This is a genomic window from Ruegeria sp. CI8, from assembly GCF_056536865.1.
Window position 1 is genome coordinate 614085 of record NZ_JBQFQL010000001.1, and the last position, 56585, is coordinate 670669.

Below are 56585 nucleotides of genomic sequence, written 5' to 3' on the forward strand. Positions count from 1 at the left end.
GGCACCAAGGCGATATTGAACAGGCCTATCCGCACAATCAGGGCTTCGACTGGGCGGCTTTTCCCTTGCATCAGCAGGTTCAGCTGAGCTTGATGACACGTGATGCGATGGTCGCCAACAATATGCTTGGTTACCATTGGTCAGGGCAGTCCAACCAATTTCAATTGGACGAGCGGTTCAAACCCTATGGCCTTGTGACCGGCGTAGAAGGTGAAGCGGGTGGTCTGGCTCGCGAAGTCGAAATGGAGCCCGGCGAAGAATGGACCCAAGCGAAATACGAGGAAATGAACTTGCGCTATCAGCTTCAAGCATTGGAGCAGCTGGAGCGGCTGGCTTCGCAGGACGCGCCATTCTTTATGCAATACTGGCCACTCTATCCGCTGAACTTTGCTTATCCTGAGCAGGCCGTATCTCGCAACGGCGGCTTCCATGCGGACAAATTGCAGGTTCTAGACGGTTGGATCGGCGAGGTTTTGGCCAAGCTGGATGAAACCGGCAAGGCGGATAACACCGTCGTCATGATCATGGCTGACAATGGCTTGATGTATCATTATGAGGGGACTTCCGGCCTAAACCAACTGATCTATCGCGGTGGAAAGACACAGCACCTTGAAGGCGGTGTGAGAACTGATGCGTTCATCCGGTGGCCCGGTGCAATCGAAGCGGGCAGTGCGGCAGGTGACATCGTTCATGTCTCGGATTTGTTTTCTACATTTGCCCGGATCGCAGGCGCGACAGACCACATTCCACGCGACCGGGTGATTGATGGCATCGATCAGACGGCATTGTTGCTCGAGGGAGAAGGCAATTCGCGCCGCGATTACGTCTATGTGTACGAAGGGCCAGTATTGCGTTCGGTGGTGAAGCAAGAGTTCAAGATGCATCTGCCAGCCCCCGGTCAGCCAGGCGCGGCGGCCCCTGTCTTCAATGTCTATCGCGATCCCCGTGAAGAACATCCGCTTGTCGGGTATTCACTGTGGTCCGGGGCGTCTTTCCAAGACATGGTAAAGCGCCATCAGAAAACCATCGTGAAGCACCCTCACAAACCGCTCGGCAAGGGTGTCCCTTATGAAGGAATTGAAAATCTCAGGCCCGAAAGCGAATTGGCCCGAGAAGTCTTTTCAAGCTGGCAATGACGAACTTGAGACGGCGGTGCCGATACACCGCCGTCTGACTGGTCGCATGAATTTTTCCAAGGTGTACTATGACCCGCATCACCTTTCATCTGGCAGTCTTATCCTTGGCGATGCTCGTAGTGGCTTCTACCACCAAAGCTGAGGAAAACGCGTCAAATCCACTGGCGGCGGTTAACAACACGGACACTCGCTATCAGTATTTCGATCTGGAAGGGGGGGCAGACCGTCAGGACATGTTCATCGATGGTGCATACATGCTGCGCCCCGATCTGAAGCTAAAATACGAACTACATTACAATTCAACGAATGTGACGGGACAGAGGTTCAATGGGTTCGAGAAGACCAGCTTCAAGCTGATCTACTTCCCTTCCCAAAACCTCTTGCATGACACATGGGCTGTAAAATCCGCGCTTGGTTTTGAATGGATACTTGATTTTGGCGACCCCGATGAAGGCATAGGCACCGGGTCTGATCAAATTGCTCCGTTCGGAGGCTTCGCTTTTGCAAACACAAAAAGTGGGCTGACACTGATCCCGCTGGTCCAGCATTTCGCATCTTACAATGGACCGACCGATGTCAACCAAACCGCGATGCGCCTAATTGCACTTCAGCCATTTGGTGAGGGGTATTGGATCAAAGCGGATATCAAAGCGCCCTATGATTGGGAGAATGACGCCTGGCCCGCGACCGCAGAATTCCAGATCGGAAAGAACCTGAGCCCCGGAATGGCCCTCTATGCAGATGTGCTGATCGGGATTGGTGCTGATCGACCCTATGACCAAGCCGCCGGGATCGGTCTTAGATTCAATTATTAAGTCGCAATTTCCTTATGACAGCAGTCACTCGCTGCACCGCATCACAAAATGCCATGGTACTTGAGACAAGCCTTATGGCTTTGCCAGTGTTCGTACCAGTTCAATCACTACCAGCATCTGGTCAAAACGAAACCGGTTGACGTTATGGAGCGTCTTTCTATTTTTTATCCCTCTATCCTGCGCGACTCGCAAATATCCAAGGGATGTGAAGTGTCAATCTTTCGAGTTCTGTGAAACGTCGGAAAGCGTTGTCAGCTTTGAGTAGCTTGCTGTCCTTGGTGGACAGATGAGTCGCGGCAGCTTTGTCCGCACAGCGGTTGCTCATGGCGAATGCAACAAATGACAGCTACGAGCCCAGAGCCGCCGGATTGAAATCGCGCCCTTCGCTCATGCAGCAAAAAAGTTGCCTTGATTGATCCAAGCGCTGCGCTGCAACGCAGCCTTAAAAGCGGCCATTCGTTGTGGGCGCAGCAAAGCTTGGAGGGTCTATGACCGAGTTGCGGACAAATCCGCCGCTCCCATTGCCGAGAACGATGGAGGCAATCAGCCCAAAGCGGTCATGCTTGATCAGCACGTTGGGCGGAAAGTGTGAATTCGCGGCCGTACAGCGTGTAACAGATGAGATCGCAAAAGGGGACCTTCATTCCCGCGACCTGCGGCCCGTCCTGCCCAGAGATAGTGCGTACAAGGCACACCCAGAAAGGCCTTCTCGGCTTTCAATCCCTAAGCGCGGACAAAGTCTTTTCTTGTGGTTTCTCCACCGGGCCCGTCTGGGATGCGAGCGGTTGAACGGGCGCACTCCATGACGTGACGAACAATAGCACTCCGACCACGGTCACACAGGTCGCACCGGCGACTTGGGCAACGCTTTCAAAGCGTTGGTGGGTGGCTGCATTCGAACCGATCCGCTGCGCAACCTTTGCGCGCCCCCAGATGGCCGCTACGCCGATCAGAGACATGGAGATCGCCATGCCCAGCGAGATCGCGCTCACCATGGTGAGCGCCGGCCACACAAGGTCATTTGCAAATCCAACCAGCATTACGATCAGCGCGCCGGTACAGGGCACAATACCCACCGCTGTCGCAAGCCATCCGTCAGTTCCTCTGGACGATTTTTTGGCAGTTGCGCAGGCAGCGCAGCCGCTGTGGGTATTGTCGTCATTCGGGTGCCTGTGATGCGGCCCGTGTTCATGGGCTGTTGACGCCGTTCTTCGGAGGTCATGAATTGTCCGAAGGCTTTTCCAAAGCATACAAAGGCCAATTGCAATGATCAGCGCATAGCTGCCCAGCCGGATGAGCCGGTAATCGGATGGTGCCCCGCCGGTGGTTTGCCGGATCGCAAGGTCGAGCAGGAAAACAGCCGCAACGGCCGAGAACACGTGTACGATGGCGATGCGAACTCCCATCCCGACACCGCGGCGCAGGCTACCCCCTTCACCGACGAAATAGGAAATCACGACGGCCTTGCCGTGCCCCGGCCCAAGCGTGTGCAGGACCCCATAAAGAAACGCGACAAGAAGAGCGAACGCTACCGTCGCCAGCGACTTGCCCTGATCCATCGACGTCATTGATGTTGTGAAGAGATTGCTGATCCAGGCCTGGGTTCGGACCACGATATTGCCCTGAACAGGCGCAGCGGCAGACGCCTTGATTTCACCCGGTACGCCCCAAACCTGTGCCTCTTTCAATGAGTAGGATGCTTCGACCATCCTCTGCCCGTCGACGAGGAACAGGTTGCTGACAGACGGTTTATGTTCCAGAACGCCACGGAGCCGAATTGCGTGAAACGCTTCGTCTATTTCAATGCCTTCAGGCACATCGACACGGACCATCTGGTTGGGCGGCGGCGGCGGAGTGTGAATGCAGGCCCCTACCCACGGCACCAGCAGAAAACTGAATACGCGCCCGTTATCCCCGCGCAGCGGCAGGACGTATCCATCAAGCGAAACTTCGTGCCCGAGATACTGCCCGGTTACGCCGGTCGCCTCTTCGCGCCGTTTCTCCATCACCACAAGGCGCTGGGTCAAAAGCTCGTCCGCGTCAAAGCCTTGGTCGCGCAGCCGCACACGCGCCTCCTGTGCCCGCTGGCCGAGTTCGGCGTCATCCACGCGGCGCGCGGCATCCAGGATCGTTCGCAGGTCATCCTTCTGCTTGTAGGACATCTCGAGGAACGGATCGTCATAAGGCGCCGTTGACGGCGCCAGATCATCCCAGACCACATGCGCTGGCGCATCGGCCAGCGCGGTCGAAGGGTGCAGCCCCAGCACAAGCAACAGCAAGAGCACCATACGCCCGAAAAAGGTGATGACTTGTTGCGCGTCCATAGCAGGCCTTTCCATGTCACACCGCGTTCTTGAATTTGACGCTGCCCATCATGATCAGATCAATGTTTCCCCACGGGTTGGCGGCCAGTCTCAAATCCTCGAGAGGGTTGACGACAACCAGGATCAGGCCTCCGTCGGTGACGAAACTGGTGACGTCGATCATCTCCGCGGACAACCCGTCAAGGACATTAGTGTGTGTATTGTTAATAGGACAGGGGGCGTCCCGCGCCCCCGCGACCGAAGCCGCGAGGACGAAAGCAAAGGTAGTCAGCTTTCGGCCACGCATGACCGGTCACTCCATGTCGAACTTGTAGATGGTGCCGTCCTTCATGATCATGCCGAAGTTCGCCTTGGCATCGCCGATCAACTGCAGATCCTCCAGAGGATTGCCGTTGACGAGGATCATGTCCGCATAGGCGCCTTCCTCGATCACTCCGAGCGGGCCCAGTGGGTAGGGCGTCAGGTCGCCCGACATCTTCAGCAGCTCGGCGTTGTCACAGGTTGCCATTTTAAGCGTTTCATACGGCGTGAACCAACGTTCCATCTTGGCCAAGACGGCACCCTGACGTTCGGCAAGATCCGCGCTGAACAGCGTATCGGTACCGAAGGCGATCTTCATGCCCAGATCCTTGGCGGTCTTGTAAACGAAGTCGGTGCCGTCGGTGACAAACTTGTACTTGGCTTTCTGGAACTCGTTCAGGGCCGGCGCATCCTCGTCATCAAGGAAAGGCTGCATGCTGAGCCAGACGCCCTTGTCTTTCATCATCTGCAGGGTCTCACGGGTGGCCATGTGGCCGTGCTCGACGCTGCGCGCGCCATTCTCGATCGAATGCCGAACCGCTTCATCATTGATCGCATGGGTCGTCACATAGGTGCCCCAGGCTTCGGTGGCTTCGACAGCGGCCTGGAATTCCTCGTCCGTGAACTGGATCGTGTGGATCGGGTCATATGCTGAGGTCACACCGCCACCCGCCATCAGCTTGATGTGCGTCGCGCCCTGCATCAGGTTCTCGCGCACACGTTTCAGCACATCCGGAACGCCGTCGGTGATGTAGAACATGTTGTTCGTCTCGAACGAATGAAGATCGCCGATGGCCTGAGGCACTTCCCGCGTAATCCGGAAATCCTGGTGGCCGGCGGTGATTGACAAGGCTGGCCCGGATGGAAAGACCCGCGGCCCGTCGATCAGCCCCTCGTTCGTTGCGCGCGCGATGTCGAACATCGGTCCGGCCACGTCACGCACTGTTGTGAACCCGCGCGACAGCGCGTTGTTCTGGGCCTTGGCAGCCAAAAGGTTCCAGTAGCCCTCGCCCGTCAGGGCCAGTTGCGCGATCGTCGCTTCGGCAAAGACCCCATGCCAATGCGCGTCGATCAGGCCGGGGATGAGCGTGTAGCCCTCGGCATCGATCTCGAAAGCGCCTTCGGGTGCCTCAAGATCGGAACCAATGGCGGAGATCAACTGACCGGAAATCAGAACGTCAACATCCGCGAGCTCTTCGTCACACCCGTTGAAGACCTGTGCCCCCCTGATCAGGACACTGTCGAATTTCATCTTTACGTTGGTGGTTTCAATTTCACCGACGACACCGGCCGGGACGACCTCATGGTTGGCCTCATGCGCCAGAACGCTGACCGGAGTCGCGGCGAGCGTCGTGCAGAGCAGATAGGTGAGTGATCTGTTGGTCATGATGTACATCCTCATTTTCAAGCGATGAATGAATTTGGTTTTGGTCGCGCAAAACTGTTTTGGGGTGCGCAGCCTGGGTTTTCAAAAAAAATAGCGGATCGCGGTGAGTGGACCCGCTGGGCTTTCTTGTGCTTCCGTGGCACTGAAATGTTCAGTCACATGAGGGCGTGAGCAGACCCAAGAAGTCAACAGTGACATCGCCCCGCATCAGAAGTTCAGCACCTTATATCCAACCTGGACAGACCACTCTGCCGGCCTGTCGCCGCCAAACAGAATGCCAGGCTTGATGAACACTTGACCGTCACCGCCAAATGCCTTGCCCGTCAGCATGCCCGCGGTCACCTGTAGGCTGCCGAACGTCGCGTCCGTTTCCCAATCGTGGATGATGGCCGGGTCGAAGGTCAGGTAGAAACGCGGATTTTTCAGCTTGGGAACATAGTAGAAGTCGATCGTGGTAGTGTTCACATTCTGACCTTGATCATTTCCGCCCTCCAGTCCGAATGTCTGAACCCAGGCCGGGGCGAAAATTGCTCCGTTGTTGAGAAACCACGCGTAGAAGGCCGAGGTTTCACCGGCAAATTGACCATAGCCGGCGGCTTCGGTTTCTGCTGTGTCCAGAAACAGTTCAAAAGTGAAAGCGGCCCCGTTTTTCTCGGTAAGGTAAAAAACGTCAATGTAGGTAACGCTGATGTCGCCCAGCGTGAATTCAACCCCTGGCTTTCCGCCGAAGATGGGGTTTGCGTTGAACGGGCTGTCCGATCCGGGCACGGTGATCCGGAAGGCCCGTTTCCCACCCTCACCAAAAGGCTGCGTATAGAAGGCCTCGAACAGACCGGTGTTCAGGTCGGAATTGATCTGGTTGAACTGATACTGAAGCCCAAACTGCGTCGTGAGCAGCGTTGGATTTGTTCCGTTGTTGATCTCGCTGAGGTCTTCCTGAGCTTTGGCAGGTGGTGCAATGGTGGCTGCAAAGAGAGCTACCATTGCAGGTAATCTGCGCAGCTTCGGTGCAAGCGATGTGCCCGAGGCTCGATACAAGGATTTGATTTCGACGGTGTCCACTCGGCTGTTCCCCATCTCGAGTTGGTTCTGATCTCGTCAGCCTTTCGACACGCGGTGACACTCTCGCATGAGACAAGCCCAGATTTCGAATTGCAACTTGAAAAAATTTTCATACACCATGAGGGATCATGAGGGATGATGTGCTACCCAACGCGTCCTCGACCGTTGTCAGATTTTCTGCCGATCTGGCCGGAGGTTTCTGTTCCATTGATCTATGCTGCCAGTTCGGCCACCATACTCAAGTCCGTTTCGACGACCTTGGCTGTGAGAATGGTCCTATTGATGGGTTTTAATTGGACACGGCTATCCAAAGCCGGCCTTCACCCATAGCCGGGCACCGGCGGTTGGGTCCGCACTGTGTAATTCGCCAATCCGCAGATTTAGCCGTTGCAGCGAATATCAGGTTCGGCGGGCCGCACCGCAGCATGCCGTGCTACGAGTGAACGGCAGGTCTGGGCCGTCCTCAAACTATGCAATGGTCCCTATCCTGCGCATTGCTGTAATTGGGGGATCGCGCAGCATCGGTCAAAGTGGGCTCAGTGTTGCCGTTCTCCGCAGCAAGCATGATTGGCTGGTCCCAGCCTGAAGCAGGCATTCACAATCACGCTTTTCAGTTTTGCACCAAGCCATTGACTAGGACATGCGCGACGTTCAGGAAATCATGTTGTCTGCTGTAAACGACTGAATTGGGCTCGGTGCCATCGTTGTCTGCTGTTAGCATGATTGGCCGCACGCAGCCCGAAGCGGACCTTCGCAACCAAGCTTTGCTAACTCCGAAATACACAACGAAACGGCCAGTTGCAGAGGTTGTATCGGCGGTGGCAACCAACCATTCATGTCGTCGACTAACCTGTTCAACGTCGCACTACAACTTCTCCGAACTGATCCCACGAGGACCTAATCTTCGAAGCGTTCATTTGGCTCGACCACATTTACTTGCTTCGGAACTTGGTCGGTGTCATTCCGGTCTGACCTCGAAAAAAGCGAGTGAAATGGGACTTGTCAGAATAGCCGAGCATCAGTCCGATCTCTGCAATTGTCATCTGGTTTTGTTTGAGGTGCTCCTTGGCGACATCGATACGCAGCCGTTTGATTTCGCGCGGTAGCGTTGTGCCTTGTTTTTGAAGCGCTTTCAGAAACCGTTCCGGTTGTATTCCCAGCATTCCAGCCACCATCTCTGGTCCCAAATCGGTTTCATCCAGTTTGTCGCGTAAGACAGATCGCAAAGCTGCCACCACGGTTACTTCTTCATCTTGTCGAAGTGATGCTATGGGCTTGGCAGAACCCTCAGAGACGTGGTGCAAAAACAACCATTCCACAGGAAAACTAATTTGCATTCCGGGATCAGTCCCAAGGCCAACCTCGATCCCTTTGTAGTCGATAGGCAGCCCATTGATGTATCTGCTTTCCCATCGCACACGGGAAGAGTCCCAGGACTCTCCGACGACGGTCTGCAATAGGCGTACATAGATTGCGGCACCAAAACCGGTCACCTGAATGGGTGGGACGGTTGGTTCCTGTTGCCTCTCGATACGATAAGTCGCTTTGTCTGCTTCAATGACAAGGCTGTGCCGCACAGAATTGGACTCCTGCGGCACGAGCTCAACAAAGCGGGTAAAAAACTCGAACAGCGTTTTTGTAGATTGCAAGGCTTGAGCGAAGGGCGGCCATCCTTGTAGGTCAAACGCTTCCCCTACATTCAGTCCTAGGTATCGATCCCCTGATACTTCTGAGAAAGCATTTACCAAGCCGTAAACCAACTCGGAGTGAACGAACACGGATGGGTTAGTCATCAGTTCAGCTTTCAAGCCGACCTGATCCAATGCTGGTTGCGGATTGATCTTACGTTCGGTGAGATATTGCAGAAAGGGAGCGGCTAAAGAGAGGCGAACAAAGCCCTCGCTATGCTCTCGGGAGGTGGAGTTGAAAGGCAAGCTCATAACCCTTGTTGGATTAGCTTTAAGAAGTGGCCATTTTTGCAGTCACATTCGTACATCCTAATTCAAAAGGGGCAACCGAGCCAATGAATTCCAGACTATAGTTGGCAAAACATGAATATGAAGGGAGTACTTATGTCCGGCTTACGAATGTCTCTTTGCTCGACGGCAATTGTCGCGGCAGTTCTTTCTTTTTCGGCGACCGCGCAGGCTCAGGATCAAGAAGAACCCCAAACGCTGTTTACCAACGTGCATGTCTTCGACGGTGTGAATGAACAGCGGATCGAAAATGCAAGCGTTCTGGTTGAGGGCAACCTTATCAAGGTCGTCTCAACTGATGCGATCGATGCCCCCAATGCGGAGGTGATCGATGGCGGCGGTAGGACACTCACACCGGGCTTCATTGAGCTTCACGCACACCTCATGCTCATGGGACCGTCTATCGCTTCCATGGAAACGAACTCGACCTGGGAGGATTTTGGCATCCATGGAACCAGGATGGCCGAGATGTACCTGATGCAAGGATTTACGACTGTAAGAGATGCTGGCGGCGCCAACGGCGGTCTGCGGAGGGCCATCGACGCCGGACAGATCGTCGGTCCACGTCACTATGCGTCAGGCGCGTTCCTCGGGACACGCGGCGGCCACGCTGACTTCGCATCCTTCACCTCGCCGCCGGGCGGACAGACCAACTTCGGTAATCTGAACATGGCGCAACAAGTCAGCGGTGTCGATGATGTCTACCTGTATGGTCGTAATAACATGCGCATGGGGGCGACACAGCTGAAATTCATGCAGTCGGGTGGGGTGATCTCGGCGTTTGACCCATGGCAGTTGCTCGCCGGCTCCAAGGAAGAAATCGAAGCTGCCGTTCAGGTTGCCAACGAATACGGCACCTATGTCATGGCGCATTCTTACCGCAAGGAAGCAATCATGAACGCCCTTGAGGCCGGTGTAATGTCCATTGAACACGGCTTCTCCTTCGATTGCGAGATTGCCGAGATTATGAACGAGAAAGGGGCTTACATAACGACTAACCTCACGGCTTTTGATCCGGGTTTGTTGGATATCCCATCGGTCAAGAACGAGCCCAAGAGCCTCGCGAAAGCGATATCGGCGTCCGCGACTTTCGCGAACTACATTCCGAATATGAAGGAATGCCCGGTAAAACGCGGCTTTCAGACCGATTGCGTGGGATCAGTGGAAGCATGCAACATCCAGATTGCTTATGAAAAACATCTCAATAACGAGTTCTTCGGACCGTACCAGTCGATGGTGACACTTACGTCAATCGGCGGTGAGGTCGTAGCTTTGTCAGGCGATTTTTCGAACCCTTACACGGCTGGCAAGCTCGGTGTGATCGAGGAAGGCGCCTATGCGGATATCCTGCTGATCGACGGTAATCCGCTCGAAGATTTCTCGGTGGTTGGTACGGGCGATCAATGGTTTGGGGCCGACCCGAGGCCTGAAAGCCCAGAAACAATCCGCCTGATCATGAAGGACGGTGTGATCTACAAAAACACACTGGATTGACCAGATAAGGCAGCCGGAGAGCATTCATGCGAAATTGGTTTTGCTCCGCAGTATTCGCAGGGTTGGTTTTGTGCGGTTATGATGCTGCGGCGACGCCTGGAACCGCGTTGGACTGGGCAGACCTGCTAGATCCGTCTGCGCAGGTCTTTGATGACCCCTATCGTGATCTCAGCCCTGAACAGTTCGACGATGTTCTTTTCGTTGTGCGTATACGCGGCAGGTTGCAGCAGGAGGTTGGCAGCGCCGAAGAACGGCAGAAATGGCAATTGCATTTAGCAGAGACCGAAGACGCCTTGGTGTCAGACGGAATTGACGTCGACTGGTTACTCGATCAGCGCGAGGTTGTGACTGAACGTCGAAGAAAGGCTGGAACGAGCGGAAACCCGCAATTCGACGGCCGAACAATCACACTCGCGGGCTTTGCCATTCCTGCTCCGAGCGATCCGGACGGCCGGCCTGTGGCGTATTTGGTGCCAGAAAGAGGGATGTGCAGCCACATGCCTCCACCTCCGCCTAACCAGATGATCCGTGTGCGGTTGAACGGGGACTGGGCGCCTAGCTATTTCCACGAACCCGTTCGGCTGACAGGCACGCTGACTATCGATCCTTCCGTTCATAATATGATGGTTGTGGATGGCCTCATGCCTATGAATGCGACTTTCCAGCTAGAGGCGGAACGTGTCGAAACTCTGGAAACCGAGGCAGACAGGTTGGAATGGAAGCAGCGTGCTGCTGATCGCATCCGCGCGGCAGGAAATCGCAAGACCGGTGGGGCACAGGCGTCAAAATGATAAGACTTCTGGTTGCCGCATTGAGCCTTGCATTTGCTGGCGCAGCGTCGGCTCAGGGACTATCCGGGCCATCTTCAGTCGAAGCCGATCTTGCGCCCGGAGACGGGCTCACCGATCCGCAATATCGTTCCGATTTTCCACGCAACATCGCACCGGGTTGGTTTCAGTGGAAAGACCGACTGGCTGAGGGTGGTTTTCGGTTCAACATTGACTACCTGGCATTGGGCCAAACCACGGATGCTGATCTGGGAACCGGCGAAGCAGCCAGCGGAATTGCGCGGTTCTACGGCAGTTGGCAGGCAACTGAACGGGGGTCTCTGACATTCAAGATCGAAGACAGGCACAGTTATACTGACGTTGCTCCGCAATTTCTCGGGCTGGATGGCGGAGCCCTTTCAATCACGGGAACAGCCTTCAATGAAAACGGTTTGCTTCTGACCAATTTGTTCTGGACCCAAAGGGCTGAGAATGGGTCGTGGGCGCTGCAAGTCGGCCAGATTGATGTAACGGACTTTGTGGATATCTACGGGTTGGTAAGCCCCTACAGTGGTTTTCAAAACCTGTCTTTCAATACCAACCCGACAATCAACACGCCCAACCAAGGCCTTGGTATTGCCGGTGGGGTAAAGCTGAGCGAGAACCTCTACGCCGTTGCCAGCGTATCAGACGCAAACGCCGACCCGTCCGATCCAAACTTTGATGTGTTTAGCGACGGCAATCTCTTCAAGTCGCTCGAACTTGGGTACACGTCCGGCTTTGATCGCATCTACTTCGACAATATCCATCTGACCCTCTGGCATGCGGATGCGGCTGACGATGGTAGCCGTCCAGAAGATTACGGCGCAGCGTTTTCCGCCGCATGGTTTGTTGACAATAAATGGATGCCGTTCTTCCGTGCAGGGGCCTCGAAGGGAACCGCAGCGCTTTATGAACGGTCGATTTCTGCCGGTCTCGGTTACTATGGTCGCAACACCGATTTGGCCGGTCTGGGCCTAAACTGGGCCGAAGCAAGAGGCATAGATGGCGATCAGTTCACGTTTGAAGCTTTCTACCGCTTTTCAATCTCACCCGGACTGCAGATCACGCCATCGGTACAATTCATTTCCGACCCGCTTCTAAATCCCGATCAGGACCGGATTACCCTGTTCGGTCTAAGAACCCGGATCGTTTTCTAATGCGGGGTGAAGGCAGTCACTAAGGGGTGTGCCAAAGGGCAACTAAGAGAGATCAAGCGCGTGCCGGAATTTTCAACGCCGGTCGAATGAAGTTGGGAAGCAAAGGAACAATCTATGAAGATTGCATACGGAATTCTTGCGGCCTTAGCAGTTGTGTTTTTCATCCTTGGAGGCAGCGATGCCCATGCCAAAGACAACAAGGGTAAAAAGCCGAACAAGGGGGGCAAGAACGGTGATGTCAGCATTCAGATAGAAGACAAACCCGGCAAAGGCCCAAAAGCTGTACCACCTGGACAGATCAAGCGCTACACGCGCGGTGCCAAGCTCCCATCTGACCTGGAGTTCGAGGATATTGGGGACCTTTCCAAATGGAAGCTTGGGGAGCCGGGCAAAGGAAACCGCTACATTCTGGTCGATGACGAAGTCCTCGAAGTTACGAATGACCTGTCTACCGTGGTCGATGCCGTCGGCATCGTCGGTGATCTTCTAAATTAGGCGAAAGTACGATGTTTCAGGGCAAGAACTACCTCGTTTGCCCTGACGCTGGCCAGGGCGATCATTTGTGAACCCCGGCCCAAGTTCAAAACCCGGATCCGAGGCGCTACGATGATAAAGGCCCTTCTTGTTCTTTTTGCGCTTGCTACCTTTTCGTCAAAACGCGCCCTACTCGCTCAGGAAAACGGTGCAACTGAAGTCCCGCAAACAATACGCTTTGAGGGCTATGTATAGCCCAGTCGCGAAGCAGAACTGTCGCCTTTGGTGGACAATGTGGTCAACCGGACTTTGCAAAGTCTGCTTTCTGCGCATCGCTGACCTTAAAGCGCGTTGAAGCATTTTGTATTTTGGGCTCCCTGCAGCCATCCGAACCGAGCCCGCCGAGCGACCGCTTCTGGCAGCGAATGTCAAGGTTTCCTGCTATCCCGATGACAGGGCTGAAGTTTCTGAGCGGTTCCAATGGCTGCTTTTGAGCCGTCATCCAAGCTTGAGCCGCTGCGCCGCCGCAAGGCGGCTACGAGCCCACTTTGACCGATGCTGCGCGATCCCCCAATTACAGCAATGCGCAGGATAGGGACCATTGCATAGTTTGAGGACGGCCCAAACCTGCCGTTGGTCGCGCTTCAGGGTTTCTGCAGTCGCAGCCCGCATTGCGGACATTCGCTGCGAGTGCCTGTTAGGGAATTCGGCAAACCCGACGAAGCTACCGTTCGTATCGCCTAATCCAAGGTCCGCAATCTTGGCTTCAGGCTATCCCTGTCGCCACGTGTCGGTCGTGGCTCCATTGTCGGGGTGACTGGCCATACATCCGTTTGAACTCGCGGCTGAACTGGGAGAAGCTTTGGTAACCCACATCCCAGGCGGCCTCCGAAACGGTCTTTCCCTCGGCGATTTTCATCGCGGCTTTGTTCAGCCGCATCGATTTCACGAACTGGATCGGCGACATTGTCGTGGCTTCCTTGAAACGCCGATGGAAGACCGCGCGGCTCATGCCCACCCGATCGGCCAAATCGTCGATGGTGACCTGCTTGTTCAGGTGGTTTGCAAGATAGGCGATGGTGCGCGCGATTTCGTTGCCGACGCCAAAGGCACGTCTTGCGGCGGTGCCGGCCTCGCCCATGAGCACCGCGTAGCACAGTTCGCGCAACCGCCCGCACACGAGCCTCGACGGGCTCACCCCGCGGGAGTATCACCAATGGTCAGAAGAGGACCAAACCCTGAACAGAGCTAACCAATAAAAGCGGACTCCAAGGGGAGCAGGTCAGACCAATTCAGATGGGGAGGCTCACAGGCCCGATAAGGGCAACGCGAGACAAAGTTGGTATTCGCTGTTGGTCCAGCTCCAAATCTTTACAACGTCAGACCGGTGCCAGTTAATTTCTTTCGGAGGCTTGTTTGGCAACTTGGTCACCTGCAGTTTCAAATACTACCAGCCCTAGCGGTGCTGCCACGGCGACGAAGGAAAGTTCCTTGACTCTATCGCTGCCACGAACCACAAAAGTGTATTGGTGAAAGTATCTCGTCGCCGCGATGCTGCCGGTTACGATAAACCAATGGCCTTCAGACTAACTGTAGCATGTGCCCCAGCATAGGAACGGGTTTCGCTGGGGTCTTCGCTATGAGCTCGTTCCTCGCAAGCATTTGCAACTGTCACCGGACATGCACCTGTCATCGCGTGACCAAGGAAAGAAGGCGCCGCATGAACAGCACTTGGCACATGAATTGCGTGTTTGATGCCCGATAGATCAGGTCTCTGGCTCCGTTTGGATCAGTCACTCATTGGGTTTACGCGCTGCATACTTTGTTTGATCTCGACACTTTTGGTGTCGCTCTCAGGAACGCAGCTTGCTGCCCAAGTCGCAGGCAATGCCAGTGCAACGGTTTGTGACGAAGGTTTCGAAAACAGAAACGGATCCTGCCAAAGTCCAGACGTACCCCAAAACGCATATTTAACGGGTAGCTCCTATGGCCGCGGGTGGGAATGCAATCACGGTTTTCAGAATGTCGGAGAACTCTGTGAGAAAATAAGAGTTCCTGAAAATGCCTACCTGGCATCAACCGGAGATCAGTGGACGTGCAATCGGCTGTTCCAGCGTGCCGGAGAAGAGTGTGAAGAAGTGATTTCGCCCCAAAATGGGTACGTCGAAACTCGGTTTGGCGTGCAGGAAATACACTGCAACTGGGGATTTCGTAAAGAAAACCAGGATTGTGTTGCAATAGATGTCCCAAAAAACGGTCGTCTGAGCGACAAAAGAAGCTCGGATGGATGGGTGTGCCTCAGAGGTTACAGGGCGGCGGAGAGCAGCTGTGAACCAGTGGCAATTCCACAGGATGCATATCTCGCCCCTGAGACTTTTTCCGGATGGAAATGCGAACGTGGTTTTCGCGCAAACCGGAACAGGTGCGATAAGATTCAAGTTCCTTCCAACGCTCATTTGAACCGAAGAGGTGACGGTTGGGAATGTAATCGTCCATTCACAAGACAGAACGATACGTGCACGGAAAATGTGCCATAACAATGCGTTGGTGGAAACCTATGCCGCATGAGAAATCAGGAAGGACAAAGCCGTGAACAATGACTCGATTGATGAAAACCTGGGCAAAAGCATCAAGGCTGAAAAGGCGCGTCGCCGGTCCAATAGGATAAAGATATCTATTGCATCGGCGGTGTTTGTCGCAGCGATAGTTGTAGTGGTGTTTCTCTGATGCGCAAAAATACCCCTCAAATTACCCTTTCCGGTTCAAAGATGTCAGCTCGAGGTCTGGAACAACGAGCATTTCAGGACCGCAGTGTTCGTAAGTCGCGGAACGCTGACGTATCAGGAGTGATTGAGGAAGAGTTTGGAAAGTACTTGATCAAGGCCGGCGTTCTGAGCGGCGATAGTGTTGCACGGGCGTTTCCCAAACCGCCGGCAAAAACGCAGACAATGATTGCCGATGCAGTTGGAGAAACACCAGCATTGGCTATAGAAGCCTTGAAAGAAATTCTCGAAGAACGAGACAGGAAGCGTAGCGGTCAACGCCGTTTTGAGGGAAACTCCGGAACCCTCGTTCCCAGTGAAAGAGAATATGCCGAGGCATTGCGCCAGATCAGGCTCACCCCTGCGCAGGTCAGGTTGCTGAAAGCACTTACCATCGCGGGCAAGGACGGTCTGACCATTGGTAACTTGTCTCAGGCGGCCGGCTACAAATCGCGCGAAGCCTCTATCAAGGTCTTCAAGAAAATCGGGCTATTGATTGCGGAATATCTGGAGCTGGATCTTCCCGAAGCCGGATCGGCACAGAATGATGGAGCCGCACAGGTTCTGGCATTTTCTCACATCGAAAGTGACGACGAGCCCGCAACTTGGATTATGCATCAGGAACTGCGCGACGCTGTTCGTTCGGTTCTATGACGCACGTTCCAGCCCCCGCTTTTGAAGTGAGCTCTAAATCGGAACACATGCACGAAAGGTTGGTCACGTAGCTTATGTTGGAGAAACGACCATATCCGCTCGACCTGATTTATGTACCTGTGAAACGGGCAAAAACGCTTGATCAACAAAAAGTTCTGACGCTGGCCGAAGATATCCTGAAGAACGGCCAGAAGACCCCGATCCAGATACGCGCGGACAACAAGAGGTTCGTGCTGATCGAAGGCCTTCACCGACTGGAGGCCATTCGCGCCCTAGGCGGTGACACTGTGGAGGCATATCTGGTGCGCGCCAGACTACACTGAGTAGTTATTGGCGTTCGACAAAGCCTCGGAAAATGTCAGCAGGCGCTGGCTTTTTTCGTCCCAAAGATGCAATCGTGCACAGTGAAGGCTCTCATATAGAGTAATACGTTGGCAATTTTCCAACTCGGAATGGTCCCGCAAAACTTCGTTTAGCCGATAAAACGGTATGCGGCTGGCAAGGTGGTGAACATGGTGAACGCCAATATTTGCAGAGAACCAAAGCAGGATGCCTGGTAAGGCATAATGAGAACTTCCATGGAATGCGGCGTCCTGAAGGTTCCACTCTTCTTCCCGTTCCCATGTCGTGTGTTCAAACTGGTGTTGAATATAGAAAAGCCAAATACCAATCGAGGCGGCGACGATCATGGTTGGCAGGAATACATAAACCAGCACATCCAGGCCTCCGGTCCAAAAAATCAGGGCCAGGACCACCGCAATCGCGGCGTTTGTTCCCATTGCGCTTGCCCAATACAGCCAGCCTGACCGCATGAAACCAAAGGGTAAGCGATTTTGCAGAAAGAACGTGTAGACAGGCACGATACAGAACAGGAAGAAGGGGTTCCGGATTAACCTGTAAGCGGCACGACCGGCCCGCTTGCGCTTCAGGTATTCCTCTACAGTCAACGTAGGGATATCGCCCATCCCGCGCCGATCGAGGTTGCCGGTTGAGGCGTGGTGAATCGCGTGGCTTTGCCGCCAGACGTCATAAGGTGTGAGGGCGAGAACACCCAAGACCCGGCCTGTCCAATTGCAAACGGTACGGTTTTTAAAAAATGATCCGTGACCACAATCATGCATGATGATGAAGAGACGCACCAGAAATGCAGCGTTAAGGATTGCCAGTGGAATAGCGACCCAGACACCAAGGGAAAGCGCAAACCACGCTGCGCCCCATAGTGCGAAAAAAGGGATAACAGTAATTGTCAGTTCAAAAACACTACGCTTGTTATCGGGTACGCGGTATTGAACGAGCGCCCGGGTCAATTCCTGCTTTTGCAACTGACTTTTTCTCCAACGGCTCTTGGGAACCCTCTGAACAAACGGGCACCCCAGAAGGATGCCCGTAGCAGGCTATGCGAGTGCCAGGTTGGAAGCGCTTTCGCGTCCGTCACGGCCAGCTTCGACGTCGAAGGTAACCTTCTGGCCGTCCTTCAATTCGCTAATGCCGGAACGCTCAAGTGCGGAAATATGCACGAACACGTCGCGCTTCCCATCTTCAGGCTCGATAAAGCCAAAACCTTTGGTTGAGTTGAACCATTTTACTGTGCCATTTGCCATGGTGGAAGTCTCCTAATGCTTGTCGCCCGCATCATTGCAGCGACTCGGCGTGGTCGGTCTGAATCGAGGGACTGAACGCCGAATTGAGGAGACAGCAGGTCGAAAAAGAAAAACGTAAGCCACGTATATATGGACTTTGGATACGCACGATACAAGCCCTGATGCTTTGGCTAACAACAGAGGCTTTGAGACTGCCGGGCTCGAAACTGTTCAAACGAACCGAACCACCTCTGACCGCCGATGCCGTCGAATGGGAAACCCTGAAATGGGTCGACTGGTTCAACAACCGCCGCCTGCTGCAGACCATCGGAAACATCCCGCCAGCAGAAGCCGAGGAGAAGTTCTATGAACAGCGTAACGAGTTCGATAAAGTCGCCTGAAACGGAGTAATCAGCCTCCGGAAAACCCGGGGCGGTTCAAGTGTCTATCTTGACCCTCGGCAAATCTCTCAGGCCAGATTGTTCTTGTGCGCTTTGCCGTTCTTCATAATCACATCGAAATTGTCCGCAGAGGCCATGACCGTAAGGTCGGCAATCGGGTCTCCGTCCACGAGCAGAATATCTGCGTAGGCTCCGGGTTGGATGACACCGACTGGACCAGCCTGGTAGGGATTACGCGGGCCGGTCAAGTCCCAAAGCTGACCATTCAGACCTGTTGCCTGCCGCAAAATCTCGGCGTTGCTGAACCATGGCGTCCTGAGCTGCAATTCCTCCAACTGCGTTGCTTTCGTTTGCCTCGATCCGACAAAGTCTGTTCCGAGTGCAATCTTAGCGCCGGACTCTCGCGCTAATCGAAGCATGGCGTCGAGACCATCAAACGCCATCTTTTGGCGTTCTGCCTGGGCGGGCGTGAACCCTGCCGGAATGTCTGCTGCAAAAAAGCCAACCTGGGTTGAAAGCCAGACCCCTTTTTCCACGGCCAACTCCATCGACTCAGGCGTCATGAGGTTGCAGTGTTCAATACATTGGTAACCTGCCTCAATGGCGGCCCGAACCGATGTGTCCATGTATGCGTGCGAGGTCGCGTAAGTGTTCCAACGTTTGGCCTCCTCTACTGCCGCTTCGAGTTCTGCCGGCGAATACTCGTTGATATCCAATGGGTCGTAGAGGCCAGTCACGGCGCCGCCTGAAAAGACTTTGATGAAGTGCGCACCCTGCCGGAACTGCTCGCGTGCAGCCGCCAGAACTTCAGGTACCCCGTCTGCGAAAAGTGTGATCCCAAGTCGCTCCGCTTCTGTGAACGGCGGCCCGCCGAAAGCTCTCGGACGCACAGAACGCGGTCGAAGGTCGCCATGACCGGCGGTCATTGAGATCGCAGCGTTTGACGCCTGAATACGCGGGCCGGGGTGGAGGCCCTCGTCTATGGCGCGCGCCAAACCGAGAATGCCGCCACCAGTATCACGGACACTGGTAAAGCCACGCATCAGGGTGGCTTCACTTTCACTCAATGCCAATGCAGCAATGTAATCTGGACGTGCTGTCAGGAAACCAGCTGGGTCCTGGTTCCACTGCAGGTGCACATGCATGTCGAGGAGCCCCGGCATCAAGGTCCGTCCATCTCCATCGATGCGCGGTACCTCTGGCGCGGCATCAACAGCGGGCGAGACATCCTTGATCAATTCCCCTTCGACAAGAACGTTCGTGAGTTCGGTCAACTCATCGGACATCCCGTCATAAACACGCACGTTCGTGAAGAGCGTTGCATCTGGAGCTTGAGCTCGGGCTCGCGCCGGCACCAGCGCCAGCGCAGCGGTCGATGCAAGGCTGGACAAAAATACGCGTTTGGAGATCATAACTTAACCCTCAAGATGGCGAAGAAGTTAATGAAGGCTACCTCAGGCTCGCCTGTAAAACCATCTGGTAAACCTGATGAAGAGGGTGACGTAAGGTATAGATTTTTTAGGGCGTAAAACTGAAGGTAATCCCACGTAGCAAGAACACCGGCTTTGGGTTCAAAGCAGCCATGCGGCGCTGAGGCGGGCCGCGTGACCACCTTGGTGGAGCCTCCTGACGCCTCCGGCCCAGAGCGGACTTTTAAGTAGCGCGCCGAGAATGGCGGCTTCGAAAGCCACAGCGAACAAGCAAGCTGCCCAACCCGGACGATGTGCGCCGCTACTCGGTGTGTCACACCGCACGGATCTCGAGTTACTCGCGACCGACGTCGCGCCTACCTTGGTGGCGAGTGTGTGAAAGGCACTGCGGGTATTGAACGAAACGGGCGTTGCGTTGTTCGAACGTTGGCTTTGGCAACTGGCAAGAAGGTCAGACGGGCCTTAACGTGGCGCAACACGTCAGACACCGAGACTACGGACCAGAAATGAAATCCGAGATTCCAAAACACAGCGCAATCTGGGGACAGATCATTGTCGGTGAGTTGAAGAAAACAGGCCTTTCCGAGCGGGATATCCGAAAGGAGTTCGGGATAACCAGATCTCAACTCGAAGACCCGGATGCTCGCTGGTCCTTCGACAAGACTGCCTGGTTGTTTGAAAAGGCGAGCGCTTTGACCAGGGACGACCTTGTCGGATACCGCCTGGCACAGTCGCCGGACCTGGTCAGGAAGGCCGGGTTGCTCGCCTATGTCGGCGTTTCGGCACCTACCGTTGGCGGTTACCTTCGAAACATCACCCGTTTTCAGCGCGTGATCGGTGACGCGAGCAAGACGGCCATGGAAGAAGGCCCGGAAACCACCCGGCTGACCTGGCACTACGATGTGCCAGCAAGCATTCCGACCGGGCAATATGCCGAGTTTGGAGCCGTTGGCACGGTCTTCGCCCTGCGGGACTACTCCAATCGGCAAATCCGTCCGACGCATGTTCGGTTCGCGCATCAGCGGCTGACCGGCACCGAGGCCCTCGACAGGTTCTTTGGCTGCAATGTCCTGTTTGGTGCCGCGGAGAACAGCATTGCCTTCAAGGCGCCTGATATGGATGTGCCGCTGTTGACGGCCGACGACAACTTGCAGCGGACGCTTTCGGTCATTTGCGAGAACACGCTGGCTCGGATGCCGCAGACACCCAACAGTGTGGCCCGGGTTGTTGAGAGGCAGATCACGGCGCGTCTTGCAGCCGGCACGGCCCAGCAGGACGCAATTGCGGCGGAACTTGGGATGAGCGCCCGAACGCTGGCCCGCCGACTGACCGACGAGGGCACGAGCTTCGCAGCGGTCGTCGCCAATCTGCGAAAGGCTCTGGCCCGGGACTATCTGCTCAACAGCACGCTTCCGCTCACCGAGATCGCCTATCTTCTCGGATATAGCGACGCCAGTACCTTCAGCACGGCATTCCGAAGATGGTACGGACAGCCCCCCAGCGACTTCAGGGAGCAGCCAGCAACAGAAGCGCCCCTGGCATAGGGCGAACGATCTGAGTAGAGGCCGGACTGCTCGGATCATAGGCCCGCACTTTCACGTTTCTCCGTCTTCCTGAACCACCCTGACGCAACAAACCCGGCAGGCATGAGGCCTAACGGGTTTGAAGCAGATGCCGGATCTCTCCAGCGTCGGTTGGAAGGGGTAAACCGTTCCGGTTGTCTCGTTGCGGGATCAGCGCTTGTGCTTGTTGCCACCCTTCTTGCGATCGTCCTTGCGATCTTGACGATCCCGGTCTTCGGCGATCTTGCCACCGAGCGCACCGGCGGCTGCGCCGAGGGCCAGGCCGTCCTTGGCGTCGCCGCCGGTGATTTCGGTCAGCACGGCGCCGGCCACAGCGCCCTTGAGGGCTTTCTCACCGATGTCACCGGCATTGGCGGCCATCGGGGCAGCGAGGGCGAGTGAGGCGGCAAGGGCGGCGAATACGGTGTTCTTGAGGGTGTTTGTCATCGGTTCCAACCTTTCTGACGGTGGCGACCTCCGTGGCCGCCTTCTGTGGAAAGATCTAAGCGAACCGCCATGCCCCCGCTTGAGAGCATCCGACAGCTTCATTGGAATGGCTGACATTGCAGAGCAACAAGCCAAATTCGACGGTTGTTCTGCCGTCAAGACTTTCGCCTGACGCAATGCCAATCATCCAAGGGGTCGCCTCCTTGGCCGCGATGGCTGCATGGGCCGTTCCGGCGCAGGCACGACACTCCCAACCAGACGGCATTCTATCCGCCGCTACTCAGGTCAAAGATTGATCCGCAGCCTCAAGCCGAAAACGGTCGTGTCCTGATCGTTGAAGCCCGGGTTGATCATGTGCTGGACGTCCGCCGTCAGGGCGACATTGTCCGACAGGTCCAACCGATAGAAGGCCTCCATTGTGGTCTGGGTGTCGAGCGTTTCATCTACCGGGTCCGCAACGGTCGCGCCAAACCCAAAGAGGTCGTCATAGAGGCCCGGCCGCCATAGAAGTCCAGCGTTGGCTGCGCGTCGGGCGATCGGCGCCTCACCCTCCGACCAGCCGAGGCGTCCGTAGATCATGAATTCCTCGTTGATCGTGTGGTTGGCAGACAGGATCGCCCCGTAGCTCTCCGGCACGCCTGCCTCGGTGCGTTCATCGACGTGAAATACCCCGAGGTGAACGTTGGTTAGAAAGCGCTTCGAGCGTTCGGGCGTCCATCCGATCTCGGCGTATTTGTAGAACTCGGGGCCACCGGGAAACCACTCGACATCGGTCAGCGAGCCGTTTGCATCCGACAGGACACCGAGGGCATAGATCTGGTCGGTCAGGAAACCGCCCCCCGCAATGCCGAAGCCGGGATCGGGGATCGGCAGGACCGGGCTGAACAGGATCGAGAAATTGGAGAAAGTCGTGCGTGGGTTCACGTAGCCGAGGATGTCCGAGTAGTCTCCCGGATCGATCCGGCCGGCCACGAAACCGGCCTTCCCGCCAGCGAGCGTCTGGGACCAGTAGGCGACGGAGAGGGTCGTGTCGGTGTCACTGAATGTCGTTGCGGTGACGCCCGCATAGCCGATTTCCCCGGCAAGCCCGCTTGGCGCGATGTCCGTGCCGAGCAGATGGCGGTTCTCCAATGTGAAGACCAATTGCCCGGGATTTTCGCCGCCGCGATTGAGCAGCGTCCACTGGCCCAGAATGCGCGCCTGGCCCAAGGCGGCCTCGTCGATATCGGTCAGGCTCTCGGTCGCGGACTGGTAATAGGCCTGGTAGTCGAAGGAGAGGTTCAGGCCGGTGCGTTCGGCAAGGCGTTGCCGCGATGCCTCCAAGGGGTCCAATGCCGCATCCAGCCCCGGCCAGCGAGAGTCCTGCAACCGCCGCACTCGGTCTTGTTCCAGTTGGGCCTGCGTGGATGCCGGGCCACCGAGCGAGACCGCTGCGGCGGCCTCCAGGGCGGACGTTGGCCGGCTTTCCTGCGCCAAGGCTCCGGTTGATAACCAGAAGCCAGCGACGATGACCGTACCGAGAAGCCTTGCCTGTCCCATATGAGGTCTCTCTTGTTGCTCTTGATTCTTCTTCGGCCCGCTCATGCAAGTATCGCCAGTACGACATCCCGGCCCGTCCAGAGGACGAAGGCCGAAAGCGTAGCCGTGATCATGGCAGGCACACCGTCTTTCCAAGTGTCCCAGATCAGATGACAACCGATTGCGCCAAGCGACGTGCCCAGAAGGGCAGCGGCCCCGAGCGGCCCGAGCAAGCTGCCTTGAAACCAGATCGCCACCGCCCCGAAAAGCTCGACACCACCGACAAGCGCCATGATCTGACGGTTCAGCCCGGATTTGACGAACATCGCCAGTTGCGTTTCGAAGATGAGCTTCTGCCAGCCAAGGATCTTGATCGAACTGGCGAAGAGAAAGAAGGCGGACAGCAGGCCAATGGCAACTATTTGCATAATACGACTCCGCCGACACACACAGGGCTGAAGTTCATTTGATGTTCCCTTCTGGATCGTCCCGAGTGTGCAGTCCGGTTACTTGAGATCGTCCTGCGCCTTGATCTCCGGCACACGGGCGAGGGCTTCGGCCATGTCGGCGCTGCTCATCAACTCGATCATCTGGTAATCCTCCAGCAACCCGTCACCGAGACGGCTGACATAGAAGGCCTGGATGAAGGTGGGGTCGTCCGGCAGGGCGACGGTGATGTAGTTCTTCCCGTTCCCAAGCCCCCAATAGTAGCTCAAAAGCTCGCCGCCGAGCGCCTCGATCCCACCCTTCACCGAGGCCGCGCGGTCCCCGGGATTGGCGATCTGCATCTCCCAGGCGGCGCTGTTGGATGCGCCGATAAACAGGAAGGTGCGCATGTCTTTTGTGTCCTGCGCCGCTGCAACTGTCGCAGAGACGCAAAGGGCTGTCGAAAGAAGGATCCTGTTCATCTTGCCACCCGGAATTGCTTCGATGTTGTGGTCAGTACAGCATGGCTGCCCTGACCGTTCTTGTGGGTTCAATGCCCCGGAGCTCCGGGAATGGAGTGTTCCAGCTCGGCAGGGCGGAGCGGGAACTCGGAATGCTCATCCTCTGGCGTTTCGATGTCGGCGTGCCAGGTGAATTCCTTGTCCCCGAGGTCCAGATCGATCTCGCCCCCTTCGATGACCGGGTAACGGATCGGCTGCCCGGGCCGCAGGTCGATATTAGCGACACCGTCGGCGATAATGACCTGCCCGCTCACCAGAACGTAGGGGATTCCCTTGGTGAAGGAGCCGTTCATGCCCTTCTTCATCGATGATGTTTCGGTGATCGTGTCGGGGTCGAAGATCGTGATATCCGCGATCATGCCTTCCTGCATCCGGCCGCGTTCCTGCATCGCCTTCAGGCCCACCTTGGAAAAGTACTTCGCGGGAATGTAGGAGGCGTTGTTCACCATCTCCATCAGCGCGATGCCCTGTTCACGGGCCTCGCGGAACACGATGCCATAGGTGCCGGCATTGCGCGGGTGCCCCCCGTACTCCGTGAAATCGGCCTCGATCGGCAGCGGTTCGCCATCGACGGTGAAGCCGACGATGTCGTTGGCGATCGCAATATCCTTCATGTGGATCCAGCGCTCCAGGTCTGCTTCGGGGCGGACTGTGATGAAAATCGGCTTGCTCGGATCCTCCTTCTGCTGCCGGAAGAACTCCTCGTCGGACTCGTAGAGTTCGCCGGTGCTGGTATCGAAGATATCGCGGGTCGGAACGATATTGTTCGCCTCGATCTTGTCCGGCAGCAGTTGCGGTGTCGCGATGTTCGGATTGCCGGTGATGGCCGGGTAGTATTCCGCGAAGATGGTCATTCCGCGCATTTGCAGGCGGCGCGCAAGCTCGTAGATTTCTTCCCACCCCTGGTTCTGGATGTGGGAAAGGATCAGGGCCCCGTCGAGCGCAACGGCGTTTGCGATCACCTCGTTTGCGCCCAGGGAATAGTAGAGCGGCAGGCTCTCGGTCGGACCGAAACGGGTATGGGCGCCAAAGAAGCGGTCATACTTCTTCGCCATTTTCTGAAGCGCGAAAATCTCCTTCGGATAGGTGTTGTATCCCATGTATCCCACCGTCGTGTTGACGGTGATCGCCCCGGCGCGAAGACCCTTTTCATACATGGTCATGACTTCGACGAGCTGATCCGCAGTCGGAATATCCAGCGCCCAGCTGGCATGTCCGTCTTCTTCCTCGGCTGCACCGCGTGACTTGAGGATGTAGGTCGGATCGGATGCCAGCTCGACTGAAACCCCATCCATCACGACACGCCGGATCTCCTCGTGCCCCATCCCGGAACCGAAGTTGAGAAAGGAATTGCCCTCGTACTTGTCGTAGAACAGGTCGGCATCCGCCACGCCGCTCTCGGTATCGAGGATCGTCGTCGTGCCATCATGGGCCATCATCTTCTGATCGAAGCCGCCAAAGGAATGCGAATGGGTGTTGATGAATCCCGGCGCGACTACATGCCCGGAAACGTCGATCTCGCGCTTGCCCGTCAAGGCATCTTCGGTGATCGCGCTGATCCTGTCGCCGGTCACGCAGACATTGCGCACGGCATCAAGATTGGTTTCCGGGTCCATGACACGGCCGTTGAGAAGCGCGACGTCGCACTCCTGAGCAACCGCCATCGAACTGCAGAGGGCCATGAGAGTGGCAAGAGTGAGGTGTTTCACGGTCAGTCCTTCCGGGATGATTGCGTCGGGCAAAAAAACGCGGGGCGGACGAGGGAGACCGCCCCGCGCTCTCCTCAGTCCAGCGTGTTCTTGTAGATCACGCCGTCCTTCATGATGACCTTCAGGTTGGGATCAGGATCGGCCAGAAGAAGGATGTCTTCGAGCGGGTTGCCATCGACCAGCAGGAGATCCGCGTAAGCGCCTTCCGCGACCACGCCGAGCGGGCCGTCTTGATACGGATTGTTCAAGCCCGTAAGCCGGTTCATGCGGGCGCCGTTCGATGTGGCCATGCGCAGAATGTCGAAGGGTTTGAACTTGGCCTCGTGCAGGTATTTGAACTCGTCGTTCATCTTCTTGTCCTGCTCAAGCGTCTGGTCCCAGTTGTTGATGAGATCGGTGCCCAGAGTGTAGAGGTCGATCATGCCCGGTGTCGTCTGGATCACCTCGATCATGTTGGCGGCGGCGTCACGGACACTCTTCCATTTGGCGAACGAGGCTGGCGTGTAGAAGGCTTCCGCCTGTTCGGTCGTCACCGAGTAGACCGGGGCTACCGCCGTCGCGAACATGATCTGCTTTTCGACCATGATCTCGGCGGCCTCCTTGGTCAGGAACGGGATGTGCTCAACGGTCTTTGCACCGTTGTCGATACAGTTGCGGATCGCCTGCTCGGTGAACACGTGGCAGGTGACGTAGGTGCCCCATTGCTCGGCGGTCTTGACCGCCATCTGGATCTCGTCCGCCTGGTACTGAAGCGAATGCAGCGGGTCGAACTCGGACGTGACCCCACCGCTGACCATGACCTTGATCTGGGTTGCCCCGCGCCGCAGGTTCTCGCGCACCGCCATGCGGATCTGCTCCGGGCCATCCGCGATGAAGCTCATGTCCGTGTCGACCCAATGCGATGGGCCTTGCCCCGACAGGGTTGGATGCCGGTCGTTCAGCTTGCGGAAATCGGCATGGCCCGATGTCTGCGTGATGAAGGCCTCCGAGGAATAGATCCTCGGACCGGGGAACATACCGGTATCGATGATCCGCGCGATGGACTTTGCCGGTCCGCCGAGGTCACGAACCGTCGTGAACCCGTTCATCAGGATGCGCTCGGACCGGATCGTTGCAACGCCACCAAGATGGAAGGGCGTGATGTTCTGGCGCAACCCGTCACTGAGCGGGTTGAACACCAGCAAATGCACGTGCTGGTCATGCATCCCCGGCATGAGCGTGCGCCCGCCGCCGTCAATCATGGTTGCGTTGGGCGCTTCGATCCCGTCCGTCGAAATTTCCTTGATCAGGTTGCCTTCGACCAGAACGCTGGCGTTTTCGATCCGCGCCTCGTTCACGCCGTCAAAAACATGGACATTGGTGAACAGGGTCTGCGGCAGCGCTTCGTCCTGCGCAGAGGACATGCCGGCAGCGAGCGACACCACGCCCGCCAGTAATGTGGACTTGAAAAGATGCTTCATAAGTTTGCCCTTCCGCAATGTTGACGGCGGGGCCAGCGCCCCGCCGAAAGTTCAGTTCAACGTGTTCTTGTAGAACTTGCCGTCCTTCATGATGACGCGAATGCTCGGCACGTCCTGCCCGCGTGGCTCGGCATCGAACCATGTATCGACAGCGCCGATGGCAGTGATGTCTTCGAGCGGGTTTCCGTCAACGATGAGGATATCGGCATAGGCACCTTCCTCGATCACGCCGAGCTTGCCTTCGGGATAGGGGTTTCCGCGTCCCGTCAGTGCGGCCAGTTCGCCGCCATTCGAGGTCATCATCTGCAAGGCCCAGAGGTTGCCGAACTCACGCGCCATGAAAGCCTTGGTGAAGTCCATCGACTGCCGGTACGGCACACCGGTCAGCAGCACGTAGTCGGAATCGAACACCATCTTCGGCTTGTACTTCCGCACCAGATCAAACAACTGCTCGCTGTTTTTCCGCAACCAGAGGAACTTCGCCGTCGGCGGGAAGGTCGGGTCCTGGTGCATCGGATGCTCAAGCGCCTCGGGCGCCAACGCGGTCAGGTTGGGCGAGAAGAACGCTTCCTTCTCTACCAGCTTCTGCATCGTCGGTTCCGTTATGGTCAGGCCGTGATCCACCACTTTGACCCCGAGATCGAGCGCGCGCGACAGGTCGCTATCCATGAAGACATGCATGGCGACATAGGAATCCATGTCCCCGGCCACCTCGACGGCAGCGGCGATTTCTTCGTCTGTAAAGGCGGACTGGTAGATCGGGTCCTTGATGGAGGTCACACCACCACTGACCATGATCTTGAGGTAGTTGGCCCCAAGCGCAAAGTTCCGCCGCGCGCCGTGGAGCACTTCGGCAGGGCCGTCGACAAGCCGCGTGATCTCCAGCCGTTCAAGATTGCTTTCGTTCTTGCGTTGCCCGGCGATCCCCCAGTCGCCATGACCACCGGTCTGGCTGAGGCAGGCGCCGGACGAGTATATCCGCGGGCCCGGAAGCGAACCCTCGTCGATTACCGCACGAAGTCCACCATGTGCACCGCACATGTCGCGCACGGTTGTGAAGCCCATCGCCAGCATTTCCTGCGCAAAGGCCGCAGAACGTGCGCCGATCTCCTCCCATGTCGTGTCCTGAAGGCCCGGGATCGTGCCATCCTTGTACATATTCACATGCACATGGCTGTCGATCAGTCCCGGCATCAAGGTGCGTCCGCCGCCGTCGATCACATTGACCTCGACCTCTTTGGTCTCAATACCGCGTTCGGTCTGGATGGTGAAAGAATAGCCGTCGATACCGCCAACAGGATCGGGCAGGCGCTTGCTTCCGCCCGTTCGAACTTCGACTTCCCACGTGCCGGATTCGGGAATGTCCTCTGCAATCTTGTGAATCTTGTTCTTGACGACGAGCACGTCGACATCTTTCAAGCCGTCATTCACCCCGTCGAAGACCATCACGTTCTTGAACAGCGTGACCTCCGAGGGAATGTTGGGGATATCCTGCGCAATGGCAGGCGTCGTGAGCGCAATTGCCATTGACATGGCCGGCAGCAACGCCTTCAGGTTGAGTGTTGTCATTCGGTGTCCTCCCAGGGGTCGGTCTTCCTGCGGACCGATCCTCCCACTATGCACATGTGCCCCGAGATTCTTTTGACCCGCTGATCCCGTGGTGCATTTTTCTGACCCGATCCGGTCAATTTCAGCCAATTTCTGCTTGGCCGTCAGGCGCCCGCGCCCGTAGCGTGTCGGAGAGCGAAAGGGTGATGTGGATGCCGCAAGGAGAACAAAAGGACGGTTTGTCCCTCGTACGTGCTACGGTCCTCGGCCCCGTCGTAGCGATGATGCGGCGGCTCGATGCGGATCCGGCCTTTGCGCTCGGGCTGCATGGATTGAGCGAGGAACAGGTCCTGAACCCGGCCGAGTTCATCCCGCATGACACGGTCTATGCGGCGCTGGCCTCCATCGCCGACATCACCCGGCCGGATATCTGCGCCTTGGCGGGACAACAGACAGACCTGTTGAAGTTCCTGCCGCGTGGGGCGCTCCTCGGCCAGTCGGTGACCCTTGGCGATTTCTTCACCCGGTTCACCCAGATCGTCTCGAAGGAAAGCAACGCGGTGTCCTTCCGGCTCCTGATCGAGGAGGAACACGCCTACTTCACCACCAGTCGCAATTTCGAACCCGAGGTGTCGCCGGGCCATTCGGACGCCTTTCTCGTCGGGATCTGGATCTACCTGCTGCACCGTGTTCTCGATTTCCGATGGGATCCAACCCAGGTTGTTCTGCGCCTCTGCGATCCGACCCTGCTGCCGGAGCAGTTTCATGGCGTGCGGGGCATCAAGTGCAACAACAGGGGATTCTCCATCCGCTTTCCGGCGGCCTGGCTGTCGCTTCCAATCAACCCCGAACTCCTCGTGAACCACGACAATGATATCGAAGAACCGGTTCAGGTCGATGTGCCCCTGGACTACCTCGAAGGCTTCGAAATTCTCGTGCGATCAAGGCTGTCCGATCCGGCGCTGACGGTGAGCGAGGCCGCCCGGATGTGCAGCATCACCACCAAGGTGCTGAACAAGCGCTTGTCCTCCTACGGAACAACGGCGTCCAAGGTGATCAACCGGCTGCGGATGGAAAAGGCCTCCGAACTGCTCACCACATCTGATCATTCGATCAAGGAGATCGCCCAATTGGTCGGCTTGTCCGAAACATCGGCACTCACCCGAGCCTTCACGCGGAACTTCGGCATATCCCCGAAAGATTGGCGCAATAAGGAGGCACAAGAGGCCCAAATTGCCGGAGCGCCTGCAGATTAGCCTGACCCCGCTGCGACTTCTCGACTACCGCAATCTCTTGGAACCTCGGTCGCCAATGGTAATGCCGAAGAGATGCATGAACCGGCGAGCCCTTCGCGGGGAGCAATCGATGGGAAAGGAGACCTCCATGCTATCCGCAGCGAACTCCCGCTTGCCGCCCAACGTGCTGATCAAGCATGACCGCTTTGGGCTGATTGCCTCCATCGTTCTCGGCAATGGGAGCGGCGGATTTGTCCGCAATGCAGTCATTGAGCGTAGGTGAGCGAACGTCTGCCTCGAGCCCAAAGCGGACTGAAATGTGCTCGCCAAAATGAATTGCGGCGATAGACATTCTCTTGAGCGGTCTAACCCATCACTAAATGCATTCACCGCCATCGATAACCAGGGCTTGCCCCGTCATAAAAGCGGATTCATCTGAAGCTAAATAGACAATCCCATGGCCAATCTCTTCAACTGTCGCCCATCGACTCATGGGGATCGCCTGCTCGATGTAGCTTTCCAGTTTGGCACGGCCTCCCATCTGCTTTTCGAAGCCTGCATTGAAAGGGGTGTCTACAAATCCTGGACATAGGGCATTGAAACGGATTGCATGGACAGCGTAGTCGGCTGCCATCTGCCGAACCATCGCAACAGCAGCGTGCTTTGTAGTCGCATAGGCGATCATACCCCGGTCATATTGAACCCCAGAATTGGAGGCCGTGACGATCACGCTGCCTCCACCTTGTGATTTCATATGGGCGACGGCTGCACGCGCGGCAATGAAGTGAGCGCGGACATTCAATGCCCAAGAAGCATCCATTCCATCTGGTTCCACTTCTTCCAGCGTTCCTTCGATCTGCAACCCAGCGTGAGAGTGCAACACGTCAAGCCGACCGAAGTTTTTAACTGCTTCGTCTATGGTTCTGGTAAGGGCATCGTCATCGGTCACATCAAGCTGTATGGCAGATGCTTGATTTCCCTGCGCTACGATCGCGGCCACAGTGGCTTCAGCAAGTGTTGCATCGCGATCGGTTACCACAACATGCGCACCCTCTTGTGCCATTGCCATTGAACCCGCCCGACCAATTCCTGATCCCGCGCCCGTCACGAGCGCGACCTTACCTGCAAGCCGCATGTCACTTGGCTCCTTTATTTAATTATTCGATTTTGAGGCGCCTCGGCGCAAAAGCAGCTGCGCTGCTACGAGCAACAAGAGCGACGCGCCCATAACCATAGTGCCGATGGCATTGATCTCGGGTGTTACGCCGCGCCGGATGGATGAGAATATGTAGATTGGCAGGGTTGTTTCTGAGCCAGCTACGAAGAACGCGATGATGAAATCATCAAATGAGAAAGTGAAGCTGAGCAGGAAGCCTGCCAAAATTGCCGGTGCTATCAACGGCAGGGTCACCTGTCGAAAGGTGCCCCAGGGCGTCGCAAAGAGGTCAGCCGAAGCTTCCATGAGCGCGCGGTCCATACCCGATAGCCTTGCACGTACGATGATTATGACCAGCGCCATTGTGAACATGGTGTGGGCGGCGACAAGCGTGGGCATCCCCATGGAAAGTTGCGGGGGATTTGCTCCATCGGGCCATAGGCTTGCAAGAAGCGGGTTTAGCCAGCCGAATACGGTGACCAGGGCAATGAGTGTCGCGATGCCGATGACGATACCGGGTATCATTATCGCAATATAAATCATCGCATCAAACAAAGTTCGGAGCCATCCCTTAACCCCTTGTAAAGCGATGGCCGCCATGGTTCCGAGAGTGGATGCGAGGCAAGCAGTTATTAATGCCGCAAGCAGACTGGTCTCGAGCGCGTCCATTACAAATGGGTTGTTCAGCGCTCTACCATACCATTGGGTCGAGAACCCCATGAACTGGCTTGCGTGTCGTCCGGCATTAAAGCTGAAAAGCGCGATGATGCCGATTGGAATATAGAGAAAAAGGTAGACGCAAATCGCGTATAAGCGCATCGGACCCTCACATCAGCGAGACATCTTCGCGCTGGCCACCCAGGCGCGAGATGAATTTCATGTAAATTGAGACAGTGACAAGCATTACGACAACCAGAGTCATTGCGACCGCCGATCCGTACGCCCAGTTCCGAGACTGCAGGAACAGGTCCACCAGCGCATTTCCGACGAAAAAGACCTTTCCGCCGCCCAAGATCGCTGGGATCAGAAACTCGCCCATCAGCAAGATGAAGACCAGCATGCAGCCAGTTGCGATACCAGGTACCGACAAAGGAAGTGTCACCTGACGGAACGTACGCCATGGGGTAGAGCCGAGATCAGCCGATGCTTCCAGAAGGCGTTTATCCAGTTTGTCTAAGCTTACAAAAATCGGGAAAACCATCAGAGGTAGATACCCATAGACAATCCCGACAAGCACAGCGAACGGCGTATTTATCAGGCGGATATCATCGATGCCGATCGACTCCAGTAAAGCGGGCAAGCCACGCCCCCCAAGGATGAAAATCCAAGCGTATGACCGGATCAGGATCGATGTCCAGAACGGCACGATCACTAGGATCAACAGCGAAGTTCTCCACTTTGGTGAACAACGCACTGCAAGAAAGTAGGCGAGCGGGTAGGCAATTACCAACGCAGCGATAGTCCCCAGAGGTGCAAGGATCAAAGTGTTCTTAAACGCCGTCCATCGCGCAGGAAGGTTGGCATATTGTTCCAACGTGAACGCTGGAACGTAGCCTCCGGCGGCACCCCGTTCGCCAAAGGAAAAGACGAAGACGACCAGCAGAGGAAGGGCTAGCATTACCAAAAGCCATATTCCTGCTGGAGCCAGCAACAGTGCTTTTCTGCCTCGTTCGGTCATTTTGTCCTCGTCTTTTCCGATATTGGCGGCCTTGCCGCTTAGGCCGACTTGAAGCGGGCGAGCAACTCGGCACGGTTTGGATCGGTTAGTGTAGCCGCCGCGCCGAACTCGAGTGCATTCAGAAGGTCAGCTGCCGGATAAAGGATCGGATCTTCCAGTAGTTCCTTCGGCAGCAACGCATTGGTGCGAGCATCAGCCGATGGATAGCCGTGGGCGAGGACTTCTTTCGCATTAACTTCCGGGTTCAGCAGGAAGTCGATCAAGGCATAAGCGGCATCCATATGGGGTGCGCCCTTAGGAATAGCGTAGTAGTCGGACCAGAGTTCACCGCCCTCAGTTCCCAGAACGTAGGCGATTTCAGGGATGTCGACATTCATCTGCTTGCCGTCACCTGTCCAGCACATCGTCATCCAGGCGTCACCGTTACGCATCGGTGGCTGATAATCCGACGAGATTGCAAACAGATGCGGTTTGGCATCCAGTAACAATTTCTCGGCATCCGCCAGTTCCTTCTCATCGACCGAGTTGAAGGAGTAGCCGAAGTATTTCAGGGCATTACCGATGGTGGTGAGTTGGTAATCATGCACCATTGTCCGGCCTGAGTAACCTTCCATAGTAAGGTCCCAGAACTCTTTCCATGTGGTTGGAGTCGGAGCGCCGTCAAGCTTGCTGGTGTTCACTGCAAAGCCAGTCGTGCCCCAGTTTTTTGGGACCGCGTAAAGCTGGCCATCGACAGAACCGGCATCGGAAAAGCGCTGTTCGAATGAACCTGCGTCGTAGTTTGGCAGTTTGGACGTATCGAGCGGGATGATCAGATCTTCACCCACATACGTAGTGATCGTGTAGTTGGTTGGAACGAAAACGTCCCAGCCAGACCCTCCAGCCTGTAGTTTTGCCAACATCTCTTCATTCGAGCCAAAAACATTGACCTGAACATGGGCGCCAGTGGCTTCCGTGAAGGCTTCGAAGTTCATCTCGTCATGGTAGTTCGGCCATGTGGCGAGGATCACTCGGTCGCCAATGTCCCCGGCAGCAAATGCCGGGCGTGGACGCAACCCAGGAATGGCCGTGCCCAGAACGGCCGTTGCCATCCCAAGACCTGTCACGCCTAAGAAATGTCGCCGTGTAACCGAACCCTTTTGGTACCGGCGAAGCTCTTCCATGAACTTTTGCTTGGAAATAGTCCCATTATCCTTGGTCATTGTGAACCTCTCTGTTGTTGGATTGCGGGATTTGTTATTTTTCCAGGATCAGCAGTGCGCCTTCGCCCCATGAAACAAAGGCCTGCTCTCCTGCATTGAACGTCCCCTCGTTCAATTCCGCTTGCCTTGGCACAAGTACATGGAAATCACCCAGTGCTTCGTTGCGCGCAAGGTATTCTGTGTGCTCCCCAAGGAAGATCCGATTTTGAATGGTAACTGGCAGAGCGATTTCAGCTGTGGGTAGCGCGCGGGTCAGCGTGATCTGTTCAGGACGGATACTAACGCACACTTCCTGCCCTGCATCTATTGGAATCTCCGGAGTTCCGTGCACCTTTTGGCCACTCGCTAAACGCACAGTGATTTGGTCGGTTGCTGAGTCAGTCACAGTTGCATCAAAGAAATTTGAGGTGCCTACAAATCCAGCCACGTAGCGGCTGCGGGGCATGTCATAGAGTTCGCGTGGGCTGCCAACCTGCACAATACTGCCGCCTTCCATCACACAAATTCGGTCGGACATTGAAAGCGCTTCTTCTTGGTCGTGCGTGACGAGGACAAAAGTTATCCCTAGTTGTCGTTGCAGGTTCTGCAGTTCAAACTGCATTTCTTTTCGAAGCTTTCGATCCAGAGCAGCCATTGGTTCATCAAGCAGCAAAAGCTTGGGCTCGTTTACGATCGCACGCGCCAAAGCGACGCGTTGCTGCTGACCACCAGACATCTCCCAGATGCGACGTGGGCCAAACCCACCAAGACGGACAGTTTCCAGCGCTTGCTCAACCTTTGTCGCGATTGTTTGTTTGTCTACGCGTGGTCGTTGTTGGCGCAGGCCGTACGCGATGTTGTCGAACACGCTTAGGTGAGGAAAAAGAGCATAGTGCTGAAACACCATGTTGACTGGGCGATGGTGCGCATCCAAGTCGTTGACGACTTCTCCATCGAGCAACACCTGACCTTCGGTTGGCTTCTCGAAACCTGCCAACATTCTAAGCGCAGTGGTTTTGCCGCAACCAGATGGGCCTAAGAACGACAGGAACTCTCCTTTCCCAATGGAAAGATTCAGGTCTTTGGCGGCGACCACATTCCCGAAGGTCTTGGTCACTCCTCGGAGTTCCGCAATCGTCTGCATGGTGACGCTCATGTCAAAGCTCATATACTGCCGTTTTCCTTTTGCTTGATTTTTTGGCATTTGTTGGCATACCACTCAAACAAGGAAAAAGTAACAATAACTCGGAATAACTGTATATACCACAATTGGGGTACAGAGGTGCTTTTCGAAAATCTGGAGCGGCGTGTGTACGATTGGATGGAAGAGGCCGGCAGGGTCGTGGAGAAGATCGGAACCCCAGAATTTCCATGTGCTTTGGCAGATGGCTTACGGCAGGTCGCACCATTTGATTTTACGGTGGTGTTTGGCCATGTTGGAACCGAAGCACCAATAGACCTTCACGACGATTTCCCCAAAAGCAAACGGCGTATTTTTGTTGAGGATTACCAAGCCGGGCCCTACGTACTTGATCCATTTTTTTTGGCCGCGACAAAACCAATAACACCGGGTCTGTACCGCATGCGCGATATCGCACCGGACAGGTTCTATCAGGGCGAATACTATCGCAGCTATTACAAAAGGACTGGGTTAGCAGAGGAGATTGGCTACTTTATCGATATCCCAGGCGCTGGGATGGTTGTGGTCTCGCTCATGCGAGCAGAGAAGCCTTTTTCCGCCAAGGAAATTCGTCATTTGCACGCTCTATGGCCGCTCGTTCGGGCAGCCTGTTGCAAACATTGGAGTGACTTTCCAACGATGGCCCGCGGCGCCGCAGCGAATGGCGTTAGTCGTCGCGTTGATCTAGCATTCCAGGCATTTGGCGATGGCGTTCTGACGCCACGAGAACGAGAAGTCGTTGAGTTCACATTGAAGGGCCATTCGGCAGAAGCTGTTGGCACAATTCTCGGCATCTCTCCAGGCACAGTCCGCATCCACAGACGCAACATTTACGCGAAACTTAGGATCAACTCGCAGGGTGAGCTTTTTTCAAAGTTCATTGAAAAGGCGCTTTAAAAGGTTCCTTGAACACCCACTTTATCCGTTTTGCCGACCTTGCTACCTTGTGGGTCTTGTCAGAAGAACTTGTCTTGAGGCAGGCAGGACGGTTGCGTAGCTTTTGCCCATGACCAAACCTGCCTCTTTCAAGTACTTCAAAACCAGTCCCGAGGTCATCCGCCTTGCGGTGATGCTGTACATCCGCTTCCCGCTCTCGCTTCGAAATGTCGAAGATCTGTTGCACGAGCGAGGCATCGACGTGAGCCACGAAACCGTCCGATATTGGTGGAACAGGTTTGGTCCAATGTTTGCAGCTGAGATCCGACGGAAGCGTGTGCAGCAGCTGCGCGCATTCTCGAAATGGAAGTGGCACGTGGACGAGGTTTTCGTAAAGGTGAATGGCAAACGACATTATCTGTGGCGTGCAGTAGATCACGAAGGTGAAGTGCTGGAAGCAGTTGTCACCAAGCGCCGAAACAAGGCTGCAGCACTAAAATTCCTCAGGAAATTGATGAAACGGCACGGTTGCGCCAAGGAGGTCGTCACAGATCGCTTCGCTTCCTACAAGGCTGCGCTCAGAGAAATAGGCGCGTTCGAAAAACAACAGACGGGCAGGTGGCTCAACAACCGCGCCGAGAATTCACACCTGCCGTTTCGACGACGCGAACGCGCGATGCAGCGTTTCAGGCGCATGCGAAGTCTACAGAAATTCGCCTCCGTCCATTCCTCCGTCTACAATCACTTCAACCAGGAAAGATCGCTAGCCAGTCGAGACACCTTCAAGCTGACCCGCGCCGCCGCTCTTAGCGAGTGGCGTCAGCTTTGTTCCGGATAGGTTCGCGGTTTCCGCGGCAAACTGAGACTGGTTCGAATTCGTCTGACAGCACCCCTTTTTCCCTAAGTCGCACGGCAAGCCTCGAGTTGATGACAGAAGGGTGTTGAGCGGGATTATCTTCGTCAATCGCAATGGATTGCGCTGGCGAGACGCCCCGGAAGCGTATGGGCCGCACAAATCGCTTTACAGCCGGTGGAAGCGTTGGAGCGAGAAAGGCATCTTCGCGCTGATGTTGGCCGGCCTGGCCGCCGAGCACGGCTAAAAGGGGACTGTCATGATTGACGCGACCTATCTCAAAGCCCACCGCACCGCGACCAGTATGGCCGCGGAAAAGGGGGGCGTGGACGCCTGATCGGCAGAACCAAGGGCGGTATGAATACCAAGCTGCATGCCATTTGTGATAGCAAAGGTCGCCCGCTCAACCTGTTCGTTACCGCCGGCCAGGTCAGCGATTACATCGGTGCTCGGGCTCTGCTCAGCAGCATACCAAACGTGGATTGGCTGCTCGGGGATCGCGGCTATGACGCCGACTGGTTCCGAGAAGCGCTAAGAGACAAAGGGATACGCGCCCGCATCCCAGGCCGTAAGCAACGCAAGACACCGGTCAAATACGACAAGCGCAGGTACAAACGCCGCAACCGGATCGAGATCATGTTCGGCAGGCTCAAGGATTGGAGGCGCGTGGCGACACGCTACGACCGTTGTCCCAAGGTATTCCTATCAGCCATCGCACTCGCGGCAACCGTTATGTACTGGTTATGAATCCTGACCCTAAAGATGGGCGTGAACAACCGAAAGCGCGTGATTGAGAGTGTTCACTGCGAACTCTCTTTGGCTGTCCGGATCATTTAGAGGCAAACGTGCATCTTCCTGTTCTGCCTTGTCGCCCACAGGAAACTTTTCGCCTTCCAATACTGTTCCCCAAACCTGAATGTCCTTGATTGCCATGGGATCCACCGTCAATGGGTTGTCATCCAAAATAGTGAAGTTCGCACGCTTGCCAGGTTCGATACTGCCAAGGTCCCGTTCAAGACGATGAGAATAGGCGGCGTTGATTGTCACTCCACGCAAGGCCTCTTCGACCGGGACCGTCTGATCCTGTCCTGCTACCCGACCGGAACTCGTCACGCGGTTCACCGCACACCACATTAGGAACAATGGATCACCGGGCGCCATCGGCATATCGGAATGCAATGACCAGGATACGCCCGCTCGATCCAGATCTCCAAGACGGACCATCTCATTGGCGCGTTCAGGACCAAGACCGGTTTTACTGTATTGATCCGCAAGTGCCGTAACGTAGTAGGGATTTGCAGAAACAATCGCACCCAGACGTTTGATACGATCGACCTGATCGGGCGCACTCACAGCAAAGTGCACGATCACCGTTCTATGATCGAAACGCGGGTTTCTGCGTAAGTTTCGCTCTAAGGCGTTCAAAACACGGTCCAACCCGGCGTCGCCGTTGACGTGAATATGAACTTGGTAGCCGGCGTCCCAATAGGTTTGAAACGCGCGTTCAAAGGCCGGCAGGTCCATCATCCACTCGCCATGGTAATCGCCAAGCGGATCGTCCCTCAGTTGAATGGCAAGGGAATATATCGCACCGTCCGCAAAAAGCTTGACGCTGCCTTTGGACATACTGGTCTTGCCACCATACCAGTCGACAAGTGCTTCTGTCTGTTCGATCACATCTTCAGCATTGTCATATTTGGCGATCAGGCTTTTTCCATCTGGAATGAAGCTCCACCGAAACGGCATTGAGGGTGCGGAGAATACAGCGTTCACCGCATCCTGAACCGGGCGTGCGAGAATGCCGCCGGGCTCGTTGCCGTAGGTCACGCCTTTCGCATGCAAATAATCGCGCATGGTCTCCAAACCAGCGCGAAACTTTTCAGGGGTCGCCACGTATGGCGCAATCAAAGGCAGAACTGCAAACAAACCCTGTTCCCAGAAGTGCCCATGCTCAAAGCTGGATTGCATCTTTTCTGAGTCGGACCAAGCGTCCATGACCTCCTCGGTAACGCCTGCGGCCTCCATTGCAGCTGAATTCAGGATGAATTCGTGGCAAGAGCGTGCCCACACAAAGATAGGTCGTTCGCTGCTGATCTGGTCAAGGTCCGACCGTGTCAATGGACCATAAAATGCAGCGTGGTATCCCCATGTCATGACAGGGGTGTCCGGGTCTTGCTGACCATCAACAGCTTCAGACAACCGTGCCAGAAAGTCATCCTTGTCCACAACGGCGCGTGATAAACCTTGTGGCAAGTCCCAGTCCTCTATCGAAAGAATGACGGACGAAAGGCTCAAGCCGCCCAAAACTGGGTGATCATGCTGGGCGATAAAGCCGGGAACGATGATGTGGTCGGCGAATGTGTCATCAACGGTGAAGGGCTGTTCACCAATCGCCTCTTGAACTTGCTCTCTAGTGCCGGTCGCCAAAACCCGACTGTTTACAACAGCAACGGCTTCGGCGCTTGGAAGGTCGGGATCAAGTGTGACGATCTCGCGCGCCGTAAAAATCGTGACTTCATCAAGATCGAGTATCGCTCCGCCAAGATCGGTCAGCGTGCCTTCTTGCCCGAACAATGTACTCGGAGCAACGAGGATCGTCGTGCTCGTCAAGAAGGACCTAATAAATGCCCGTCTGGAGGTGTTTCCCATGGTGGATGCCTTTCCCTAATGCACTTAACTAACACAAAATACGCAGGTGTTTTCAATGCGGTTAACCAAAAGACGCCCGTAAGCCGCACCAGAAGAAACGCTATTCAGAGTTTTGCTGACTTGGAGTCCTTCGAACCGCAGTTCTTGATGGAGGCCAATCGAAGCATTCAGCCTCTGTCTTCCCCAAGCTGTCTTTGGGTTCGATCCGGTTACTCGCTCCATTGCGACCAATGTCTGTTTTGTCCGCAGAGCAGTCATTCGTCCAAACTCTACGAGCACTGCTCGGAGTCATAATCTGACACTCGCCATCGAGTATGCTAAGCTGGATCGTGCGAGGCACATACATTCAGAAACCGCATCTTTGGGAGGATGGATGTATGATCATGCGCATTTTTCAGGTGACAACGCGGCCGGGAAAAGAAGAGGAATTTGGCCGCTTTTTTCGCGGCACTGCGATCCCGTTGATGAAAAACACCCCTGGAATCGTGCACCTTCTTCCGGGAGCGCCGAGAGAGGATACGCCACGAGAGTTCAGTTTCGTTATGGTTTGGGAGAGCTTGGAGGCACTGAAGTCGTTTGTGGGAGAAAACTACCAAAGCCCGCACATCGATCCGATAGAAGCTGACCTCGTCGAGTCTCGATCCATCAAGCACTATGACTTGGTCGACGGCTAATCGCGAACGGGAGGATCAGGATGTCGAAGGGTAGGGGAAAATCGCTGCCAGAACGCGTCCTTGGCCTGAACGAACCGAAGGCTGAGGACTTGGCAGCCTTGGAACTCCGGTTGCGGGAGGCGCTGGATCGGCAAAAGGCGACCGCCAAAATCCTGGAGGTCGTCAACAGCTCTATCAAAGACCCTCAACCTGTCTTCAACTCGATTGTTGAAGCAGGTCAAACGCTGTTCCCAAAGTCGACAGTCAGCATTGGATTACAGGACGGCGACAAACTGATTTTGGGAGCAATTTCTGGTCCCGAACCGGCTGGTGTCGAGGCTTGGCGGCGTCGCTTTCCGGCGCCACTTCATCCAGAAACAATCCATGGCCATGTCATTTTGAACGGCGAGGCGATTGATCTGCCGGACGTCGCCGCATCGAAAGACAGGTTTCGTATAGGGGCCGGAAACTTCCTCGCCTCAGGGTTTCAGGCAGTCACCATGGTGCCGATTTCACAAGGAGGACAAACTGTTGGAGCTCTCGCCGTGTTGAGGCATTCAACCGGAAGACTTCAAAAAGAGCAGTTCGATATTCTCACAACATTTGCGGCACAAGCGAACATCGCCTTGGACAACTTGCACTTGCTGAGCCAGATGCGTGAGGCGAATGACACTTTGACACACGTGTCCAAACAGCTTGCCAAATACATGCCACCCCAACTCTACGAGTCAATCATTGCCGGCGACCAACACGCGGCTATCGAAAGCCGCCGCCGAAAGCTCACGATCTTCTTCTCAGACATCGTCGACTTCTCCGAAATCACAGATCATCTCGAAGCCGAGGAGTTGACTACTTTGTTGAATGAGTATCTTTCAGCAATGTCCGAAATCGCCCTGAAGCACGGCGCATATTTCGACAAGTTTGTCGGTGACGCCATGATGCTGTACTTTGGCGAACCCGAAAGCCTCGGGGTAGAAGAAGATGCCGCTGCATGTGTGCGAATGGCAATAGATATGCAACGCAAGCTTGGCCACTTGCAAACGGAATGGCAGCGCAAAGGATTGATCGATCGACCATTTCGCGCTCGCATGGGCATAAACACTGGTTACTGCACTATAGGAAACTTCGGCTCGGAAGACCGGATGGACTACACTGCTATCGGACGCGAAGTGAACCTTGCTGCGAGACTTGAGGCCGAGTGTGATCCAGGAGGTCTCTTACTCGCTGCCGAATCCTATTCTTTGGTAAAAGACTGGCTTCCGGTTGAGGAACGAGAGCCTGTTCGAGTGAAGGGATTTCAAAACCCCATTCGCACCTATGCTGCGACCGCTATTTATGAAAGTGCCGACCGCGATAGCCGCATTATTCACGAGGAAGATGAAGGCTTTTCTCTTACAGTTGATCGTGCTCGCATAAGCAAGGGGGCAATCCTCCGACTAAAGTCCCTTGTTTCAGATCTGGACGACTAGTCAAATTTTCGGTCACGGCAGCTCAGTCCAAAACCTGTGACATCACATATCAAAAATGGCTGCACGACAATCGAAAGGCCAGTTTCCCGCCACGCTGCGACGCCAGGACGGGCTTAATTGAGAAATCGCGTGTGCAAAAGACCGCTTTCACGCGTGCAAGTGGGAACCAATGGCCAAGCCAACCACACTTCACAAGATGGTGAGTAGCAGGCTTGGCAGTCCTGAGAGATGAGTTGCACTAATCGCACCGTGTACTGTGCTAAAAAAGGGCGAACTCGTATCACTTACAGCATCGGGGCATTCGTCATGCGCTTTTCTCTCACCATCGCAACACTCGTTGTCTTGGCCACTCAGTCTTTTGCGCAAGACTCCGTTCTTATCGGGGACGCCCCGCTTCCTGCCGACACTGCAATTGATGTAACGCCAGATTCTCCTTTTCTTGGAATTTGGACGGGGAGATGGGACTCTCGGAGAAGTCATATCCTCGTCGTCGAAAGCCGAGATGAGGATGGGTTGTTCAATGTTGTTTACTCGGTCGGACGTGGCCAGCATGGCCGCGGAAACTGGTTCCGGAGCAAAGCACGTTTAGACGGAAGCACGTTGGTGTTCACCGACAATGACTTCGGGGCGCGCTATTCAATTTCGGGTACGGGGCGACTGCGGGGCATCTATCCAACCGAGGACCGCGTCGCAATACTCGAGCGACAAACCCTCTCAGAAGTCCTCGCGACGGCGACCCGCCAGTGGTTTGAGGTTGGAACGCGAGACTTCCTTACGACGGAACTCCGAGAGGACGGCGCAACAGTCGAGCTTGCTGTGGCTATCTATCGACCTCCTGGTGATGGGCCTTTCCCGTTGGCTCTCGTTCATCACGGCTCAACCGGCTCTGGAACCGATCCGCAGGCTTTTGATCGGTTCTTTTCCAACGACTGGCTTGCGGACGTTCTGAACTCACACGGTTGGATCGCTGCGTTCCCACAGCGCCGCGGTCGGGGTGGGTCCGACGGATTGTATGACGAGGGCTTTGCTGAAGATCGGACCGAGGGCTATTCGATGGAGGCCCGGCTATCTTTGGCAGGGGCGGAACGTGCGCTGATGGATGCAAAAGCAGCGCTGCATGCGTTGCAGGAACGACCGGATGTGAGTGATGGATCGGTTCTACTGATTGGTTTCTCGCGCGGGGGCATTGTTGCCCTTATGCAGGCCGGCGACGATCCGGGAAACACCGCTGGTGTGATCAACTTCGTTGGGGGATGGATGGCAGAGGGCTACGGTGATCCTCAAATCAATCCGACGCTCTTTCGACGTGTTGGATCATTCGATGGGCCGGTGCTTTCCATCTATGGGGAAGATGACATGTTCTACAGCATCGAGCATTCCCTATCCAACCTCACCGCAATGGAAGCGATGGGTGTCAAAAGTGAAACTCATATCGTGGCCGTTCCTGGCTACAACAAAGGTCATTGGGTATTGTGGTGGCCGATACTCTGGGAAGAGATCGTCAGCGACTACATCCGGCGCCTCCAGGATCAACGTTGAAACAATGAATTGGACTGCGACCCTGTTATCTCCGCGTTTTTTGCCGGATGCTTCGGTGAATTTCCGTTTCTGTCGGGAAGCAAGTTTTACCGATATGATTGGAATTGCAGCTTCTGTCTGCCGAGAAGCCAAACACTGAGTCTTGCGGGAAAACCGCTACGAGCCCGAAGCAGACCGTTGTCATTCTAGTGCCCGCGCCTCAAAACGCACATCAAAGCATGTTTGCAAAAGGCTCATGCAATTGAGCTTTACGTGACAATTTCGTAGGAAAAGACCTCTAAGTCTTCATCAAAACTCCGCAATGAATGCCGCCCCAATTTATGCGGCTCTTCAGATACCAAGCTGACAAAGTCGCCAGTTGCCAAAAGCCGCGCATCCAGTTTTCGCGTCAAGCTCTCTAACCTGCTGACTATCGCAACTGATGTGCCGGTTACCGTAAAATCCAAGCGCTTTTCAGTGCCAACATTCCCGTACACAGCCGCGCCAGTGTGCAAACCAATCCCAAACTCAGCACGGTCTGATGGATCAAGCTCTTTATGCCTTTGGAACGCTTCTCGCGCCGCCGACAGGGCAGCTTCGCACATGTCTTCGGGTAGTCTTCGTTGGCCATCAAAAGGAAAGATCGCAAGCAACCCATCGCCAACGAATTTCAGAACCTCTCCGCCGTGGTCGTGTACCGCCCCGCCGACGCAGTCGAAGAATTGGTTGACGGTCGCGACATATTTTTCCGGTGACAGGCGCTGGCTCAAAGCCGTAGACCCGTGTATGTCACTGAACAATAGAGCGCAGTCAATTTTGCTGACATCTCCCCGGGCTATTTGACCGTTCAATACAGATCGACCGGACACCTTGCCCAAGTAAACCTCCATCAACTCAGCTGCCAGGAACTGCTCTGACAGAACACGCGCTGTACCAAGCAAAGGTAGAGACAGTCGCGACAGACCATCTACCTCACGGTCTGTGAAACCAGAACGACGCTTTGTCGCAAAAGAGACTGACGCCCCCAAAGCCCACTCGACCTTGCCGTCAAATACAACGGTACGATTGCCGAATGGTGCACTGAATACGACGTAGTCGGTGACACCTGCCTCAGCGAGTTTTTGGAATAGCGGAAATCTGTCACGGGTCGCTTCGTCAGTCAGATCTGCTCGCATGAAAGGAAACTTGATCGAGCCGTTCGTAAGGTCGTCCGCCAAGTCCCAGACTTCCTTGTTGAAGTGCTGTTTCGCTATCTCATTGGCCAATTTCGAGTTCTCTCCGAAGGGTGCTTTGTCGAAGAGATCAGTTGTCACCGAGCTTCGTGGAAGAACAGTCCATTCAATTCGATGGTTGGAAGCATCCCATGTTGCGTCGAGCAATCCAATTACAGGGTGCATCATCAGGCGGCCCAAGGAAACACGCGAAACCGGCACGCCACCATCGATCAGCCTGTGACTTAGCTGCTCGACTAGCCCGCCAAGGTCGGCATCAAAAAAGGCCAGCTTCTGCAACCAATCTGCAATGCGGTCGAAAACATCCGCCATAACGTACACCTCTGCCACCATCTTGTTACAGCCGGAGGCTCATGTCATTGGGTTTGTCTTCGAACTCTCATTTCTCTTGCAATGGGTTTGCAAATTCTCACACGCGTACGCTCACGATTTTCAGACGAACGTCAGGTTCGAGTCCTCCTCAGACCTTGATCGCGTGCTCAGCATAGACAACGATTGGCTTGGTCTCTCGGCTGCATTCGACGACAAAGCAAAAGCATGTTTAAGGTTGTCAGCCCGCTTCGCACAATGGAGAATCAAATGCGTCGATGGAACCTGATGCTGCAAATAACTATGGGGGTAATGGGGGGTGCTGCATCTTCCCAACCGCTCTTTGAGGATTCCAAGGCCTTCAATCCTTCCAGCAAAACGGCAATGGCGATTACCGGGCCAGTAATCTTGTCTACCAAGCGGATAGTCTTCGAGACCGGCGCTTCTCTTGATCTCGAGGTTCATGACGCCAAGAGTTCAGGTAATTGGGGCGCGTCTGGTGACGTGCCTATTGCCCAGGTATTCCGGGTATCAGGTGACGTCGGACCGTTGCGTCAGGGAAACACGCTTTGTGGAGACCAGCCAATCACATTTATGGCGGCCTGGAAGGAAGAAAGTTCTGGGTTCGACTATCTCGGCATCGCGATGTTTACGGGTGCGGCAGCGCCTACAAGCGTTGATGACCAGACTATTTGTGCGACCTATTTCTACTCGATGGATGTTTCGGGCTAATTCAGAAGTTGTCCGAGGCTAGCCACTTCGTCCGCAAAGTAGTCACTCAGTGAAGGCGCAGCGAACAGAGGATGTGCGCCCCAAGTGACCGATGCTGCGCGCTCGACCGACTGCGGCTATGCGCAGAAAGCTGACTTTGCAAAGTCTCGCGCTCGGCCCATCAAGGATGAATATCAACTGGCAAATTTCTGCCGGGGACCCGGCTGGGCTCTTTTCATAACCCGTAAGATCGCCATAAAAATATACGACCCCTCAAACCGTCAATGTAATGTCTTGAAAAACAGCGACAGCAAAGCAAATACGAAATGGCCGTGCCTGCACGGTACTGCTCGCGCTGCGTTTGCGATGGGGCTTTTTGCTCTTATTTCTGCCTGCGCTCAGGCCCCAAGCGGCGCGGATCTCGATCCAGAACGTCAGGCCATGGCGTTGCGCGAGGTCTCTCAAAAACAAGCTCGAGGGCAAAGGGTTTGGTGCGTACCCTACGCACGTAACCTCAGCGGTATCGAAATTCGCGGAAACGCCAAGGACTGGTGGGGCAAGGCGCGCAATTCTTTTGAGCGAGGCAATGAACCGGTTGTTGGTGCGGTCATGTCATTTCGAGCAACCCGAGGGATGCCGCTTGGTCACGTGGCTGTCGTATCCGATGTCGTCACAGACAGAGAAGTCATCGTGAACCACGCCAATTGGCACCGCAACAAGGTATCATTGAAAATGGGCGTCAAGGATGTATCCAAAAACAATGATTGGACATTGGTCCGCGTTGAAAGTCACCCGGGCCGGTATGGCAGCTTCTACCCGGTGAACGGGTTCATTTATCCCAAAGTTGGGATAGATTAATTCAATTGTGAACCGCACGCTGTGCGTATCCTACGGATGGGTCACAAGCGGCTCAGCAAGGCACGCGGGCCAGTGGCGGAAAAGGTCCGCAAACCGGATAATCGTGGCGGTAGAGCGAATGACCGCATCGAGCCCTCCGTAGAAGTGAAGAATTTACGCTGCGAGCGCTCGCAGCAAGATTACCCACCGCATCGCCGAAAATCACCCGCTGCATGACAGAGGATAATGCGGACGTTTAGGCAGAACGCAGCGAGATTGCGATCCGGAATGACCGGGTCACGGACCAAAACAACCGTTCTCGAATTACTATGCAGCCAGTAAGTCGGATGCAAAATTGTAAAAGCTCGCGGCCGTTCACTCCGCCCTCTAAAATCACTTCAACCTGTAGCAATCTCTTACCAATCGAGACACCTTGAAGCTGATATGCAACGCTACCCTCGGCGAATGGCGCGAGCTTGGTGCAGCAAAAAGGCAGCTATTTGGGGCTGGCCGAGAATGCTTTGAGTTTGTTTGATGACGCTCTCTCGAAGTTTTTGAACACCGAAGCGACGACAGATTTTTTGCCGTCGCTTCGCCATTCCGCGAACTCAGTTCAGGACTTTAGGTAGGTGTTAAACCAATCAATGGTGCGGTCCCAGGCCAAGTTTGCCATTTCCTCGTCATACCGAGGCGTACTGTCGTTATGAAAGCCGTGGTTGGCATTTTCGTAGATGTAGGCCTCGTAAACCTTATTGTTGGATTGAAGCGCAGCTTCGAATTCCGGCCAACCTGCGTTGATGCGTTCATCAACCTCGCCCATCTGAATCAGCAACGGTGCCTGAATTTTAGCCACATCCTCAGCGGCCGGCTGGCGGCCATAGAATGGCACGCCGGCGGCCAATTCGGGGTAGGCCACTGCAATTGCGCTGACCACACCACCGCCATAGCAGAAACCCACAGCGCCAACTTTCCCAGTACAGTCTTCCCGGTTCAACAGGTATTCGAAGCCATTGAAGAAGTCATTCATCAGCTCGACCCGGTCGACTGTCTTCTGCAACTCGCGCCCATCTGCGTCGTTGCCGGGGTATCCGCCAACCGACGTTAGGCCGTCAGGAGCCAGTGCCATAAAGCCTGCTTTCGCCAAGCGTCGCGCCACATCTTCGATGTAGGGATTCAGGCCGCGGTTTTCGTGTATCACGAGCACCCCGGGTAGGGGTTCTTCCACACCAGCGGGACGAACAAGGTAGCCTCGGACATCACCCGTTCCGTTCGGAGAGGGGTAGGTTATGTAGTCTGCGTGGATATCGGGATCGTTGAACGACACCTGCTGTGCCAGCGCATAGTTCGGACTGAGCATGTTCAATAACGCGGCAGCCGTTAAGCCGCCAACCGCGAATTTTCCGGCGCGGTCCAGAAATTGGCGTTTGGTGATCTTTCCGTGCGCATAATAGTCGTACAGATCCAGCAGTTCCTGATCGAAGTCTTTTGCCGTCATGCGAGTCATGGTCAATCTCCTGATGAGGTGGCGATTCAATCCGTGGGATACTATCAGTTCAAAGGGTTATGGTTTGTTCGAAGTTCTAGGCAGGTCGGCTAAGATACTGCCGTAGCGGGTTCTTTCTTCGTGTGTTGATCGCGCAGAACGTTCTTTTGGACTTTTCCCATGGTATTTCGTGGCAACTCTTGGACGAGTTCGTAGCGACGCGGATGTTTGAAGCGCGACAGCCTTCCCTTGATGGTTGATGCAATCTGATCCGTGTCGAGTTCTACGCCTGGCTCAGCAACCAGAGCGGCAATGATCTTTTCCCCGAAGTCGTTGTCAGGGACGCCAAAAACTGCCGACTCCAGAACGCCATCGATGTCGTTTAAAACGTCTTCGATTTCCTTGGGGTAGACGTTGTAACCGCCAGTAATGATAAGGTCTTTTGAACGACCTACAATCGACAGGTAGCCATCCTCGCTGTATATGCCCAGATCCCCGGTGATAAAGAACCCATTCTCACGAAGTTCCGCAGCGGTTTTTTCGGGCATCTGCCAATAGCCTTGGAAAACATTAGGGCCGCGTATCTCGATCATTCCAACCGCCCCTATGGGCAGTTGCTCACCGGTATCAGGATCAGTGACGATCACCTCGATGCCGGGCAATGCCATGCCAACAGTTCCTGCGCGACGTTCGCCAGTATAGGGGTTCGAGGTGTTCATGTTTGTCTCGGTCATACCGTAGCGCTCCAGGATGCGGTGGCCTGTGCGCGCTTCGAACGCCTGATGGGTTTCGGCCAGCAATGGGGCAGAACCCGACACGAACAGCCGCATGTTCCCCACAATCTCTTTGGTGAAACCGTCATCCGCCAGCAATCGAGTGTAAAAAGTGGGGACACCCATTAGAAGGGTCGAATGCGGTAATTCCTCCAAGATCATTCCAATGTCGAACTTTTCCATCAGCCGAACCTCGGACCCGGCGACTAGTGACGTGTTCATCGCCACGAAAAGCCCGTGCGTGTGAAAGATCGGCAGCGCGTGAACCAAGCGATCGTTGTTTGTGATTCCCCACAAATCCGCGAGAGCTTGTGCATTGGTCAAAAGGTTCTGATGGCTCAACATTGCGCCCTTAGAGCGACCCGTGGTTCCCGACGTATAAAGCAAAGCCGCAAGGTCGTCCGGGGCGCGATCAACGGTTTCAAACTCGCGCGGCTGCGTGTCAGCTTGGCGGCTTAAGCTTGATCTTTCACCGCCAAGGGTAAGCAGCCTTGCGCCATACTGATCCGCCAATTTTTTGATCTCAGCTTCGTCTTTGTCGTCGCAGACGATCACCGCAGGCAGGGCGTCAGATGCGAAGTAGTCCAATTCTGCCATTGTGTAAGCAGTGTTTAGCGGCAAATAGACAGCACCTGACTGAACCGAAGCAGCATAGAGTGCAATCGTATCGGCCAACTTTGGGGCCTGCACAACGATGCGGTCGCCAGGAGAAACTCCGCTGTTCTGCAAAACATGCGCGATCTGCGCAGCGCGTTTCAGAAACGCGTCATATGACACTACCTTTCCGTCATCGAGTAGCAGGAACGGAGCCTCGTTTCCCGCGTGGTGGGCAAACAAGCTGTCATAAAGTATGTTAGTCACGCTGGATTTTCCTCTGGTCTGGCCGCAAGTACTGCGGTTGAAGCCGCGCGCACGGAACGCGAGGTTTCGATTGTGGCGTGCGTCACAAATTCTTCGTGGTGACGTTCAGTCTTTTTCAAGTCGTAGAGGTAATTTACCATTGCGCCGCCGGATTGGGATCGTCCGTTCTGTGACGGATCGGCCCCGGCATGCAGTTCGTGAAGCTCGGCGCCATTGCCCAGGTGAAAGCGGGCCACAGGGTCCAGCGGCATCCCATCCTCGCGCTTGGCTTGTAACAGGTATCGGGCGGCCATCGCCCGCACGTCCTGCGGAGGGGCTGTTCCCGCAAGTACGGCTTCGGCAGCATGGCCATGCTCGGGATGTCCTGTTTCGTCAGCTAACCACCGGTTCATACCGGGTATCGGAGACAAGGTCACAAATGTGTCGAGGCCCGGAAGCTCTCGCGAAAGTTCGGTCACAACCTGTTTGATCAGCAGGTTTCCAAAGCTGATACCCGTTAAACCCCTCTGGCAGTTTGAAATTGAGTAGAATGCGGCGATTTTGGCCTGTTCTGGTTCGATCGGTTCTCGACCTTCGAACAAAAGCACATCAATCGCGTTCGGAATCTCAGTCGTCAAAGCAACTTCGACAAAAATCAGCGGCTCATCCGGCATTGAGGGATGAAAAAATGCAAAACAGCGACGGTCGGGCGGAAAAAGCCGGCGCCGCAAGTCGTCCAGATCATGAATCTGATGGACGGCCTCATACGCGACGATCTTGTCCAGAACGCGGGCTGGTGTATCCCAACTGATTTGTTTGAGGACCAGAAAACCCCGGTTGAACCAGCTTCGCAGTAAATGCACGAAATCTACATCTGTGCGCTTGAGTTCGGGGTTGGATTTGAGATAACGCAGCAGGTCAACGCGCATTGCAACAAGCTCTTGCGTCGCGCCGGACGGTTGATTCAGACGGCGCAGCAATTCTTGCCGTTTGGGTTCAGCCGCCTGGCTAAGCCTTTTATAAAGATCGACACTTCTACACTCGGCATAACGACGCGCCGTCTCAGACAGTTGATCCGCGTCTAACTCAAGCTGGTCATTCAAATAAGCGAAGAAGTCCAGTTTTTCCGGGTCGTCCAAGGTCTGGTATCGATCCAGTATCGTTGATGCGAGTGCGAAACCTGATACTTCACCTTCCGCAGACAAGAGTGCTTCACATAGCTCTGATATGGATCGCTTGTCATCCTTGCCCCGCTTTTTGCCGGGGTGGTCGAACAGCTGATCAAGCAAATCGCCCAAAAACCAGTTCCGCTGCATTTCACGACTCCATCTGACTGCTCAGATACTCACCAGTTCGACGGTAATGATCGATCAAATGCCGCGTTGCGCTTTCTGCATCGCGATCCAGTGCTGCGTCCAGAATTTCCTGATGCTCTGCGTCGATATCGCGCTTTTTGTAACTCGACCCACCAGCCGCCAGATAACGATAGCGGATGTTCAGATCATAAAGCTGCGAGCAATACCGCAACAGTAATGGAAGCCTCGCATTGTCCAACAAGGCCATGTGAAACGCCTTGTGTGCGTCTTCAAAGTCGTGTGCCCCTTTTTGGCTCGCCTTTTTCATATGGTGATGCCGCAAAACAAGCCTGTCTTCCCAGGCTGAGTTTGCATTGGTGATGGACTTGCGCAGCGCGGTTTCTTCAAGATTGCATCGCAACATAAGGATTTCCTCAAAGTTGCATTTGCTTACTGGTGCAGCCCTGAATCCGCGCTGGTCAATTCGTTCCACCAACATATCCGATGTCAAAAGGCTTAGAGCTTCGCGAACCGGGCTTGCGCCGGTCTCAAGGAGCCCACGGAGCTGTTCGATCTTGAGCTTTTGGCCGGGCGGCAGCTCGCCAGTCAGGATCATTTCGCGCAGCTTTCGATACGCACCATGAGTGGCGGATGTCTCTTTAACCTCGGTATCAAGCATGGCTTCCATGTCTGGCATTCCCTTCTACGTGGTGCAGTCTGCTGGGAGCTCTTAGCTGAGCGTGCTCGTTCCAGTCGATAGCCCGATTGAGATGTTCAGCGAGCCCTCGTTTATCAGCCATCGCCGAAGTACAAAGCTGCGTGCACCGCTTTTGTGCATCGGGTCATCTTCTGCCAGCTTTCGGGCGGCTTCGAGACTGTCGGCCCTATAGATGATGAGGCCAATCCCTTGCATATGCTCGCCGGTTTCATCCGACATGGGGCCTGCAAAAGCCAACTGCCCCGAATGTTCAAGCTGCGCCTGATACGCCAGGTGACCTGGCAGTGAAGCTTTTACATCTTCGGGCGCTTTGGCTGGCGTGCTCAGCGCGACGTAAAGCTCCAACGCAAGCGCACCGCGGCTTTTCGCATCTGATTTGTAGTCTGCCCAAGCAACCATTCGCGGCCTCCAGAAATATCGATATTATTTGACATATTGCAAAATAGTCGGCAAAAATCAAGCAAGCTAACATGGAAGGTGACAATGAAATACCTGGTGGGAGAGACTTCGGAAGGCACAGCGGTTTTTGCCGTGAACGGTGAAAACGCAGTGAATCTAACGGCTTTGGACCCTGCCGTCGGTTCCGATTTGATGGGTTTGATTGGCCAGCCAGGTTTGGCCGACTCGCTGGCTGAAAAAATCATCTCGGCGGAAGCTGTGCCGTTATCCTCAGTCACACCGGCGTTGCCCGTGGCGTCACCCGGCACAATCATTTGCATGGGTTTGAACTATACGGATCACATCAAAGAGGGCGGCTACGACATCCCCGAATATCCAACGCTGTTCATGCGCGGTAAGAATTCGATCATGGCGGCGGGCCAACCCATGGTGCGGCCTGCGTGTTCGGAAAAACTCGACTACGAAGCCGAGCTTATGCTGATCGTTGGAAAACGCGGCCGCCATATCTCGGAGCAGGACGCGCTGGATTATGTCTTTGGCTACACTGTATTCAACGATGGTTCGCTGCGGGACTATCAGCGCAAAACCGTTCAGTGGACGCCCGGCAAAAACTTTGATGATACGGGCGCTATCGGTCCTTTCACCGTGACGCCAGATGAGTTGCCCGAAGGAGCATCAGGTCTGAAGATCGAAAGCCGTGTGGGCGATGAAATCCTGCAAAGCTCGAACACGGCCAATATGATCTGGGGTGTCCGGCAGGTAATTGCGACGATCTCGGAATATACCACTTTGGAGCCGGGGGATCTGATTGCTCTGGGCACGCCACCTGGAGTTGGACACGCCAAAAAGCCCAATCCCCGTTGGTTGAAACCCGGCGAAACCGTCGAGGTCGAGATTGAAGGCATTGGAGTTTGCGCCAGCCCAGTGATTGATGAAAAAGACGCCAAGTCAAAGGTCGCCGCAGCATGACCGCACCAACCGGGGCAGAGCTGGAAGCACTTCGCGCCAAGGCACAGCAAGATCATCGAGACCTGCGCCAGCGCATTCCGCGATTGTCCGACGATGCAATTGCCCTGATCCTTCGCGAGTCCAGGTCTCACTATGCCTGGACCGACCAGCCGGTTTCTGACGATCTGCTCGAAGAGATTTACGACATCACGATCAACGGCGCGACCAGCATGAATACGCTGCCCGCCCGCTTCGTTTTCGTGAAAAGTGCCGAAGGAAAAGAGCGGCTTGCCAAGTCGTTGAAGCCGAAGAACGTGCCAAAAATGATGGATGCGCCGGTCACGGCGATCATTGCCTATGACATGGACTTCTGGAGGGAATTGCCTTTTCTTTTCCCGCACGAAGACCGACGGCCATTGTTTGAGAACAATCCCGAATATGTGGCCGATACAGCTTTTCGCAACGGAACGCTTCAGGGCGCTTATTTCATGATCGCCGCCCGAGCTGTCGGGTTGGATGTCGGCGCGATGTCCGGCTTTTCGAACAAGATCGTCGACGAGGAGTTCTTTGCAGGAACAACGCTCAAGTCGAACTTTTTGTGCAATCTGGGCTACGCAGATGAAACGGGACTGTTTCACAAGCTGCCTCGCTTCCCATTCGAAAAGGTTTGCTCTTATGCATGAGGAGGTGACCCAGTGGCCATGAAAGTGAAACCTGTCGTCACGTACCGCACGACAGCTCAATGCCCGACGCACGCGCGGACCGAGATTCCCATTCGTGATTTAGATGTTGTCGTAGACGAACCGGTCGAACGGGGCGGAACAAATCTTGGCCCGTCCCCGACCGAAACCGCAATGGCAGCGCTGATCGCCTGCACCAACGTCATCGGGCACAAGAATGCGCACCGTTTGGGAGTTGATCTTGGCACAGTGACGATAGACGCGAAATGCAGGTTGGATCGCCGTGGTGTCCTAATGGAAGAAGAGATCGATGTTCCGTTTCCGGAAATTGAACTCACCGTGAATTGTGAAACGCCCGCCAGTCAGGAGGAGCTGACACGCGTGGGTGAGGAAACGGCCAAATACTGTGCCATCGCAAAGCTGTTCGAAGCGGCAGGCACTGACCTGACCGTCAACTGGGTCAAAACAAGCAGCTAAAAGTCAACAGACCCGACTTTCTGGGAGGAGAGAAATGAAAAACTGGACCAAACGCAGCCTTGTTGCGGCTGCTGTGGCAAGCGTCATGGCGATGCCCCTCGCGGCAGAAGAGACCATTTCAGCTGTTGTGATTGATGGGTACCCAGATCGGGCCTTATGGGTGAAGGAATTCACCAACTTCTTTATTCCAGAAGTGGATAAGCGGCTGGCCGAGTCCGGCAATTACAAGATGAACTGGCAGGAGAACTATGGCGGTTCTATTGTAAAACCCAAAGGTGTTTTGGAAGGCGTACAGTTGGGTTTGGGCGACATTGGCATCGTCACAACCATCTTCCATTCGTCCAAGCTGCCCAGCCAGGGGATCTCGGGCTCGACACCATTCGTCGCGTCGGATGCTCGTGCAGTGGCCAAGGCAGTTGACGAGATCGCGCGAGAATACCCGGCTATGCAGAATGAGTTTGCTGCGCAAAATCAGGTTTATCTGGCGACGGGCGTTGTGCTCGACACATATCAGATTTTCTGCTCAGAGCCGGTCGAGAAAGTTGCAGATCTTGAAGGACGCAAGATCGCGGGTGCCGGCCTGAACTTGCGCTATCTCGAGGGTATCAAGGACGCGGCGGGTGTACGCGGAGGCCTCACTGATTTCTACAACATGGTTCAAACCGGCCTTGTCGATTGCGTAATGATTTGGCCGGAAGCTTCCAAGACGTTCAAAATCGTCGAAGTGGCCCCTTACATGTTGAAGGCAGACCTTGGTGCGGTAAATACAAAAACAGTCACCGTCAATGCCGACTACTGGGCGAGTCTGCCCGATGAGGTAAAAGAAGTACTACAGGCCGTGGCTATCGACTACCGTGACCACGTGGCAGGTATTGCAATGGATCGAGCCGCTGCGTCGCGAGATGCATTTCTAGAAGCTGGCGGATCGATCATTGAAATCTCGGACGAAGACCGCGCTGCGTGGGCAAATGCGATGCCCAATGTTGCGCAGGAATGGGCTACAACGCTGAATGAGAACGGCGAGCAGGGCACAGATATGCTGGCCGCTTATCTCGGCAAGCTTCAGGATGCTGGTTTCACTGGTGTGCGGGACTGGACGGCCGAATAATCGTTCGGCGACCCGAGAAAGGGGCCAGACATGCTGAAGACCGCAGTTACCGTCCTGTCGCGGGTCGCCAATTCGCTTGCTATCGCCGCCAACGCATTGGGTACGCTTGTCGTCCTGGCGTTGGTGGTCATTCTGAATGTTGACGTCATTGCGCGGGGCCTTTTTTCGGCCCCACTGCGCGGAACCTACGAGATGGTGCAATTCTCGGTCGTGATGATCGTGTTCCTGCAGCTGGCCGACGTTGTCAGAGTGGATCGATTGACGCGCTCGGACGGGTTTTTGAACCTGCTACACCATCGTCGCCCCGGTCTGACAGCCAACCTGAGGCGCATCATCAACGCCATTTCGGCAATCTTCATGGCCTTGATCGCTTATGTAACCTTTCCAGAATTTCTTCACATGTGGGAAACACAGGACTACTTCGGAGTGCCCGGTCTTTTCACATTGCCTTGGTGGCCGGTCAAACTGGTCATCGCGTGCGGTACTGCGCTTGCCTGCGTGATCTTCCTGCTCAAGGTCGTCACGGCGCAGGACCGCCCGCAACTTGTCCGCACCCCAGAGCATGACGAGGCTGCAGAATGACCCCGATCGAGATTGGCCTGATCTCGGTCATCGCCATCGTCTTTCTGATTTACGCGGGCGTTTACATTCCTATCGCTCTGGGCGTGGTCTCGTTCGTGTCGATCTGGCTGATGCGGGACAACTTCACGCTTGCGCTCAACCTGTTGAAAGTGGCGGTTGGCGATAGCGCGATGGAGTATAGTTTCGCGACAATCCCTTTGTTTACCTTTATGGGGCTCATCGTTTCAAAAGCGGGACTAGGCAGGGATATTTACGAGGTCATGACCATGCGATTTCGCAAGGTCAAAGGCGGTATCGGAATGGCGACCGTCGGAGCAAATGCCGTGTTTGCGGCCGTTACCGGGTCGTCCATTGCGTCCGCATCAGTGTTCACCAAAGTCTCGGTCCCGCAGATGATGGCGCAGGCATATAATCCACGTTTTGCGGTTGGGGTTGTAGCTGGGTCTTCGGTCTTGGGGATGATCATCCCGCCGTCGGCAATGCTGATCATCTATTCCTTCGTGGCCGAACAATCCGTTGGTGACATGTTCCTGGCGGGGGTCATTCCAGGGATTATGCTGGCAATCGCTTATGTCGGCGCGATTTGGGTCATGGGGCGCTTCACCCCAGCTTTCGTCGGTGGTCGTGTTGTTGAAGACACCGAGTGGATGTCAGGACGCGAGATCGCCTCCAAGACACTGCCGACACTGTTCATCATTACCATCGTGCTTGGTGGTATCTACACGGGTTGGTTGACGGCAGTAGAAGCAGGAGCCGCCGGAGCTTTTGTCGCGCTAATCATCGCGGTTGCCCG

General features: G+C 55.2%; 53 protein-coding genes and 2 pseudogenes (2 of these 55 cut by a window edge). 27 read left to right on the forward strand and 28 right to left on the reverse strand.

The features are described 5' to 3' along the window. On the forward strand, positions 1-1136 hold the 3' portion of the coding sequence (locus ACR0DA_RS03020) for a sulfatase-like hydrolase/transferase (RefSeq protein WP_254434999.1). Its footprint begins 493 nt before the window's first position; the window shows 1136 of its 1629 coding nt (coding positions 494-1629); the start codon falls outside the window, past its left edge; its stop codon occupies positions 1134-1136. Positions 1137-1204: 68 nt separating this feature from the next. Then, positions 1205-1951, forward strand: coding sequence for a hypothetical protein (locus ACR0DA_RS03025; protein WP_480752911.1), 747 nt, complete (start codon positions 1205-1207; stop codon positions 1949-1951). 716 nt (positions 1952-2667) lie between these two features. Here the strand turns inward: ACR0DA_RS03025 and ACR0DA_RS03030 are convergent. The 5 genes from ACR0DA_RS03030 to ACR0DA_RS03050 all read right to left on the reverse strand — a co-directional run bounded on the left by ACR0DA_RS03030 (position 2668) and on the right by ACR0DA_RS03050 (position 8964). Further along, entirely contained in the window at positions 2668-4275 is a 1608-nt protein-coding gene (locus ACR0DA_RS03030; protein ID WP_170598323.1) for a HoxN/HupN/NixA family nickel/cobalt transporter, read from the reverse strand. Positions 4276-4291: 16 nt separating this feature from the next. Next, positions 4292-4438, reverse strand: coding sequence for a hypothetical protein (locus ACR0DA_RS03035; protein ID WP_170371463.1), 147 nt, complete (start codon positions 4436-4438; stop codon positions 4292-4294). Positions 4439-4567: 129 nt separating this feature from the next. Next, positions 4568-5962 (reverse strand): metal-dependent hydrolase family protein, encoded by a 1395-nt coding sequence (locus ACR0DA_RS03040; RefSeq protein WP_217353715.1) that lies wholly within the window; start codon positions 5960-5962, stop codon positions 4568-4570. A gap of 207 nt (positions 5963-6169) precedes the next feature. Then, positions 6170-7024: a hypothetical protein gene (locus ACR0DA_RS03045; RefSeq protein ID WP_170369649.1), complete on the reverse strand. Its 855-nt coding sequence runs from the start codon at positions 7022-7024 to the stop codon at positions 6170-6172. 932 nt (positions 7025-7956) lie between these two features. Further along, on the reverse strand, positions 7957-8964 hold the full coding sequence (locus ACR0DA_RS03050; protein ID WP_170357373.1) for a helix-turn-helix domain-containing protein: 1008 nt from the start codon (positions 8962-8964) through the stop codon (positions 7957-7959). A gap of 132 nt (positions 8965-9096) precedes the next feature. On the opposite strand from ACR0DA_RS03050, the gene ACR0DA_RS03055 reads away from it, so the two are divergent. From ACR0DA_RS03055 to ACR0DA_RS03070, 4 genes are all read left to right on the forward strand, one after another. Beyond that, complete coding sequence (locus ACR0DA_RS03055) at positions 9097-10494, forward strand: amidohydrolase family protein (RefSeq protein ID WP_170343535.1); 1398 nt, start codon at positions 9097-9099, stop codon at positions 10492-10494. Between the two features lie 26 nt (positions 10495-10520). Further along, complete coding sequence (locus ACR0DA_RS03060) at positions 10521-11285, forward strand: DUF3299 domain-containing protein (RefSeq protein WP_170357374.1); 765 nt, start codon at positions 10521-10523, stop codon at positions 11283-11285. Next, the gene (locus ACR0DA_RS03065) at positions 11282-12460 is read left to right on the forward strand and encodes a carbohydrate porin (RefSeq protein ID WP_480752913.1); all 1179 of its coding nucleotides are present in this window, start codon (positions 11282-11284) and stop codon (positions 12458-12460) included. Before ACR0DA_RS03060 ends, ACR0DA_RS03065 begins: the two co-directional genes overlap by 4 nt. A gap of 114 nt (positions 12461-12574) precedes the next feature. Beyond that, a complete protein-coding gene (locus tag ACR0DA_RS03070; protein ID WP_170337130.1) occupies positions 12575-12955 on the forward strand; it encodes a hypothetical protein in 381 nt (126 codons plus the stop codon). 745 nt (positions 12956-13700) lie between these two features. On the opposite strand, the gene ACR0DA_RS03075 is transcribed toward ACR0DA_RS03070, so the two are convergent. After that, positions 13701-14075 (reverse strand): helix-turn-helix domain-containing protein, encoded by a 375-nt coding sequence (locus ACR0DA_RS03075; RefSeq protein ID WP_254429037.1) that lies wholly within the window; start codon positions 14073-14075, stop codon positions 13701-13703. 1448 nt (positions 14076-15523) lie between these two features. Here ACR0DA_RS03075 and ACR0DA_RS03080 point away from each other — a divergent pair. The 3 genes from ACR0DA_RS03080 (at position 15524) to ACR0DA_RS03090 (ending at position 16673) form a co-directional block, all read left to right on the forward strand. Next, complete coding sequence (locus ACR0DA_RS03080) at positions 15524-15661, forward strand: hypothetical protein (protein WP_170343549.1); 138 nt, start codon at positions 15524-15526, stop codon at positions 15659-15661. Further along, positions 15661-16350 carry a hypothetical protein gene (locus tag ACR0DA_RS03085; protein WP_170357376.1) on the forward strand — a complete coding sequence of 230 codons (690 nt, stop codon included), beginning with the start codon at positions 15661-15663 and terminating at the stop codon, positions 16348-16350. The genes ACR0DA_RS03080 and ACR0DA_RS03085 overlap by 1 nt, the downstream gene beginning before the upstream one ends. A 74-nt stretch (positions 16351-16424) precedes the next feature. After that, positions 16425-16673, forward strand: a complete 249-nt coding sequence (locus ACR0DA_RS03090; RefSeq protein WP_170357377.1) for a ParB N-terminal domain-containing protein — start codon at positions 16425-16427, stop codon at positions 16671-16673. On the opposite strand, the gene ACR0DA_RS03095 is transcribed toward ACR0DA_RS03090, so the two are convergent. Beyond that, entirely contained in the window at positions 16665-17672 is a 1008-nt protein-coding gene (locus ACR0DA_RS03095; RefSeq protein WP_170357378.1) for a fatty acid desaturase, read from the reverse strand. The two genes, ACR0DA_RS03090 and ACR0DA_RS03095, sit on opposite strands and share 9 nt — an antisense overlap. A gap of 72 nt (positions 17673-17744) precedes the next feature. Beyond that, a complete protein-coding gene (locus ACR0DA_RS03100) occupies positions 17745-17951 on the reverse strand; it encodes a cold-shock protein (protein ID WP_170357379.1) in 207 nt (68 codons plus the stop codon). 239 nt (positions 17952-18190) lie between these two features. On the opposite strand from ACR0DA_RS03100, the pseudogene ACR0DA_RS03105 reads away from it, so the two are divergent. After that, positions 18191-18331, forward strand: a pseudogene (locus tag ACR0DA_RS03105) (IS3 family transposase); the annotation flags it as partial. 68 nt (positions 18332-18399) lie between these two features. Here ACR0DA_RS03105 and ACR0DA_RS03110 read toward each other — a convergent pair. Then, positions 18400-19743: a metal-dependent hydrolase family protein gene (locus tag ACR0DA_RS03110; protein ID WP_480632826.1), complete on the reverse strand. Its 1344-nt coding sequence runs from the start codon at positions 19741-19743 to the stop codon at positions 18400-18402. Positions 19744-20267: 524 nt separating this feature from the next. On the opposite strand from ACR0DA_RS03110, the gene ACR0DA_RS03115 reads away from it, so the two are divergent. After that, on the forward strand, positions 20268-21305 hold the full coding sequence (locus ACR0DA_RS03115; RefSeq protein WP_480752916.1) for an AraC family transcriptional regulator: 1038 nt from the start codon (positions 20268-20270) through the stop codon (positions 21303-21305). Positions 21306-21494: 189 nt separating this feature from the next. On the opposite strand, the gene ACR0DA_RS03120 is transcribed toward ACR0DA_RS03115, so the two are convergent. The 7 genes from ACR0DA_RS03120 to ACR0DA_RS03150 form a co-directional block, all read right to left on the reverse strand. Then, on the reverse strand, positions 21495-21770 hold the full coding sequence (locus ACR0DA_RS03120; protein WP_170343544.1) for a glycine zipper domain-containing protein: 276 nt from the start codon (positions 21768-21770) through the stop codon (positions 21495-21497). Positions 21771-22055: 285 nt separating this feature from the next. Beyond that, positions 22056-23354 carry a carbohydrate porin gene (locus tag ACR0DA_RS03125; RefSeq protein WP_480752918.1) on the reverse strand — a complete coding sequence of 433 codons (1299 nt, stop codon included), beginning with the start codon at positions 23352-23354 and terminating at the stop codon, positions 22056-22058. Next, the gene (locus ACR0DA_RS03130) at positions 23351-23716 is read right to left on the reverse strand and encodes a DoxX family protein (protein WP_480752920.1); all 366 of its coding nucleotides are present in this window, start codon (positions 23714-23716) and stop codon (positions 23351-23353) included. The genes ACR0DA_RS03125 and ACR0DA_RS03130 overlap by 4 nt, the downstream gene beginning before the upstream one ends. Positions 23717-23794: 78 nt before the next feature. Continuing rightward, the gene (locus tag ACR0DA_RS03135; RefSeq protein WP_170364433.1) at positions 23795-24196 is read right to left on the reverse strand and encodes a hypothetical protein; all 402 of its coding nucleotides are present in this window, start codon (positions 24194-24196) and stop codon (positions 23795-23797) included. Positions 24197-24264: 68 nt separating this feature from the next. After that, on the reverse strand, positions 24265-25944 hold the full coding sequence (locus tag ACR0DA_RS03140; protein WP_480752922.1) for an amidohydrolase family protein: 1680 nt from the start codon (positions 25942-25944) through the stop codon (positions 24265-24267). 74 nt (positions 25945-26018) lie between these two features. After that, complete coding sequence (locus ACR0DA_RS03145; protein WP_480752923.1) at positions 26019-27404, reverse strand: metal-dependent hydrolase family protein; 1386 nt, start codon at positions 27402-27404, stop codon at positions 26019-26021. A gap of 51 nt (positions 27405-27455) precedes the next feature. Next, positions 27456-28973 carry a metal-dependent hydrolase family protein gene (locus tag ACR0DA_RS03150; protein WP_170343540.1) on the reverse strand — a complete coding sequence of 506 codons (1518 nt, stop codon included), beginning with the start codon at positions 28971-28973 and terminating at the stop codon, positions 27456-27458. 185 nt (positions 28974-29158) lie between these two features. Between ACR0DA_RS03150 and ACR0DA_RS03155 the strand changes: the two genes are divergently transcribed. Both ACR0DA_RS03155 and ACR0DA_RS03160 read left to right on the forward strand, forming a co-directional pair. Then, on the forward strand, positions 29159-30208 hold the full coding sequence (locus ACR0DA_RS03155) for a helix-turn-helix domain-containing protein (RefSeq protein WP_480752924.1): 1050 nt from the start codon (positions 29159-29161) through the stop codon (positions 30206-30208). Between the two features lie 127 nt (positions 30209-30335). Then, complete coding sequence (locus ACR0DA_RS03160; protein ID WP_261392068.1) at positions 30336-30470, forward strand: hypothetical protein; 135 nt, start codon at positions 30336-30338, stop codon at positions 30468-30470. Positions 30471-30563: 93 nt separating this feature from the next. Here the strand turns inward: ACR0DA_RS03160 and ACR0DA_RS03165 are convergent, their stop codons facing one another. The 5 genes from ACR0DA_RS03165 to ACR0DA_RS03185 are packed head-to-tail and all read right to left on the reverse strand — an operon-like array spanning position 30564 to position 35358. Further along, positions 30564-31322, reverse strand: coding sequence for an SDR family NAD(P)-dependent oxidoreductase (locus tag ACR0DA_RS03165; RefSeq protein WP_170343551.1), 759 nt, complete (start codon positions 31320-31322; stop codon positions 30564-30566). 18 nt (positions 31323-31340) lie between these two features. Beyond that, positions 31341-32162, reverse strand: a complete 822-nt coding sequence (locus tag ACR0DA_RS03170) for an ABC transporter permease (protein ID WP_093962200.1) — start codon at positions 32160-32162, stop codon at positions 31341-31343. A 7-nt stretch (positions 32163-32169) separates the two neighbouring features. Further along, the gene (locus ACR0DA_RS03175; protein WP_093962199.1) at positions 32170-33021 is read right to left on the reverse strand and encodes an ABC transporter permease; all 852 of its coding nucleotides are present in this window, start codon (positions 33019-33021) and stop codon (positions 32170-32172) included. A 38-nt stretch (positions 33022-33059) separates the two neighbouring features. Further along, positions 33060-34223, reverse strand: coding sequence for an ABC transporter substrate-binding protein (locus tag ACR0DA_RS03180; protein WP_170368212.1), 1164 nt, complete (start codon positions 34221-34223; stop codon positions 33060-33062). 34 nt (positions 34224-34257) lie between these two features. Next, positions 34258-35358 carry an ABC transporter ATP-binding protein gene (locus tag ACR0DA_RS03185; protein WP_254432852.1) on the reverse strand — a complete coding sequence of 367 codons (1101 nt, stop codon included), beginning with the start codon at positions 35356-35358 and terminating at the stop codon, positions 34258-34260. Between the two features lie 153 nt (positions 35359-35511). Here ACR0DA_RS03185 and ACR0DA_RS03190 point away from each other — a divergent pair, with 153 nt between their 5' ends. The 3 genes and pseudogenes from ACR0DA_RS03190 to ACR0DA_RS03200 all read left to right on the forward strand — a co-directional run. Further along, positions 35512-36279 (forward strand): helix-turn-helix transcriptional regulator, encoded by a 768-nt coding sequence (locus ACR0DA_RS03190; RefSeq protein ID WP_093962973.1) that lies wholly within the window; start codon positions 35512-35514, stop codon positions 36277-36279. Between the two features lie 109 nt (positions 36280-36388). Further along, complete coding sequence (locus ACR0DA_RS03195) at positions 36389-37096, forward strand: IS6 family transposase (RefSeq protein ID WP_010442732.1); 708 nt, start codon at positions 36389-36391, stop codon at positions 37094-37096. Positions 37097-37148: 52 nt separating this feature from the next. Continuing rightward, positions 37149-37858: pseudogene (locus ACR0DA_RS03200) on the forward strand (IS5 family transposase); the annotation flags it as partial. 9 nt (positions 37859-37867) lie between these two features. Here the strand turns inward: ACR0DA_RS03200 and ACR0DA_RS03205 are convergent. Beyond that, positions 37868-39760 carry an amidohydrolase gene (locus ACR0DA_RS03205; protein ID WP_480752926.1) on the reverse strand — a complete coding sequence of 631 codons (1893 nt, stop codon included), beginning with the start codon at positions 39758-39760 and terminating at the stop codon, positions 37868-37870. A gap of 377 nt (positions 39761-40137) precedes the next feature. Here ACR0DA_RS03205 and ACR0DA_RS03210 point away from each other — a divergent pair, with 377 nt between their 5' ends. The 3 genes from ACR0DA_RS03210 (at position 40138) to ACR0DA_RS03220 (ending at position 43421) form a co-directional block, all read left to right on the forward strand. Then, positions 40138-40434 carry a putative quinol monooxygenase gene (locus ACR0DA_RS03210; RefSeq protein WP_170371452.1) on the forward strand — a complete coding sequence of 99 codons (297 nt, stop codon included), beginning with the start codon at positions 40138-40140 and terminating at the stop codon, positions 40432-40434. 20 nt (positions 40435-40454) lie between these two features. Continuing rightward, positions 40455-41882 carry an adenylate/guanylate cyclase domain-containing protein gene (locus tag ACR0DA_RS03215; RefSeq protein WP_480752927.1) on the forward strand — a complete coding sequence of 476 codons (1428 nt, stop codon included), beginning with the start codon at positions 40455-40457 and terminating at the stop codon, positions 41880-41882. Positions 41883-42188: 306 nt separating this feature from the next. Then, on the forward strand, positions 42189-43421 hold the full coding sequence (locus ACR0DA_RS03220) for an alpha/beta hydrolase family protein (RefSeq protein ID WP_480752929.1): 1233 nt from the start codon (positions 42189-42191) through the stop codon (positions 43419-43421). Between the two features lie 248 nt (positions 43422-43669). Here the strand turns inward: ACR0DA_RS03220 and ACR0DA_RS03225 are convergent, their stop codons facing one another. Continuing rightward, positions 43670-44944, reverse strand: coding sequence for an adenylate/guanylate cyclase domain-containing protein (locus tag ACR0DA_RS03225; protein WP_170437004.1), 1275 nt, complete (start codon positions 44942-44944; stop codon positions 43670-43672). 267 nt (positions 44945-45211) lie between these two features. Here ACR0DA_RS03225 and ACR0DA_RS03230 point away from each other — a divergent pair, with 267 nt between their 5' ends. After that, a complete protein-coding gene (locus ACR0DA_RS03230; protein ID WP_480752931.1) occupies positions 45212-45673 on the forward strand; it encodes a hypothetical protein in 462 nt (153 codons plus the stop codon). 84 nt (positions 45674-45757) lie between these two features. Further along, complete coding sequence (locus ACR0DA_RS03235) at positions 45758-46510, forward strand: CHAP domain-containing protein (protein ID WP_480752933.1); 753 nt, start codon at positions 45758-45760, stop codon at positions 46508-46510. A gap of 592 nt (positions 46511-47102) precedes the next feature. On the opposite strand, the gene yghX is transcribed toward ACR0DA_RS03235, so the two are convergent. From yghX to ACR0DA_RS03260, 5 genes are all read right to left on the reverse strand, one after another. Beyond that, positions 47103-47993: a YghX family hydrolase gene (yghX, locus tag ACR0DA_RS03240; protein WP_480752934.1), complete on the reverse strand. Its 891-nt coding sequence runs from the start codon at positions 47991-47993 to the stop codon at positions 47103-47105. A gap of 89 nt (positions 47994-48082) precedes the next feature. Beyond that, positions 48083-49606: a malonate--CoA ligase gene (locus ACR0DA_RS03245; protein WP_480752936.1), complete on the reverse strand. Its 1524-nt coding sequence runs from the start codon at positions 49604-49606 to the stop codon at positions 48083-48085. After that, positions 49603-50901 (reverse strand): malonyl-CoA decarboxylase, encoded by a 1299-nt coding sequence (locus ACR0DA_RS03250; protein WP_170598287.1) that lies wholly within the window; start codon positions 50899-50901, stop codon positions 49603-49605. The genes ACR0DA_RS03245 and ACR0DA_RS03250 overlap by 4 nt, the downstream gene beginning before the upstream one ends. Position 50902: 1 nt before the next feature. After that, complete coding sequence (locus ACR0DA_RS03255) at positions 50903-51568, reverse strand: GntR family transcriptional regulator (protein ID WP_480752937.1); 666 nt, start codon at positions 51566-51568, stop codon at positions 50903-50905. A 42-nt stretch (positions 51569-51610) separates the two neighbouring features. Further along, positions 51611-51997, reverse strand: a complete 387-nt coding sequence (locus ACR0DA_RS03260; protein ID WP_170598283.1) for a YciI family protein — start codon at positions 51995-51997, stop codon at positions 51611-51613. 84 nt (positions 51998-52081) lie between these two features. On the opposite strand from ACR0DA_RS03260, the gene ACR0DA_RS03265 reads away from it, so the two are divergent. The 6 genes in view from ACR0DA_RS03265 to ACR0DA_RS03290 are tightly spaced (at most 34 nt apart) and all read left to right on the forward strand, a layout consistent with a single transcriptional unit that may run on beyond the window. After that, entirely contained in the window at positions 52082-52966 is an 885-nt protein-coding gene (locus ACR0DA_RS03265; protein WP_170363806.1) for a fumarylacetoacetate hydrolase family protein, read from the forward strand. Continuing rightward, positions 52963-53628, forward strand: a complete 666-nt coding sequence (locus tag ACR0DA_RS03270) for a malonic semialdehyde reductase (protein ID WP_170404058.1) — start codon at positions 52963-52965, stop codon at positions 53626-53628. The genes ACR0DA_RS03265 and ACR0DA_RS03270 overlap by 4 nt, the downstream gene beginning before the upstream one ends. A gap of 18 nt (positions 53629-53646) precedes the next feature. After that, positions 53647-54102: an OsmC family protein gene (locus ACR0DA_RS03275; protein ID WP_170339947.1), complete on the forward strand. Its 456-nt coding sequence runs from the start codon at positions 53647-53649 to the stop codon at positions 54100-54102. 34 nt (positions 54103-54136) lie between these two features. Beyond that, positions 54137-55210, forward strand: a complete 1074-nt coding sequence (locus ACR0DA_RS03280; protein WP_170439450.1) for a C4-dicarboxylate TRAP transporter substrate-binding protein — start codon at positions 54137-54139, stop codon at positions 55208-55210. Positions 55211-55240: 30 nt separating this feature from the next. Then, entirely contained in the window at positions 55241-55792 is a 552-nt protein-coding gene (locus ACR0DA_RS03285; protein ID WP_170339329.1) for a TRAP transporter small permease subunit, read from the forward strand. After that, positions 55789-56585, forward strand: partial view of a TRAP transporter large permease gene (locus tag ACR0DA_RS03290; protein WP_170339327.1) — the 5' portion only. The gene runs 508 nt beyond the window's last position; the window shows 797 of its 1305 coding nt (coding positions 1-797); the start codon lies at positions 55789-55791; the stop codon falls past the right edge of the window. The genes ACR0DA_RS03285 and ACR0DA_RS03290 overlap by 4 nt, the downstream gene beginning before the upstream one ends.

What these genes read in the sequence shown, in the direction of transcription:
- ACR0DA_RS03025 (WP_480752911.1), top strand. Translation starts at nt 1,205, where the DNA reads ATGACCCGCATCACCTTTCATCTGGCAGTCTTATCCTTGGCGATGCTC.
- ACR0DA_RS03030 (WP_170598323.1), bottom strand. Translation starts at nt 4,275, where the DNA reads ATGGACGCGCAACAAGTCATCACCTTTTTCGGGCGTATGGTGCTCTTG.
- ACR0DA_RS03035 (WP_170371463.1), bottom strand. Translation starts at nt 4,438, where the DNA reads ATGATCGACGTCACCAGTTTCGTCACCGACGGAGGCCTGATCCTGGTT.
- ACR0DA_RS03040 (WP_217353715.1), bottom strand. Translation starts at nt 5,962, where the DNA reads ATGACCAACAGATCACTCACCTATCTGCTCTGCACGACGCTCGCCGCG.
- ACR0DA_RS03050 (WP_170357373.1), bottom strand. Translation starts at nt 8,964, where the DNA reads ATGAGCTTGCCTTTCAACTCCACCTCCCGAGAGCATAGCGAGGGCTTT.
- ACR0DA_RS03055 (WP_170343535.1), top strand. Translation starts at nt 9,097, where the DNA reads ATGTCCGGCTTACGAATGTCTCTTTGCTCGACGGCAATTGTCGCGGCA.
- ACR0DA_RS03060 (WP_170357374.1), top strand. Translation starts at nt 10,521, where the DNA reads ATGCGAAATTGGTTTTGCTCCGCAGTATTCGCAGGGTTGGTTTTGTGC.
- ACR0DA_RS03065 (WP_480752913.1), top strand. Translation starts at nt 11,282, where the DNA reads ATGATAAGACTTCTGGTTGCCGCATTGAGCCTTGCATTTGCTGGCGCA.
- ACR0DA_RS03070 (WP_170337130.1), top strand. Translation starts at nt 12,575, where the DNA reads ATGAAGATTGCATACGGAATTCTTGCGGCCTTAGCAGTTGTGTTTTTC.
- ACR0DA_RS03075 (WP_254429037.1), bottom strand. Translation starts at nt 14,075, where the DNA reads ATGGGCGAGGCCGGCACCGCCGCAAGACGTGCCTTTGGCGTCGGCAAC.
- ACR0DA_RS03085 (WP_170357376.1), top strand. Translation starts at nt 15,661, where the DNA reads ATGCGCAAAAATACCCCTCAAATTACCCTTTCCGGTTCAAAGATGTCA.
- ACR0DA_RS03090 (WP_170357377.1), top strand. Translation starts at nt 16,425, where the DNA reads ATGTTGGAGAAACGACCATATCCGCTCGACCTGATTTATGTACCTGTG.
- ACR0DA_RS03100 (WP_170357379.1), bottom strand. Translation starts at nt 17,951, where the DNA reads ATGGCAAATGGCACAGTAAAATGGTTCAACTCAACCAAAGGTTTTGGC.
- ACR0DA_RS03110 (WP_480632826.1), bottom strand. Translation starts at nt 19,743, where the DNA reads ATGATCTCCAAACGCGTATTTTTGTCCAGCCTTGCATCGACCGCTGCG.
- ACR0DA_RS03115 (WP_480752916.1), top strand. Translation starts at nt 20,268, where the DNA reads ATGAAATCCGAGATTCCAAAACACAGCGCAATCTGGGGACAGATCATT.
- ACR0DA_RS03120 (WP_170343544.1), bottom strand. Translation starts at nt 21,770, where the DNA reads ATGACAAACACCCTCAAGAACACCGTATTCGCCGCCCTTGCCGCCTCA.
- ACR0DA_RS03125 (WP_480752918.1), bottom strand. Translation starts at nt 23,354, where the DNA reads ATGAGCGGGCCGAAGAAGAATCAAGAGCAACAAGAGAGACCTCATATG.
- ACR0DA_RS03130 (WP_480752920.1), bottom strand. Translation starts at nt 23,716, where the DNA reads ATGCAAATAGTTGCCATTGGCCTGCTGTCCGCCTTCTTTCTCTTCGCC.
- ACR0DA_RS03135 (WP_170364433.1), bottom strand. Translation starts at nt 24,196, where the DNA reads ATGAACAGGATCCTTCTTTCGACAGCCCTTTGCGTCTCTGCGACAGTT.
- ACR0DA_RS03145 (WP_480752923.1), bottom strand. Translation starts at nt 27,404, where the DNA reads ATGAAGCATCTTTTCAAGTCCACATTACTGGCGGGCGTGGTGTCGCTC.
- ACR0DA_RS03150 (WP_170343540.1), bottom strand. Translation starts at nt 28,973, where the DNA reads ATGACAACACTCAACCTGAAGGCGTTGCTGCCGGCCATGTCAATGGCA.
- ACR0DA_RS03155 (WP_480752924.1), top strand. Translation starts at nt 29,159, where the DNA reads ATGTGGATGCCGCAAGGAGAACAAAAGGACGGTTTGTCCCTCGTACGT.
- ACR0DA_RS03160 (WP_261392068.1), top strand. Translation starts at nt 30,336, where the DNA reads ATGCTATCCGCAGCGAACTCCCGCTTGCCGCCCAACGTGCTGATCAAG.
- ACR0DA_RS03165 (WP_170343551.1), bottom strand. Translation starts at nt 31,322, where the DNA reads ATGCGGCTTGCAGGTAAGGTCGCGCTCGTGACGGGCGCGGGATCAGGA.
- ACR0DA_RS03170 (WP_093962200.1), bottom strand. Translation starts at nt 32,162, where the DNA reads ATGCGCTTATACGCGATTTGCGTCTACCTTTTTCTCTATATTCCAATC.
- ACR0DA_RS03175 (WP_093962199.1), bottom strand. Translation starts at nt 33,021, where the DNA reads ATGACCGAACGAGGCAGAAAAGCACTGTTGCTGGCTCCAGCAGGAATA.
- ACR0DA_RS03180 (WP_170368212.1), bottom strand. Translation starts at nt 34,223, where the DNA reads ATGACCAAGGATAATGGGACTATTTCCAAGCAAAAGTTCATGGAAGAG.
- ACR0DA_RS03185 (WP_254432852.1), bottom strand. Translation starts at nt 35,358, where the DNA reads ATGAGCGTCACCATGCAGACGATTGCGGAACTCCGAGGAGTGACCAAG.
- ACR0DA_RS03195 (WP_010442732.1), top strand. Translation starts at nt 36,389, where the DNA reads ATGACCAAACCTGCCTCTTTCAAGTACTTCAAAACCAGTCCCGAGGTC.
- ACR0DA_RS03205 (WP_480752926.1), bottom strand. Translation starts at nt 39,760, where the DNA reads ATGGGAAACACCTCCAGACGGGCATTTATTAGGTCCTTCTTGACGAGC.
- ACR0DA_RS03210 (WP_170371452.1), top strand. Translation starts at nt 40,138, where the DNA reads ATGATCATGCGCATTTTTCAGGTGACAACGCGGCCGGGAAAAGAAGAG.
- ACR0DA_RS03215 (WP_480752927.1), top strand. Translation starts at nt 40,455, where the DNA reads ATGTCGAAGGGTAGGGGAAAATCGCTGCCAGAACGCGTCCTTGGCCTG.
- ACR0DA_RS03220 (WP_480752929.1), top strand. Translation starts at nt 42,189, where the DNA reads ATGCGCTTTTCTCTCACCATCGCAACACTCGTTGTCTTGGCCACTCAG.
- ACR0DA_RS03225 (WP_170437004.1), bottom strand. Translation starts at nt 44,944, where the DNA reads ATGGCGGATGTTTTCGACCGCATTGCAGATTGGTTGCAGAAGCTGGCC.
- ACR0DA_RS03230 (WP_480752931.1), top strand. Translation starts at nt 45,212, where the DNA reads ATGCGTCGATGGAACCTGATGCTGCAAATAACTATGGGGGTAATGGGG.
- yghX (WP_480752934.1), bottom strand. Translation starts at nt 47,993, where the DNA reads ATGACTCGCATGACGGCAAAAGACTTCGATCAGGAACTGCTGGATCTG.
- ACR0DA_RS03250 (WP_170598287.1), bottom strand. Translation starts at nt 50,901, where the DNA reads ATGCAGCGGAACTGGTTTTTGGGCGATTTGCTTGATCAGCTGTTCGAC.
- ACR0DA_RS03255 (WP_480752937.1), bottom strand. Translation starts at nt 51,568, where the DNA reads ATGGAAGCCATGCTTGATACCGAGGTTAAAGAGACATCCGCCACTCAT.
- ACR0DA_RS03260 (WP_170598283.1), bottom strand. Translation starts at nt 51,997, where the DNA reads ATGGTTGCTTGGGCAGACTACAAATCAGATGCGAAAAGCCGCGGTGCG.
- ACR0DA_RS03265 (WP_170363806.1), top strand. Translation starts at nt 52,082, where the DNA reads ATGAAATACCTGGTGGGAGAGACTTCGGAAGGCACAGCGGTTTTTGCC.
- ACR0DA_RS03270 (WP_170404058.1), top strand. Translation starts at nt 52,963, where the DNA reads ATGACCGCACCAACCGGGGCAGAGCTGGAAGCACTTCGCGCCAAGGCA.
- ACR0DA_RS03275 (WP_170339947.1), top strand. Translation starts at nt 53,647, where the DNA reads ATGAAAGTGAAACCTGTCGTCACGTACCGCACGACAGCTCAATGCCCG.
- ACR0DA_RS03280 (WP_170439450.1), top strand. Translation starts at nt 54,137, where the DNA reads ATGAAAAACTGGACCAAACGCAGCCTTGTTGCGGCTGCTGTGGCAAGC.
- ACR0DA_RS03285 (WP_170339329.1), top strand. Translation starts at nt 55,241, where the DNA reads ATGCTGAAGACCGCAGTTACCGTCCTGTCGCGGGTCGCCAATTCGCTT.